The following is a 57,671-nucleotide window of genomic DNA, read 5'->3' on the forward strand; positions in this document are numbered from 1 at the left end:
GAGGAGATCGACAAGATCACGTTCGGCAACGCCGCGCGGTTCTTCGACTGGGACCCGTTCGCCCACATCCCTCGTGAGCAGGCGACGGTCGGTGCGCTTCGCGCCCGCGCCACCGACGTCGACATCAGCGAAACCTCGAAGAGCGAATACCGTCGGCGTTACGAACTCGCGAACTCGTAGACGCCCACACCCGATCAGAAATACGGCGCCGTATCCTCTCGGCATCCGTTGCTGCACCGGCCATTCCAGCGGATGGCCGGTGCAGCGCCGCCTATTCGGCCTCTTTGCGCCACAACAGCGCGTGCACGCACTCCACCGCCTCGGCCGGGGATCCGACATCGAGCACCCCACCGGCCGGCATCTTCCAGCCACCCACGGCGAAGACGGGCACACCCGTCCGCACCGCCAGCGCGATCTCGCTCATCGTCCCCCAGCTGCCGCCCACGACGACGAGGGCATCACAACTCCGGACCAGCAGCGCATTACGCATCTCGCCCAATCCGGTGGGGATCGCCACCGTCAGATACGGATTACCGTCGGCACGATCGTCACCCGGGAGAAACCCGACGGTGGTGCCACCCGCCTCGACCGCCCCCCGTGAGGCCGCGGCCATGACCCCGCCCAGGCCGCCGGTCACCACGATCGCGCGGCGACCCGCGAGCAGGCCGCCCAGCGTGCGGGCGTCTCGTCGCTGCTCGGGCGTGGCGTCACCCGGTCCGACCACCCCGACGTATCGCTGCGCGTGCATGGTCGGCATTCTGCACCACTCCACGCCCCGCGGTGAGGTATCCGGGACAGTGGGACAATGACCGAATGGGTCGACGTCGCCGCAGTTCCGAACATTCCGCCGACACCGCGTGCCCGTGCGGCCGCGGGATACCGATGGACGAGTGCTGCGGGGTGTTCCTGGCCGGAGGTAGCGCACCGACCGCGGAACAACTGATGCGATCCCGGTACACCGCGTTCGCGGTGGGCGACGCCGAGTACCTTCTGCGCACGTGGCATCCGTCCACCCGCCCAGCCGTCCTGGATCTGGAGCCCGGCCTGCGCTGGACGGGCTTGGAGATCCTGCACACCACGGGCGGCGGGTTTCTCCACACCCAGGGTACCGTCGAGTTCCGTGCCCACTCGTCGTATCGCGGCGTGCCCGACACGATGCACGAACACAGCCGGTTCGTGCGCGAGAACGGCGAATGGTTCTACGTCGACGCGGCCGGCGACAGCTAGCCGGTCAGCGAAGAAGCGTGGCGCGCAGCGTCGACGCGACCCACGAGCGGTAATGCTCGACGTCCCACCCACAGTCGCGGCGCAACAGCGAGTGCACCTGCGGGGAGATGAGGGTGAACAGCACGTCGGCGGCGTGCTCGGCTGTCACGTCGGGACGGAGCCAGCCGCCCTCGTACAGGCCCTCCGCGATGGTGCGCGCGTTGTCGGCGGTCGCACGTGCGTCCTCCTCCGCAAACTTGCGCATGTCGGGGTCGGCACCGGACGACTCGACGGAGGTCATGAGCAGTCCGCCCGCGCGTTCGAGCATCGCGGCGCCGTAGTCGACGACCTGTTCGAGAATCAGATCGGCCTCGGTGACCGGGCCGTCCCCGGGGCGCCGCACGAGCGGCCGCGCCGCAGGTGGTGGCGAGTCGTCGGGGCCCGCCACGGCTTCGTCGAGTGCTTCACGGAACAGATCCGCTTTCCCACCGGGATAGGCGGTGAAGACCGTCCGCACTGCGACACCTGCCTCCTCGGCGATGTGCCGCACGGTGGTACTGACATATCCGTCGCGAACGAAGAGCCGCGACGCTGCCCCGCGGATCGCAGCCCTGGTCCGCCGCGCCGCTTCTTCTCTCAGCGGCGAACTGTACGTTCTTCGGGCAGGTTCGGACATCACGCCCACCCTAGCAGCACCGCGTACGACGCCGATGTGCCAAAAGGTGTGAGTGCGTAGGTGACACGCTGCACCGCAGGCGAACACACGGCATGCTGGTGGGGTGCATACCTTCGAGGTCTGGGCCCCGCTCCCATCATCAGTGCAGCTGTACGCCGACGACACCCTTCATCCCATGGAGCGCGACAGGCGAGGGTGGTGGCGCGCCGAAGTCGACGTTCCGCCCGACACCCGATACGGCTTCGTCCTCGACGGCGACACCGACACCGTGCTCCCCGACCCCCGCTCGCCGAGGCAACCCGACGGAGTGCACGGCTTGTCGCAACTCCACACCGTCGACCCCGACGGGTGGACCGATCAGCTGTGGACTGGCCGGCAACTGCCGGGCAGCGTCGTCTACGAACTCCACATCGGCACGTTCACCGAGGAGGGCACTCTCGACGCGGCGATCGACCGTCTCGACGAACTTGCCGACCTCGGCGTGGGCTTGGTCGAACTCATGCCGGTCAACGCCTTCAACGGCACCCACGGATGGGGGTACGACGGGGTGTTGTGGTACGCGGTGCACGAACCCTACGGCGGCCCGGCCGCATTGCAGCGTTTCGTCGATGCGGCACACGCACGGGGCATCGGGGTGGCGCTCGACGTGGTCTACAACCATCTCGGTCCGTCGGGTAACTACCTCGGCAGGTTCGGGCCGTATCTTGCTCCGGCCCCGGGTATCTGGGGAGACAGCATCAACCTCGACGGCGAGGATTCCGGCGAGGTCCGCCGGTACATCCTCGACAACGCGCTTCGCTGGTTCCGGGAGTTCCACATCGACGCGCTCCGACTCGACGCCGTCCACGCCCTCCTCGACCACACGGCGACTCACCTGCTCGAGGAACTCGCGGTCGAAACGTTCCGGCTCTCCACACATCTCGGACGCCCGCTGAGCCTTATCGCCGAGAGCGATCTCAACGATCCGCGCATGATCACCGCGCGTTCCGGTGGCGGCTACGGCCTCCAGGCGCAATGGGCCGACGACATCCACCATGCGATCCACACAGCGGTGTCCGGGGAACGCCAGGGCTATTACGGCGATTTCGGTTCTCTGGAATGCCTTGCCCAAACCCTGACCCACGGGTTCTTCCATGCCGGAACATATTCGACGTTCCGGGGACGCATTCACGGACGTCCCCTCGACATCCGCCGCACTCCCGCGAGTTCGCTCATCGCCTACACGTGCACGCACGACCAAATCGGCAACAGGGCGCTCGGCGACCGTCCGGGTGCCTATCTCGACGACGGACAACTCGCCGTCCGTGCCGCGCTCGTGCTCACTTCTCCGTATACGCCGATGCTGTTCATGGGCGAAGAATGGGGCGCCGGTACACCTTTCCGCTACTTCACCTCGCACCCCGAACCGGAACTCGCCGCCGCTGTCGTGCAGGGCCGGCGCCGGGAGTTCGGTGAGCACGGATGGAACACCGAGGATGTGCCCGACCCGCAGGACCCGGCGACATTCGAGGGCTCGAAACTCGACTGGACCGAGCGCTCCGCGCCCGACCATGCACGACTGCTGAAGTGCTATCGCGACCTTATCGCACTACGACGGTCCCGGGCAGAAGTCAGCGATCCGTGGCTCGAGCATCTCCGCGTCGACTACGACGAGGACGAACGCTGGATCGCGGTGTATCGCGGCCCGGTACGGGTCGTGTGCAATCTCGGACCCGATCCGGTGACGGTCCCCGTCGGTGGCCGCCCGATTCTGTGGTGGGACGAACCGACGGTCAATCGCACCGAGTCCGCCGTACTGGTGCCGGGACACTCGTTCGTCGTGCTCGACACCGAGGCCGTCGGGGTGTGACCGTGCTCGGGCGCCGGTCTACGTCAGGTAACGGTAGGCCGGCGACCCGGGCTCGAGCCGCTGCGCTTCGACGGGCGACGTGTCCATCCGGTTGAGCAGGGACGAAAGGTTCTCTGCCGCGCCGAGTTCGATACCGACCAGCGCCGCACCCGTCTCCCGGTTGTTGCGCTTGACGTACTCGAACAACGTGATGTCGTCGTCGGGCCCGAGCACCTCGTCGAGGAACCTGCGCAGGGCTCCGGGTTCCTGGGGGAAATCGACGAGGAAGTAGTGCTTGAGTCCGCGATGCACGAGCGACCTCTCGATGATCTCGCCGTAGCGCGATACGTCGTTGTTGCCGCCCGAGACCAGACACACGACGTTGGCGCCGGGCTGCACCGAGAGGGACTCGAGCGCGGCGACCGACAACGCACCGGCCGGCTCGGCGATGATCCCTTCGTTCTGGTAGAGCTCGAGCATCGACGTGCAGATCGCACCCTCGTCGACCTGCGCCATCCCGAACGGCGCACGGCCGAGCTTCTCACGCCGCAACGCGGACACCAGGGGAAGATTCGAGTGGGTGACGACCTCCGCGCCGAGACGGGAAACCACCGCGTACGGCAGGTCCCCGATCCGCTTGACCGCGGCACCGTCCACGAACGGCTCGACCTCCGGCAACGTCACCGGGCCTCCGGCGACCAGCGCGGCCGTCATCGACGCGGCACCGGCGGGTTCGACACCGACGATCGACGTGTGGGGCGAGCGTTCGCACAGGTACGACGCGAGTCCGGCGATCAGTCCGCCGCCACCGACCGGGACGACCAGAAGATCCAGGTCGCCGTGCAACTGGTCGAGGATCTCGCGGGCGATGGTGCCCTGACCGGCGGCCGTGCGCACATCGTCGAAAGGCGGGATCAGCGTCGCACCGGTGCGCGCGACATCCTCGGCCGCGGCGGCTGCCGCCGCGTCGAAGGTGTCGCCGACACCGATGAGTTCGACGAAATCGCCGCCGTGCACCCGGATGCGGTCGCGCTTCTGCTTCGGGGTGCGGGTCGGCACGTAGATGCGGCCCTTGATTCCCATCGCACGGCAGGCATACGCGACACCCTGCGCGTGATTGCCGGCGCTCGCGGTGACCACGCCGGCGGCCCGCTCACTCGCGTCGAGTTGGGCCATGGCGTTGTAGGCGCCCCGCAGCTTGAACGACCGCACCCGCGTGAGGTCTTCACGCTTGAGATAGACGTTTGCGCCGGTCAGCGCGGACAGGCGCGGGCTCGGCTCGAGGGGGGTCGGGGAGACCACCGCGGAAATTCGCTCGGCTGCCGCATCGATGTCAGCCGCGCAGGGCACGGCGGTCTCGTATGTCGGTTCAGCTGTTCGCGCGGTGGAGGTCACCGGTCAATGCTGCCACTTCCCGTACAGCACCGACAACGGGGACCCCCGGCCGGCACGGTCGGACGCGGTTGTCCGTCCGATTCAGGAGCCGAACTGCGACGGTCTCGGCACGTTGCGAAGGTTCGATTTCGCCATCTGCACGGCCTCTCCGACGCCGCCGTTCATCACGAGCTTCGACATGGCGAGTGCGAAACCCTTGACCTGTTCGCCCGTGATGGTCGGCGGGAGCGACAGTGCCCGCGGATCGGTGACGACGTCGATCAGGGCCGGGCCCGGCCGGGAGAACGCGTCCCGTAGCGCGTGCTCCACATCCCCCGGGTCCTCGACGCGAGTCGAGAAGATGCCCAGCGCGTCGGCCACCTTGGCATAGTTCACGGACGGTACGTCGACGCCGAAATCCGCGAGGCCGTCGACGAGCATCTCGAGTTTGACCATTCCGAGCGTCGAGTTGTCGAACAGCACGATCTTGACGGGCAGTCGGTGCATGACGACGGTGACGAGTTCTCCGAGCAGCATCGCCAACCCGCCGTCGCCGCTGACGGACACGACCTGCCGGCCGGGCGCGGCGATCTGCGCGCCGATCGCATGCGGCAACGCATTCGCCATCGACCCGTGCAACGCCGAATTCAGGAACCTGCGCCGGCCGTTCGGGTTCAGGTAGCGTGCCGACCACACGTTGCACATGCCGGTGTCCGCCGTGAACACCGCGTCGTCCGCGGCGACATCGTCGAGGATCGACGCCACGAATTCGGGGTGGATCGGCTTCCGCTGTCCGACCGGTGTCGTGTAGGCCCCGACGACCTTCTGCATCAGAGTGCGGTGCCGTTCGAGAGTGTGTTCCAGGAAACTGCGATCGGTCTTGCGCCGGATCAAGGGTTGCAGGGCACTCAACGTTGCGGCGGCGTCGCCGTGTACCCCCAGGGTCAGTTCGGTGCGTCGGCCGAGGCGTGCGGCGTCGACGTCGATCTGTGCGGTGCGGACGTCGGGAAGGAACTGGTCGTACGGGAAGTCCGTACCTATGAGAAGCAACAGGTCGGCGCCGTGCATACCGTCGTGCGCGGCACCGTATCCGAGCAGGCCCGTCATTCCCACGTCGAACGGGTTCTCGTACTGGATCCATTCCTTGCCGCGGAGGCTGTGCCCGACGGGCGCCGCCACCGTATCGGCGAGCCTCAGCAACTCTTCCCTCGCACCCCGGACCCCCTCCCCCGCAAAGATCGCGATCTTGTCGGCCTCGTTGACCGCTTCGGCGAGCGCGTGGACGTCTGCTGGATCGGGAACGAGTGTCGGCGCGCCGGTGCGGACGAGTCGCGGTTCGGTGCCCTCTGCCGGCAGGGCTGCGATGTCGCCCGGCAGGATGGCCACCGCGACTCCCGGGCGGGCCAGGGCGTGGCTCATCGCGCTGTGCACGACGCGGGGCGCCTGCGCAGCCGCGCTGATCAATTCGGTGTAGGTCGAGCATTCGACGAACAACCGGTCGGGGTGGGTCTCCTGGAAATAGGCCGTGCCGATCTGCGTCGACGGGATGTGCGACGCGATGGCCAGCACGGGCGCGCCCGACCGGTGGGCGTCGTAGAGCCCGTTGATCAGGTGCAGATTCCCCGGTCCGCACGAGCCCGCGCACACAGCCAGTTCACCGGTGATCTGCGCGTCGGCCGCAGCCGCGAACGCGGCCGCTTCCTCGTGGCGCACATGGATCCAGTCGATGCCACCCCGGGCGGCACCGCCGGTGCGGCGCACCGCATCGACGACCGGATTGAGGCTGTCCCCCACGATGCCGTAGATCCGGCGGACGCCGGCATCGACGAGCTGAGCGACAAGCTGGTCCGCGACGGTGCGCCCGGCCATCGTGCTAGGTCCGCTCGAGGACGAACACCGGGATCGGGCGCTCGGTCTTGGTCTGGTAGTCGGCGTAATCCGGATACGCCTCGACGGCCCGTTCCCACCACAGGGCCTTTTCGTCCCCGTGCACTTCGCGCGCGACCATGTCGTAGACCTCGGTGCCGTCGCGCAGTTCGACGTGCGGATCTGCGACGACGTTGTAGTACCACACCGGATTCTTGGGAGCGCCCCCGAGCGAGGCGACGACCGCGTAGGTGCCGTCGTGTTCGACCCTCATCAGCGGGGTCTTCCGCAGCTTGCCCGTCTTGGCGCCGCGCGTCGTCAGGATCACCACCGGCCTCCCGCCGAGTGTGGTGCCTTCGGTACCGCCCGAGGACTCGTATGTGGCGACCTGGTCAGCCGCCCACGTCGACGGGCTGGGTTCGTATTCTCCGGTAAGTGGCATGCCTCCAGTGAACACGTTTCGGTGATGCGACACACGTCCGCACGAAAGTTCGTTGACCCGAATTCTCGAATGCGACTACCCTGAGGGAGACTTCCCCGACCCGTAGGAGGAGCGATGACGGCACTCGACTCGCCGGTCCGCAAGGTCGCGCGGGAATGCCACATCGACATCGCCGGTACCGCGTGGCCGATGTACAAGCTCGAGGCCGTCGCCGCCGGACTCATCGTGCTGCTGGTGCTGTTCGTCGTCACCGGCACCGCACAGACCGCTGTGCTCACTGCCGCAGCAGCCACCACGCTCGTCTGGTGGGTCCGCCGGGCGTATTACCGGCGCTCGTAACTGTCCGGACGGGACGGCCCCCAAGGCTCGACCACCGGTGACCGGCAGCAGGAGCGAGCGTTCAGCGTGACCTGGTACTGCGGCAACCTCGAGGACGACGCCTACCTCTCCGGTCTGGTTGATGCGGTCGGAACGCACTATGTCGATACCGAGTCCCGCAATCGTGGCACGGGCTTCTTCTCCAGCAGGTCGGGCGAGAGTGCGGAACAAACTGTGGGCGAGTCGCCGAGCGTCGAGGACGGCCGGACCATGGCAACGCTCGAGGGCATCGAGTACCGCGTGAGTATCGATGGTCTGTCCGCTCCGTGATGGCGTGCCGCTGATCGTGGGTGAACAGATGCGACCGGCCGAGCCGATCCGATCTGTGCTCGAAAGAGTTTGTGACCTCGCTCAGGTATTGGTGTCTGCAAGTTCGCGGATTGCGGCAGCGAGTGGTTTCCATGCGTGCGCAGGCAGCTCGTGCCCGACTTCCGGGAGGATGAGCATGCGTGATCCGGGAATCCTGGCCGTGATGGCTTGCGCGGCTTTGGGTTTGATCAGAGGATCATCCTCGCCGTGCACCACCAGTGTGGGCTGCGTGATCGCGGTGATCGGTGGCCCGCTCCACTGAGCGCCGACCTGTCGGCTCTGTGCCTGTTGGTCGTGCACGCCTGGGTCGGGATTGCTTTCCAATCGTGCGCGCATTGCGGCTTCGTCGAACTCGCGCCGAGGGGACGCCACCAGTCGTGCTACCGCGAGGCCGGCCTCGATCGCGCCCTCTCGGGTATCGGGAAACCTGAGGCGCGCAAACCGAGAAAGCGTACGCAAACGGATGTAGCGGAATGTGCGCAACCCGGCGACATCGCCCGGGACGGCCGCGACCGACGTGAGGGAACGCACTCGGTCGGGATGCCGAAGGGCGACGCGTTGCGCGAGGGCTCCACCGAGCGAGACTCCGAGCACATGCGCCGAGCTCCAGCCGAGCTCGTCGATCACCGCAATTGCGTCGTCCGCCATGTCTTCGGCGGTGTAGGTCTCCGCGCGTTTGGCCAGCAGCGCGGCGATCGGGTTTCGTACGGCCGTCGGCGGCAGATGTGTCGACTCACCGCCGTCACGCTGGTCGTACCGCACGACAGCGAAACCGTGGTCGGCCAGTTGCTCACAGAAACCGTCGGGAACTGCATGCCGATCGACACCCAGCCCGGTCGCGATCAGTAGCGGTTCTCCGCCGAGTTCCGGCCGGAATTGATCGAACGCGAGACGTACCGATCCGTTCCGTGCCCATCGCCGCGGTCCCCATGCATTGTCGAGCGCCATTGTGAACCTCCATTTATTGCGTTCATCGAACGCAGTTTTAGTCTAGGTCAAGACAGACAGCAACGAGTGGAGAGTGGCGTCGGGTGACACAGTCCGGAATGGAGCAACCGCGCACGACAGTGTGGGAACGCTCGTACGGCACACGCGGTCCGGCGCCGGCGCACAGCCGCGACGATGTCGCTGCCGCAGCTATGGAACTTGCAAACGAGGGTGGATTGCCGGCCGTCTCCACTCGCCGGATCGCGCAGAAACTCGGAATGAGTCAGTCGGCTCTGTACCGCTACGTGGCGGGGCACGACGAGGTGTTCGACCTCATGGTAGATGCCGCTGCCGGCGAGATCGACCTCGATGTCGCGCTGCGCGGCGAGGCGATCGACGACCTCACCGCCCTCGCGGCTCGTGCGAAGGACGTTCACGTGAGATACCCGTGGCTGCTTGATATTCCGGTCGAGTCGATGCGCGTCGGCCCTCGCGGAATCGACTTTCTCGAGTATGCGCTCCGGGCTATGGCGGCGGTCGACGTGTCGGGGGTGGTGAAGCTTCAGGTGGTGGCGGTTCTGAACACCCTTGTCCAGCAGTTCGCTCGTGCCGAGGTCGGTGGTGGAACGGCGAGTCGGGAGCGTCGGGTCTCTCAGGTGATGTACTTGCACAAGACGGCCGCGGTTGGCGATCATCCGTATCTTGCGGCTGCGCTCCATATTTCGGATCCGGGCACCGACCAGCCCGGTGACATGTTCGAGTCCGTGGTGCGCCGAGTCCTCGGCGGCATGCTGACGCCGGAGTGACTGCGACGTGGCGGTGTGGCCTCTGATAGACATAGCCCGCGTCGGATCCTGATGGCAGGACGCTACCGCCCGTCAAGGTTGATGTTCTCGCCTTGGGCGGGCGAGATACACGTCAGCACCTCGCCGTCGATGCACCGGCCTCGGCAGCGTATCTGCACGAGGACGAATCCGTAATTTCTCGTAGTCCAGGTGATTACAGTGTTGGCGGCGAGGGTGGGGCGCCATACTTGCTCGGTCTGGACTTCGAGGTGTCTCGGTGCTCATCAGGGCGTCGAGGAACATTGACAGCAGTCCGCGCAGTCCGATGGATGTCTACGGGCAACGATTCAACAGATGCCCGTCGCAGGTGGATGCGTGCCGGCAACAGAGCGCAGGGTTGTTACTCGATCGCGTCAGCCTGTAAACGGGTGATCTGGCTGTTGAGGAAACGCTGTTCGGGAATGTTTGTGCACAGCCTGCTCGCGGTCCTGAACGCCTCCAGCGCCTCTTCCCGGCGGCCGCAGGCTTCGAGGAGGGGAGCCCGTACTGCGTGCAGGCGGTGACTTCCGCTCATACGCGGATCGTTGAGGAGCGGTTCCACCATGCTCAATGCGCTCACCGGCCCCTGTGTTTCGCTGACGGCCACCGCGTAGTTCAAGGTGACGGCCGGCGACGGAGCGACATGGGCAAGCATGGCGTACAGCTCTGCGATCTGCTCCCACTCGGTGTCCTCCCAGCCGGGAGCCTCCGCGTGCACCGCCGAGATCGCGGCCTGTAGCTGGTAGGCGCCCACCGGACCTGTGGGCAGTGCCCGTTCGATGAGCTCGATCCCCTCGGCTATCACTTCCTGATCCCACAGGGAGCGGTCTTGATCCCTGAGCGGTATCAGGTCGCCGCGTACCGTGACGCGCGCAGGCCGACGCGCTTCGCTGAGCAGCATCAGGGCGAGCAGCCCGGCCGTCTCCGTTTCATCGCGGAACGCCTCGTACAGGAGGCGCGCCAAGCGGATCGCCTCGGTCGTGACCGCATCGTCGAGCAGTTGTTTCCCGTCAGCGCGGCTGTGTCCGGCGGTGTACATCAGGTACAGCGCGTGCATCAGAGCTGGAAGTCGCTCTTTCGGTGATGCGGGTGGCGGGAATCTTCTGTGGTGCAGGTCGATGGCCGCCTTGGCTCGACTGATTCGCTGACCGGCGGTGGAGGAAGGAATAAGGTGTACGGCGGCGATCTGCTTGGTGGTGAGCCCGAGCACCGTCCTCAAGGCGAGCGTCACCTGTGACTCCGGCGTCAGCGCTGGATGGCAGCACAGGGCCAGGACTTCCAGGGAAGCATCCTGGTTCTCGACCATCGATTCAGCTGCGACCGCGTGATAGGCCTGCTCCGACGTGAAGACGTGTCGTTCGCGATCTCGTCGCGCAGCGTCCCGGCGTCGGGCATCGATGAGGCGTCGCGATGCCACGCGCAGCAGCCAGCCTCGGGGTTTCTCCGGCACGCCTCTCCCGGGCCACTGACGGGATGCCTCGATCAGGGCCTCCTGCACGGCATCCTCGCAGGCGGCGAAGTCGCCATACCTCCGAATGAGCGCAGCGAGGATGTGTGGCGTCTCGCGCCGCCACACATCCTCGCCGACCGTGGTAGTCATTCGCTGCTGTCGCCTCCGGGCCACATGACGGGCCGCAGTTCGACCGTCTCACCCGGCCCGGCGAACCCTGCGACAATCTCCTCGGCGCGGCTCGGTGAGTCGACGTCGATCATGAAAAAGCCGGCCAGGTGCTCCTTGCTCTCCGCGTAGGGGCCGTCGCTGGAGGTGGGTTCCCCGGCCTGCCAACGGTAGAGCTTCGATGCGGCTGGGTCTCCGAGCGCTTCGCCGCCGAGCAACTCGCCACGCTCCTGCATCTGACCGAGCAGGGACTCGAAGTCGGCGTTCATCCTCTCGCGCTGTGCCTGCGGCAGCGCCTGGTGCTCTGCCAGGTAGTCACCGGTCGGGTTGCCCCAGGGCTGGGGATTCGAGTGGATTAGGATCACGTACTTCATCGGTCTGCCTTTCGTCGAGAGCCGCCTCTCGGCCCTTCTAGTCTGACATCGGAGCCGGTCGATCATCTTTCGACACGATCCGAAAATCGAGGCGCATCAGACTTTCTCTGCAACCGGTCACGGCCCTCGTGTTGTCGGTAGCCCACTTCAACCGAGGTACGTGGCGCCCTCGACAGGTCCCAGAGTCAGGTGTCGAAATCGTGAGGCCGGGGTCGACCTATGAGTGCACTTGTCAGCAGACCTCAGGAGGAACCCATGACCGGCAACCATCCGCTGCTTCGCGCACTGTCGATGCAGGTGGAGCGAGTTCCCCACATCCTCGTCGGACTGTCGGAGAGCGAGCTCCGCCAATCCGTCGTGCGGTCGGGGTGGTCTCCGCTCGGCATGAGCGTCCATGTACGAGAGGGAGTGCGTTTCTTTCCGGACGAGATCATGGCCGGCAACGCTCCCAGCTACTCCGTACCCGGCGACTTCGAAGTCGATCCCGGTCTCAACGGCACTGAGGTGCTGGAGCGGTTCGAGCGCGTCGCCACATCCGCGCTCGAGGGGTGTTGTGCCATCTTCCAGAACCGGGCGCGTAAGCAGTCGAGAAGGGCTGCAACGCTATCCGGTTTTCGGGGTCGGCGGGCTCGCCTGATATGGCTGCACTCGACGATGCTGTCGTTGACCGCAGCCGCCACCGTGTCGTCGTTTCGTACAGGTCGATGCGGTCGAGCGCATCGGCGACGCCGCTGGGAGCAGCGATCACCCCGATCAGGAATCGGGCGTTGACGCGCAGCCTCACGTACGGCGAGCCTTCGCCGATCCGCTGGATGGCGCACACGAGACGGCGCAGTGCGGCGGCGCCGGCGATCTTCGGTGGCGGCGGTACCGGATTCGGCGGGGGCTGCCGAACCGCCCACTGTGGGCAACTTCCCCCTACCGGGGCCTTCGAGCGCGAGGGCCTTCTCGTCTAGCCCTGGCCACCAGCGCATCGCGCAGCTCGGTGTAGAGGTTGAGCGGCTCGGGCCCGACTCCAGCTTTGCGGTGTGCCGCGGTCGCGGAACAACAGCTGGAACACCCCGGCCCCGGAGCCCGGTGCCGAGTCCCCGTCCCCGCCCCCGGTCAGGTCGCCAGACAGCTCGGACCGAGCAACGCCTTCAGATAGCCATCAGCGCCGACGACGGCGCACCGTGCGCCCGTTCCCGCATCGCGAGAATCAGCCATCGTTCCGCTCTGACTCAGTTCACGTGGAGAACGGTTGCTCACCAACATAATCCGTGTCGTGATCTAGACTGCGGTGGGCGACTGGCGATAGGTGGATCACCACCAGGGAGCCATTGACAGCGAAGCGTCGTCCGCCTGGGTGCTTCACCGAAATCGGTGAAGGGCCTGACTGTGATAGACGTACGCCCAGCGCATTACGGTGACGCCGCAACGATCCTCCGGATACGCCATGCTGCCGAAGACTGGTTGGCTGGAAGAGGAATCGACCAGTGGCCTCCTCGGGAGATTCCGCTCGCGACTGTCCGGGAACAGATCGATCGAGGTGAGTTCGTCGTCGCACGCTACGCATCGAATGGTCCTGTGGTGGCGGCGATGAGGTTGATGTGGTCGGATCCAGCGATCTGGAGACACGAGGACGCATTCGCCGGTTATGTCCACGGGTTGGTGATCGATCGCGACCATGCCGGGCGAGACCTTGGACGCCATCTCCTCGAATGGGCAGCGCAGGAGGCGACGATGGCAGGCGCGAACAGGTTGCGCCTCGATTGCGCCGAAACGAATCCCGCACTTCGCCGCTACTACAGACGGTGCGGTTTCCGTGAGGTCGGTCGACGAGATTTCGACGCCTTCAGCGTCACACTGTTCGAACGACCACTGACATGACAGACGGAGGCCGCTCAGCAGTTCGGCGTGCGGATCTGCCGAACGAGTGGGTTCGGCGTCGGTCTCGCATCCCGGCCGGGCCGGTACCGGCGGCATATTCAGGTTCTCATTCCAGCGTCCCCGCTTTGCGTGAGAGAAGCGTTGAACCGTGTGCACGAAGGGAGTTGGTCGGGTGGAGCCCGAGTCGTCGGGGATGTCGATCGAGCTACACCTACGGCGCGACCGCGGGGGCGGGGGCGTCGATCGCCAGCTTTACGCCGATTGCACCGAGGAGTGTGCCGGTGACCCATTTCTGCCATCGCATCCACGTCGGCTTGCCTTGTAGGAACGTGGCGACTGAGCCTGCGGCGACAATGATCGCGCCGTTCACCGCGACGCCAACGAGGATCTGAATCGCGCCGAGTTGAAAACCTTGTGCGACGATGCTGCCTGCGGCCGGGTCGATGAACTGCGGGATGAGCGCGAGGTAGAGGATCGCGACCTTTGGGTTGAGGATGTTCGTCAGGAGTCCCATGCGGAAAAGCTTGCCGAACGAGTCCCGTGGAAGTTCATCCGTCTCGAACAGGGATTTCCCACCCGGGCGAAGCGTCTTGTATGCGAGCCAGAGGAGATACAGGGCGCCCGCGACCTTCAGGGCGATGAACAGCCACGGAACGACGAGAAACACTGCCGCAAGTCCCAGGTTCGCCATCACCATGTACACCACGAAACCAACCGCGGTCCCGGACAGCGACATCATCCCGGCACGCCACCCCTGGCTGATGCTGCGAGAGACCAGATACATCATGTTCGGCCCGGGGGTGAGGGCGAGCCCAAGCTCGATGATCGCGATACCGGCGGCGGCGGACAACGAGATCATGCACGCTTCTTTCAACAGGTGGGTTGCGAGCAGCATCCCCTGATGCCGAACTACACAAATGTAGTCTCGAAACGAGAACAGTTCGGCCGGGAGGGAGCACCCGTCGCCACCCACGCTTGTCGATTCTCTGCCGGAGCGCGAAGGTCCTCGGTCACACGCAACCCGACGGTGAATCCGATACCCCTCATCGAGCGGTGTCTGGGCAACACATGGAGATCCCAACAGAATTGGGCGGCCTTGCTCCCTGGCCGCGCCCGGTCAGGTCGCCAGACAGCTCGGACCGAGCAACGCCTTCAGATCACCCATCAGCGCCGACGAGGGTTCGACCCGCAGACTGTCGTCGAGTCGGAGAACCGTCACCTTGCTGCCGGTGATCAGCCGCACGTTCACATCAGCCGTCCCCGGATGGCGGGTGAGCACATTCTTCAGCGCCCCGACCTTGTCGGGCGTGCACAGCCGCGTCGGCATCGACACCGACACCGGTTTCGCGACGCCGATCTGGGACAGGTCCGGTACGGCGAGATCGTTGGCGATCAACGAGATGCGATCGTCGCGGACGGAGACTCGTGCTTTGACGAGCACTACCGAGTCCTCGACGACATCCATCCCGTAGACCGCATAAGCCTGCGGGAAGAACAGGACCTCGATACCGCCGGTGAGGTCTTCGAGCTGAGCCGACGCCCACGCAAGACCGTTCTTGTTGATCCGCCGGTTCACCGACGCGAGGATGCCGCCGACGGTGACCTGCGTACCGTCCTTGAATCCGCCTTCGAGGATCGCCGGGATGTGCGTGTCGGACTGGGCCGCGAGCACGTGCTCGACACCGTTGAGCGGATGCCCGGAGACGTATAGGCCGAGCATTTCGCGTTCGAGGGCAAGACGGTGCTTGGTATCCCACTCCTCGTCGGGGATCTTCACGTTGAACACCGACGCGACGGATTCGTCGGCGTCGGCGCCACCGAATAGGTCGAACTGGCCGATGGCCTCGGCCTTCTTGGTGCTCATCACCGCGTCGATGGCGTCGGCGTGGACGAGCATCAATCCCTTGCGGGGATGACCGAGCGAGTCGAAACCGCCTGCTTTGATGAGAGATTCGGTGACCTTCTTCGAGCAGGCGACCGTGTCGATCTTGTCGAGGTAATCGGAGAAGTCGGTGAACCGCCCCTTCTCCTCGCGGGCCTTGATGATCGAGGCCACGACGTTGGTGCCCACGTTGCGCACCGCACCGAGGCCGAACCGGATGTCCTCGCCCACCGACATGAAGTTGGTGTGCGACTCGTTGACGTCCGGGGGCAGCACGGTGATGCCCATCTTGCGGCAGTCGGACAGGTAGATCGCGGCCTTGTCCTTGTCGTCGCCGACGGAGGTGAGCAGACCCGCCATGTACTCGGCCGGGTAGTTCGCCTTGAGGTACGCCGTCCAGAAGGAGACGAGACCGTAACCGGCCGCGTGCGACTTGTTGAACGCGTAACCCGCGAACGGGAGGATCGTGTCCCACAGGGCCTTGACCGCCGGCTCGGAGAAGCCGTTCTTCAGCATGCCTTCGCGGAAGCCCGCATACGCTTCCTCGAGCACCGAGAGCTTCTTCTTACCCATGGCGCGCCGGAGGATGTCGGCCTGCCCGAGCGAGTAACCGGCCACCTTCTGAGCGATCTGCATGATCTGCTCCTGGTAGACGATCAGACCGTAGGTGTCGGCGAGGATCTCCTTGAGCGGTTCCTCGAGCTCGGGATGGATCGGCGTGACCTGTTGGCGGCCGTTCTTACGGTCGGCGTAGTCGTTGTGCGCGTTCATGCCCATCGGGCCGGGGCGGTACAACGCGAGGACTGCGACGATGTCCTCGAATCCGGTGGGCTGCATGCGGCGCAGCAGATCGCGCATCGCGCTGCCGTCGAGCTGGAACACGCCGAGGGTGTCGCCGCGCGCGAGAAGTTCGTAGGTCGCCGGATCTTCGAGCGGAAGAGTGTCGAGATCGAGATCGATCCCGCGGTTGACCTTGATGTTCTCGATCGCGTCACCGATCACCGTGAGGTTGCGCAACCCCAGGAAGTCCATCTTCAGCAGGCCGATGGCCTCGCACGACGGGTAATCCCAGCCGGTGATGATCGCGCCGTCCTGCGCACGCTTCCACAGCGGGATCGCGTCCATCAGCGGCTCGGACGACATGATCACCGCGCAGGCGTGCACGCCGGCATTACGGATCAGGCCTTCGAGGCCCTTCGCGGTCTCGTAGATCTTCCGCACGTCGGGGTTCGAGTCGATCAGCGCGCGGACCTCGACGGCTTCCTTGTACCGCTCGTGGTTCGGATCGGTGATGCCGGACACCGAGATGTCCTTCGCCATGATCGGCGGCGGCAGCGCCTTGGTGATCTGGTCCGCGATCGCGAAGCCCGGCTGCCCGAACTGCACACGGGCGGAGTCCTTGATCGCAGCCTTGGTCTTGATGGTGCCGAACGTGATGACCTGCGCGACCTTGTCGGTCCCCCACTTCTCCGAGGCGTACCGCACCATTTCACCGCGGCGGCGGTCGTCGAAGTCGATATCGATATCGGGCATCGACACACGTTCGGGGTTGAGGAATCGCTCGAACAGCAGTCCGTGCGGGATGGGATCGATGTTGGTGATGCCCATCGCGTAGGCGACGAGCGAACCTGCCGCCGAACCACGACCGGGTCCGACGCGGATACCGACCTCCCGCGCGTGACTGATCAGGTCGCCGACGACGAGGAAGTAGGCCGGGAAGCCCATCTCGTTGATGACGCCGATTTCGTAGTCGGCGCGCGCGAGGTACTCCTGCGGCGGACCGGACGGGAACCGGCGATCCAGCCCGCGCATCACCTCGTAACGCAGGAAACTCTCCTGGGTGTGACCTTCGGGCACCGGGAAGATCGGCATGCGGTCGCGGTGTGTCCAGACGTCGTCGTACGGCTGCACGCGCTCGCCGATCAGCACCGAGTTGTCGCACGCCCCGGGCACCTCGGCGTCCCAGATGGCGCGCATCTCGTCGGCGGACTTGAGGTAGTAGCCGTCGCCGTCGAACTTGAACCGGGTGGGGTCGGAGAGCGTCTTGCCGGTCTGGATGCACAGCAGCGCTTCGTGGTTCTCCGCGGCGTCCTTGGTGACGTAGTGGCAGTCGTTGGTGGCCAGCGGCGGGATGCCGAGCTTGTTGCCGATCTCGAGCAGACCCTCACGCACGCGGCGTTCGATGGACAGACCGTGGTCCATCAGTTCGAGGAAGAAATTGTCCTTGCCCCAGATCTCCTGCCACTTCGCGGCAGCCTCGAGAGCTTCGCGGTCGTGGCCCAGCCGCAGCCGGGTCTGGATCTCGCCGGACGGGCAGCCGGTGGTGGCGATGATGCCCTCGGCGTGAGACGCGATGAGTTCTTCGTCCATGCGCGCCCACTTGCCCAGCTGACCCTCGATGGAGGCCAGCGAGGACAACTTGAACAGGTTCCGCAGTCCGGTCGCGTTCTCGGCGACCATCGTCATGTGGGTGTAGGCACCGGAGCCGGAGACGTCGTCGGACTTCTGGCTCGGGTCGCCCCACTTGACGCGTTTGGTGTCGAACCGGGATCCGGGTGCGACGTACGCTTCGATGCCGATGATCGGCTTGATGTCGTACTTCTTGGCGACGTTGTAGAACTCGCTGGCACCGTACATGTTTCCGTGGTCGGTCATTCCGACCGCCGTCATCCCCAGCCGCTGTGCCTCGGCGAACAACGGGCCGACCTTTGCGGCGCCGTCGAGCATCGAGTACTCGGTGTGGTTGTGCAGATGAACGAACGAGTCAGCCACGCGTGCCTCTCCCGGGATGTCTGTGGGCAACGACGAGTCTAAGCCGCGCTACCGACAGGTCCGACCATGGCGCGCCCGCGACGTGCGCGGATCAGCGCATCCGTGCTGTACACCACAAGCGCCACCCAGATCAGGACGAAGCCGATCCACCGCGACGCCGGCATGTCCTCGTGGAGAACGAACACACCCCACGCCATCTGCAGGCTCGGTGTCAGGTACTGCAACATGCCCAGCGTCGCGAGCGGAACCCGTTGGGCCGCAGCACCGAAGAGCAGCAACGGCACCGCGGTGACGATGCCGGCGGATACCATCAGTGCGGTGTGACCGGCGCCGAACCCGATGAACGTGCCGGTGCCCGTCACAGCGAGAAAGATCACGTACGCCAGAGCGAACGGAGCCGCGACGACACCTTCGCCGGCCAGTGACGTCCGTGGATCGAGCGGCACGACCTTCTTGACGACTCCGTACAGCGCGAACGACAGCGCGAGGGTCAGCGCCAGGACGGGGGGTCGCCCGTAGTCGACGGTGATGACGAGCACCGCGCACACCGCGAGAACCAGCGCACCGATCTGCGCGGGCCGCAGTCGCTCCCGGAAGAACAGGACGCCGAACAGCACGCTCACGAGCGGATTGATGAAGTACCCGAGTGCGGTTTCGACGACGCGCCCCGATGTCACCCCGTAGATGTAGGTGCCCCAGTTGACCGCGATCGCCGCAGACGCCGCGGCGACGAGCGCCCAGGTGCGGAGCGGCAGTCCCCGCAGCGTACGGAGTTTTCCCATCACGGCGAGCACGATCACCATGAGCAGCAGCGTCCACAGCACCCGGTGCGCGAGGATCTCGATGGCACCGGCCGGCGCGAGCAGGCCGAAGAAGGCAGGAAACATTCCCCAGGACAGGTACGCACCAAGACCGCACAGCACACCGGTGCGCAGGGCGGGAGCAGTCGGCCGGTTCACCAGCACACCGTACGACTACGAAGGCCCGGCCACATCCGAGGGGCCGGTGATGTCAGGGTTCGGCGTCGTCCGGACCGGGCACGACAGATGCGACGTGCTCGGGCAGCAGCGGAGTCAGCGAGAACCGTCCCGCGACCGCGTCGGAAGGAAGCACTTCCACCGCGCGTACCGCCGGATCGTCGGCGGCCGCGCGCAATTGTCCGGGAGTGCCTCGCACGGCGACACCCACGACGCAGTCGCAGCCTGCCGTGAGGCGGTCCGCCGAGGCGGCGGCGATCCGCGCGGCGCGGTCCGATCCGGCCGCCTGCAGCCGTAACCGTCCCGCGGCGACCCGCGGCGCCGAGCGCAGAGCGTCCGGATGCGCCGACACGACGACCGGCACCAGCGGTGTCTGTACCCGGTCGATCGGGACCCGGAAGAGCACCTGAGCGATCCGCAGGTCCCCTGGGAGAGCAGCGACGTCGTCGATGCCCATCTCCCGCTCGAACGAGATCAGGCCCCAGTGCTCGCCGTCCGTCTCCCGTTCCGCTTCCGCCAGGCTCGTCTCGGCGCGCGCGAGGTACTCGCCGACAAGTTCACCATTGTCGGGCCCGAGACCGTCGCTGCGTACCGACGCGGGCCGTACCGGGGAGAGCCATCCGGCGAGCAGCACCGCGAGTACGAGGACTGCGACGGCAGCCCACGGAAGCGCGCGCCTCATCGGTCAGGCGTTGCGGAGCACATCGAGCGCGTGTTCCAGGTCTGCCGGGTACTTACTCTCGATCTCGATCCAGTTCCCCTGGGTCGGATGCGCGAACCCCAGCGACTTGGCGTGCAGCCACTGCCGTTCCAGTCCCAGCTTGGCGGCCAGGCGCGGGTCGGCGCCGTACGTGAGGTCGCCGCAACAGGGGTGCCGCAGCGCGGAGAAGTGCACGCGGATCTGGTGGGTACGCCCGGTCTCGAGATGCACGTCGAGCAGGCTCGCGGCCTGGAACGCTTCGATGGTGTCGTAGTGGGTGACACTGGGTTTGCCGTCCGCGGCGACGGTGAACTTCCAGTCGCTGCTCCGGTGCCGGCCGATGGGGGCGTCGATGGTGCCGCTGCTCGGATCCGGATGTCCCTGCACGAGCGCGTGGTAGCGCTTGTCGATCGTGCGTTGCTTGAAGGCGCGCTTGAGCACGGTGTAGGCACGTTCCGACGTGGCGACGACCATCACGCCCGAGGTTCCCACGTCCAGGCGGTGCACGATGCCCTGCCGTTCGTGCAGGCCGGAGGTGGAGATGCGGAAGCCTGCGGCGGCGAGACCACCGATGACGGTCGGGCCGGTCCAGCCCACGCTGGCGTGGGCGGCGACCCCGACGGGCTTGTCGACTGCGACGATGTCGTCGTCGGCATACAGAATCTCCATGCCCTCGACGGGCTGTGCCTCGATAGTCAGCGGGCGCGGCGGTTCGGGGAGTTGCACCTCGAGCCACGACCCGGCCGGGAGACGATCGGATTTGCCGACGGGAGCGCCGTCGACGAGGACGGCACCTTCCTCGGTGAGTGCGGCGACGGCGGTGCGGGACAAACCGAGCAGACGGGCGAGGCCCGCGTCGACACGCATCCCGTCGAGCCCGTCGGGTACGGGCATCGACCGGGTTTCCCTCACTGGCGGGTTTCCTTTCCTTTGGCTGCGGATGCGGTCGGTGTGCTGCCGGTCGGCTCGATCCCGAACACGGTGAGCGCCACGAGCAGCACTGCTCCGCACACGATGGCTGAATCTGCGACGTTGAACACCGGCCACCATCCGACCGAGACGAAGTCCACCACGTGGCCCTGGAGGGGGCCGGGCGCACGGAAGAGTCGGTCGGTGAGGTTGCCGAGCGCCCCGCCGAGCACGAGACCGAGGCCGAGTGCCCACCAGCGCGACCGCAGGGTGCGTCCGATCTTCACCACACCGATCACCACGCCGATCGCGACGAGCGTGAGCAACCAGGTCATGCCCGTGGCCATGGAGAAGGCCGCGCCGGGGTTGCGCACGAGCGTGAGGGTCACCGTGTCGCCGACGATGGAGATCGGATCGGCGGGATCGATGTAGTGGACGGCGAGAACCTTCGTCACCAGGTCCGCGACGTAGATCAGGATCGCGAGGCCGAAAAGGGCGCGCGTCGCGGGACGACCGACCGGGCCGCGTGCCGTGTCCGGCACCGGTGTCTGTGCGGTGTCGGAGGTGGGAGTGTCCTCCACCCTCGGCACAGCAGGATCGGCCTCGGGATCGGGCCGGGAAGCTTCGTCAGTCACCGTTCCATCATCCCCTACCCGCACGAGCGGGCGGGCACCCCTCCCGCCGTGGCTACCCTGGGGATGTGCCTGTGCTGTCCAGATTCCCTCACCCGAGGCCGTATGCCCTCGCTGCCGCTCTTTCACTCGCCGCGTTCGTCACCGGATGCGGCGATTCTTCGGGAGGAGCCCCTGCTACGCCCGCGGCGACATCCTCCGAGGTGACGGTGCCGGTGTCCACGGTGACCACCACCGTTTTGGAGGCCGGAAGCGAACCCCGCGCGGTGGTGCGGATCGCGCCGGTGGCCGGAGAGGAGCAGAGCGTCGTGCTGACCACCCGATCCGAGGTGTTCCAGCAGATCGACAGCGAGCCCCGTCAAGATTTCTCGACACCGGAAGTCACCCTCCCTCTCACCGCGTCGGTCACCCAGGCGGTGTCGGACAGTCAACCGAGCACTCTCGTCGACATCGCTCTCGGTGAGGCGTCGTCGCCCGATCCGATGCTGAGTTCGGCGCTCGCCGACGCCGCGGGTTCCCGGGCGGGTCTGACCGTGGGCCCCAGCGGCGCGGTCAGCGCGCTCCGCTTGGCTCCGTCGGTGGACACGGCGAACGTCGCCCGTTCCGCCATCGAGCAAGCCTTCTACCAGTCCGTGTACCGCATGGTCTCGTTCCCGGACGCCGAGATCGGCGTGGGGGCGGTGTGGCAGATCCATCAGCAGGTGATGAGCGCCGGCGTCACCATCGACCAACTGAGCACTGCGACGCTGGTGTCCCGAGAGGACGAGCGTCTCACGGTGGATGTCCGGGTCGAACAGACACCGAAGGGCCGGGAGTGGATGCTGCCCAACGGTCAGGGCCAACTCGACATCGAGCACTACACGATGGCCGGGGAAGGCACCGTGACACTCGACCCGATGCTTCCGCTGCCCGTCGACGGGTCGCTGGTCCTGTCCGGTGAGCAGGTCTACGTCGACCCCGAAGGCACCACCCGGCTCGCCCAGTCGCAGGTCGACCGAGTGGAATGGCACACCCCCGAGAACTGATCCCTCCCTACAACGAAAAACGGTGCCCTACGCGGAAATCCGCGTAGGGCACCGTTCTGTGCCGAACCCTTGTATCAGGGGCAGGCAGGGGTCTGCAGCTGTGCGGCCGCGACGATGCCGCAAGCGTTGTTCTTCGACAGCTTCCAGACACCGTCCTCGGCAACGAAATCGACGGTGCCGGTGGCAACCTGATCGCCGAGCTGGGTCTCGATGCCGGCGGTCGCGGTTCCGTTCTCGTTGTCGTTGACGTCGATGATGGTGATCACCGCGCCGGCCTGCTTCGCGGCGACGGCAACCTGATCGATGAGCGTCGGATCGAGCTCGGCGCCCTGGACGAGGTCGGACTTCTCCTCGGCCGGCACGTTCTCGTCGAATGCGCGGTCGAGCGAGGCCTGCAGTTCCTCGGGGGTCGGGACGGGCGGGTAGTCCGCGACGACCTCGGTCGTCGTGGTTGCCGTCGTGGTCTTCGCGGTGGTCTCGGTGCTACCTCCGTCATCCGAACTGCAGGCGGACATCGTGAGGGCGGCGGCGAGCGCCACCGTGGCCACGGTGATCTTGCGAAGCTTCAACTTGTCGTCCTTCTCGTTTCTCGGTCGTGCACGAGTTTTCGTGCCCGGTTCATCCGGTTGCGATCGCCCGCAACAGTACCCGGCGGTAGTAAGAACACCATGAGGGTAGCGAGAACCGGTGTCAGTTCAAGCTCGCCAGTGGATCTGCCACCTCGAGTTCCGAATCGTCTTCGGGAAGTGTACGAGCAGGTCCGGGCCCCGTCGACCTGGTCTCGAATCGCACGGTCACGACACCGTGGCCGGCCCCCTGGACCCATCCGTGCCCGTATCGGGGGTGGAACACATCGGTTCCCGGACGCCACCGGTCCGCGTGCACGGGCAGGCTCGCCGGCACATGATCGTCCTCGGCGGTGATCTCCGCCGGATCGCTCTCCATCCGGTCGAGTTCCGGGAAGAGCGTGTCCTGGGCCGCGGCGGACAGACCGGCGTACCCGACCCCGACGAGACGGATCGGGCCGATGTCGAGCGGGTCGAGCGTCAGTCGCTGCGCAGCAGCGGTCAGCACCTGTAGGTCCTCGGTGGCGTACGACAGCGTCGACGACCGGGTCAGCACGGACATATCGGCTTTTCGCAGTTTGAGCACGACCGTGCGCGCCGCGCGGCCGTCCTTGCACAGGCGGCTGTGCGCGGCGAGCGCACTCGCGGAGATGGCGCGTCGCAGGTCCGGAAGCGCGACGATGTCGGTGGCATAGGTGGTTTCGGCACTGATCTGTTTCGCCTCCGCGCGCTCGGCGACGGGCCGGTCGTCGTGCCCGTTCGCGAGACGGTGCAGGCCGGGACCCACGGTTGGCCCGAGGATGGACGCGGCCTCCGCGACGGGCAGCGCCGCGAGATCACCGATGGTCTCGATGCCGAGTTTGCGCAACCGCTCCTCGGAGACCGGGCCGATCCCCCACAGCTTCCGCACCGGAAGACCGTGCAGCAGTGCGAGTTCCTCCTCCGGGCGCACGACGAGAAGACCGTCGGGCTTGGCCAGTCCCGACCCGATCTTGGCGATCTGCTTGCCGGAACCCGCCCCGATGGAGGCCACCAGGCCGGTGCGCTCGCGCACGTGCTCGCGCAGTTGCGTACAGAACCGTTCGACCTCGTCGGCGGAGGTTCCGGCGAGCGCAACGGGTTCGGCGAACGCCTCGTCGAGAGAAAGTGTCTCTAGCACCGGGACGTGCTCGCGCAGGGTCTCGAACACGACCGAACTCAGGTGGTGATAGACGACGCCCCGCGGCGGCAACACCACCGCCGAAGCCCCGATGAGCCGACGCGCGCGGCTCATCGGCATGGCAGAACCTGCACCGTACACCCGCGCTTCGTAGCTGGCCCCCGCCACGACACCGCGTGCGCCGAGCCCACCGACGAGCACCGGCCGACCCCGCAGGGTCGGCCGGGTCAGTTGCTCGGCGGACGCGAAGAACGCGTCGAGGTCCAGGTGCAGAACCCAGCGCCGGCTCACGGAGGCGGGCACGTCTCCAGGTTAGAGGCTCACACCGACGTGCCCGCTCCCCGCCCGCCTTCGCTCACGCCTTGGTGATGGACGCGCGGACCCCTTCACCCAGTTCGATCGCGTCCGGGCCGGCGGTGCCGAGTTCGAACGTCGTCGCAAGCACCTCACCGGCGATCAGGTCGCGATGCCGGGCCGCCCATTCGGCGCGCTCGGCGGGAACCTCGAACTGCACCGAGATCCGGTCGGACACATCGAGGCCGAGATTCCGGCGAGCATCCTGCAGTTCGCGGACGCGGTCCTTGGCCCAGCCCTCTGCTTCGAGTTCCTCCGTCACAGCCGTGTCGAGGACGACGAGCCCGTTGCCGTCGGGCAGTGCCGCAGTCGATTCCGGCTCGGCCGCGACGAGCCTGCGGGTGTACTCCTCGGGCAGCAACTCGATGCCCGCCGCGGTGACGACGCCGTCCGCGGACTCCGTCCAATCGCCGGCCTTGACGGCCTTGATGACCTTCTGCACGTCCTTGCCGAGTCGCGGACCGGCAACTCGCGCGTTCACCACCACCTCGAAGCGCCCTTGGGCCTCCACGTCGTCGGTGAGCACGACCTGCTTGACGTTCACCTCGTCCTTGATCAGGTCAACGAACGATTCGAGGTGCGAGGACCCCGGTGTCGCCACCGTGACCACCGGCAGTGGCAGCCGCACGCGCAGGTGCTGGGCCTTGCGCAGCGACAGCACCGTCGAGCAGACACCACGGACCTCGTCCATGGCGGTGACGAGTTCCGGATCGGCGGGCAGTTCGTCCGCTGTGGGCCAGTCGGCGAGATGCACCGAGCGCTCACCGGTCAGTCCGCGCCAGATCACCTCGGTGGCCAGCGGAAGCAGCGGTGCCGCAAGCCGGGTCACCACTTCGAGGACGGTGTGGAGGGTGTCGATCGCGTCGCGGTCCTCGTCCCAGAACCGCGAGCGCGAACGTCGCACGTACCAGTTGGTCAGAGCGTCGCAGAACGTGCGCAACTCGTCGCACGCGCCTGCGATGTCCACGTTTTCGAGCGCGTCGGTGATGACGTCGCGGGTCTCGGCGAGCTTGGCGAGGATGTAGCGGTCGAGCACGTTCGACGAGTCGGTCCGCCACGTGCCCGGCGTCGAGGCGTACAGCTGCAGGAAACTCCATGCGTTCCACAGCGGCAGCAGCGCCTGGCGCACGCCTTCGCGGATGCCCTGTTCGGTGACGACCAGGTTGCCGCCGCGCAGGATGGGCGACGACATGAGGAACCACCGCATGGCGTCGGAGCCGTCGCGGGAGAAGACCTCGTTGACGTCGGGGTAGTTGCCCTTCGACTTGCTCATCTTCAGGCCGTCCTCGCCGAGGACGATGCCGTGGGCAGCAACGGTTTTGAACGCCGGACGGTCGAACAGTGCCGTGGCGAGCACGTGCAGCGTGTAGAACCACCCGCGGGTCTGCCCGTTGTATTCGACGATGAAGTCACCGGGGAAGTGCGAGTCGAACCAGTCGGTGTTCTCGAACGGGTAGTGCACCTGCGCGAAGGGCATCGAGCCCGACTCGAACCAGCAGTCGAGCACCTCGGGAACCCGGCGCATCGTCGACGCGCCCGTCGGATCGTCCGGGTTGGGCCGGGTGAGCAGATCGATCATCGGCCGGTGCAGATCGTCGGGGCGCACGCCGAAGTCGCGCTCGAGGTCGTCGAGCGAGCCGTAGACGTCCACCCGCGGATACTCCGGATTGTCCGACACCCAGACCGGGATCGGGCTGCCCCAGTAGCGGTTCCGGCTGATGTTCCAGTCGCGTGCGCCTTCGAGCCACTTGCCGAACTGGCCGTCGCGGATGTGCTCGGGCACCCAGGTGATCTGCTTGTTCAGTTCGACCATGCGGTCGCGGAACTCGGTGACGGCGACGAACCACGACGGGACCGCCATGTAGATCAGCGGCTGGCCGGACCGCCACGAGTGCGGGTACGAGTGCTCGATCGTCTCGTGGCGCAGCAGCTTTCCGGAAGCCTTGAGGTCCTTGATGATGACGGGGTTGGCGTCGAAGACCTGCAAGCCCTCGTACGGCGGCACCATCGAGGTGAACTTGCCGCCCGGGTCGAGCGGCTGTACCAGCTCGATGCCGTTGCGCTGGCAGTACTCCATGTCCTCTTCACCGAAAGCCGGTGCGAGGTGGACGATTCCGGTACCGGAGTCGGTGGTGACGTAATCCGCGGCGATCACGTGGTGCGCGTTGTCGCGGCCCACGAAGAAGTCGAACGGCGGCTCGTAGGCGAGACCGACGAGATCCGCTCCGGTGTACTCGGCGAGCACCTCCGGCTCGTCGCCGAGTTCGCGGCTGTAATGAGCGAGCCGGTCCTTCGCGAGCAGATACGTCTTCGCGTCGTCGCCCTCGCCGGTCCGGACCGCGACGTAGGTGATGTCCGGATGGACCGCGATCGCGAGGTTGGACGGCAGCGTCCACGGCGTCGTGGTCCAGATCAGCGCGTTCGCGCCGTCGAGTTTGGTGCCCGGTGCGTGGAGCACCATGTCCACGGTGACGGCCGGGTCCTGGCGCATCTTGTAGGCATCGTCGAGCCGGGTCTCCTGGTTCGACAGGGGCGTCTGCTCGTACCAGCTGTAGGGCAGCACGCGGAAACCCTGATAGATCAGGCCCTTGTCGTACAGCGACTTGAACGCCCACATGACCGACTCCATGAAGTCCAGGTCCAGGGTCTTGTAGTCGTTGTCGAAATCGACCCAGCGAGCCTGCCGGGTGACGTAGTCGCGCCACTCCCCCGTGTAGCGCAGCACCGACTGCTTGCAGTAGGCGTTGAACTCGGCCAGACCCATCGTGTCGATCTGCGACTTGTCCGTGATGCCGAGTTGCTTCTCGGCTTCGAGTTCGGCCGGAAGGCCGTGGCAGTCCCAGCCGAAACGACGATCTACCCGCTTGCCGCGCATCGTCTGGAACCGCGGTACGAGGTCCTTGACGTACCCGGTGAGCAGATGCCCGTAGTGCGGCAGACCGTTCGCGAAGGGCGGGCCGTCGTAGAAGACGAAGTCCTCGGCGCCGTCGCGGTTGGTCAGCGAAGCCCGGAAGGTGTCGTCCTTCGCCCAGTAGGCGAGGACACGTTCCTCGAGGTCGGGGAAGTCGATGCTCGAATCACGTGGGAGTCCGAAGTCGACGCGGGGATACCCGGCGCCTGCTGCGGAAGTCTCCGTGGGTTCCGAGGGGTGACCCGGTGCGGCGTGATTCTCGGTCACAGCGTAGATACCTCCGTGCCTGGATGTTCGGCACGGGGACGATCACCGTGCCCTGCGCACGGTCACCGCGGTACCACCCCGCTTGCGCCGTTCCGTCCGGAACGGGCCACTCGTTCTCCGGGCTGTGACGGGCCCACCCGTTCGGTTCTACTGGGCGAGGCAACCCCGTGGGGTGCATCGCTGTTCTTCCGAAGGCTCCCCGGTGATGGCCGGATCGACGCCACCCCGCTACGCGAGGGTCCTGCTCGTACTTTCGAGTCTTGCTTCTCCCATTGTAGGGAGTGGTCAACCGTCGGAGGAATCCCGGTCTTCCCGGGGCTGCTTCCGCTTCCTCGAGGAGCGAGCCATGCGGGACGCGCCCTCTCGGGCCGGCGCGTTGCGCGCGCCGAGTGCGCTTGCCAGCAGGAGCACCGCTCCTGCCACGCACACCGCGATACAGCCCCAGGCCCACGCCACCGAACCGGTTATCAGTGCGATGACGAGAAGACCGAATCCGATCGCCGCGAGTACCAGCGTCACGACCAGCACGACGCTCCTCTCAACCGCGGGGCCTCACCGACCACCGAACCGGGTCAGTTGCTGCCCTTCGCAAAGGACGCAGAACCGAAGGACGACGAGTTGGACTGGTTGAACGCATCCTGGCCACCGTCGACGGGGACCGCGGAGCCACGCTGCTCGAGTTCCTCGAGCTGCGACTCCAGGTACGACTTCAGACGCACCCGGTACTCGCGCTCGAACGTCTTGAGCTGCTCGATCCGTCCTTCCAGCACCGAACGCTGCTGGTTGATCGTCGCCATGATCTCGGTGTGCTTCTTCTCGGCGTCGGCCTGCAGAGCGTCGGCCTTCTCCTTGGCCTGGCGCAGCTGAGTCTCGGAGCGGGTGCGCGCATCGGAGAGCATCGCGTCGGACTTCTGGCGCGCGTCGGCGATCATCGCCTCGCTCCGCGTCCGGGCGTCGGAGACGAGCTGCTCGGAGTTCGTCCGTGCGTTACGGACCAGCTCTTCGGCCTCGTTCTTGGCGTCGCCGGTGAGGCGGTCCGCCATTTCCTGGGCGAGTCCGAGCACCTTGGCGGCCTGCATGCTCGCATCGCCGGTCGTCGGTGCGGCAGCCGCCACCGGCGCGGGCGTGGGTGCCGGTTCGGGCTTCGGAGGCTCCACGGCACGCGTGGGCTCCGGCTTGGTCTGCTGCGGAGCCGGGGTGGACGAGGTCGAGCGCGGAGCCTTCTTGGCTTCGGCCAGTTCCTGGTCGAGCTCGGCCACGCGCTGACGCAGGTCGGCGTTCTCCTCGATCAGGGAGGTCAATTCCTGCTCGACGAGGTCGAGGAATGCGTCGACCTCGTCCTCGTTGTACCCGCGCTTCCCGATGGGGGGCTTGCTGAACGCGACATTGTGCACATCAGCTGGTGTCAGCGGCATGGAAGGGTCCCTTCACGCGTCAAATAAGCGGTCAAGCAGGCGTTCGGTGATATCGACAGTGCGTCACGCGTATCAAAACCCACTGTATCTGGCTTCCTATTCTGGCACATCGCGCTCGTCGCGAGGCCCGTGGCCGCGCCGAGTCGGCGCGTCATACGACTCCACCGCGGGGCAGGAAGGCCATCAGGAAGTACACGATGAACAGCAGGACCATGATCGACAAGTCGAGTCGGACACCTCCGAGGTTGAGCGGTGGGATCAACCGCCGCAACAACTTCACGGGTGGGTCGGTGACCGTGAAGATCGCCTCGAGTACCACCACGACGAATCCCGAGGGCTTCCAGTCCCGCGCGAAAGTTCTGATGAACTCGACGATGATCCGCCCGATCAGCAGAAGCCAAAAGATGAAGAGCAGAAACCAGAGCACCTCGAATACGGCCACGTTTCCACAATGCCCGACGAATACCACCTAGCCAAACCGAAACGCCCGGCCTGCAGTGATCTGCATCATGGCCGGGCGTGTTCGAGAGCCGCGAGGGAGCAGGCTCACACGGTCACTGCTGGTTGTAGAAGCCCGTTTCGGCGATGCGCTTGCGCTCTTCGGCAGACACGTCGATATCGGCGGGCGAGAGAAGGAACACTTTCGTCGCCACCTTGTCGAAAGAACCACGCAAGGCGAACGCAAGTCCGGCCGCGAAATCGACGAGGCGCTTCGCGTCGGCGTTGCTCATCTCCACGAGATCCATGATCACCGGCGTGCCGTCGCGGAACCGCTCACCGATCGTGCGTGCCTCCCCATAGTCACGGGGGCGCAGCGTGGTGATCTTCGACAACGGTCCACCTTCGTCGAACAGGGCGCCGCGACGGGGTTCCACGCGGTCGATTCGGTTTTCGGTACCCAGCGACGCCCGTGCCGGCACGCGTGCCGGGGCCACCGGCCGCGGAGCCCGCGCCGTGATCGGCTCCACGCGGGGAGCGCGCGGCGGGTCGTACTGGTGGTCGAAGTCGTCGTCCGCGAACTCGCGAACGTTGTCTTCCCGCCGAACCGGCGGGTAGTCGTCGCGACGCGACGGTGCATACGAGGAGTACGACGGTTCGCCGTAGTCGCGATCCCGCTCACGACGCGCGCTCGAAGGATCGTCGAGGTAGTCGTCCTCGTAATCCTCGAGCGGCACCATTCCGAAGTAGGCCTTGAACTTGTGGAGCGTGCTCATTCGATCGCCCTTCCCTCGCGCGGCGGTTCCCATCAGGCTATCGGCCGGGTACCCAGAACTGCCGTTCCGACACGCACGCAGGTCGATCCCCACCTCACCGCGTGTTCAAGATCACCCGACATGCCCGCCGAGAGTTCTGTTGCGCCGGGGTGTTCGGAGAGTAATTGTGTGTGCAGTTCGGCCAACCGGGCGAACGCCGCGTCCGGTTCCCACCCCAGCGGCGGCACACCCATCAGTCCCCCGAGTTCGAGTTCGCCGGCCGAGGCGACAGCGTCTGCGAGAGAACCGAGTTCGTCGGCGACGACGCCACCGCGCTCACGGTCGCCGTCGAGGCTGACCTGCAGCAACACTCGGACCGGCGTGGAACGCTCGCCCGAATCCTGAGCTGCGGCAACACCTTTGGCGAGCGCGGCAGCGAGCCTGATGCTGTCGACCGAGTGCACCGTGTGTGCCCAGCGCGCGACGGCGCGAGCCTTGTTCCGCTGGAGCCGGCCGATCATGTGCCACTCGACCTCGTCGGCCACCAGTTCACGGAACTCCGCGATCTTCGCCGCCGCCTCCTGCTCGCGGGATTCCCCGAACGCCCGGCATCCCAGTTCGTGCAGCAGCACTGCGTCGGTGACCGGAAAGTACTTGGTCACCACCAGCAGTGCGACCTCCGACGGATCGCGGCCCGCCGCACGGGCGGCGGCAGCGAGGCGCTCACGCACCGCGGCCAACCGCTCTGCGAGTTCCGCGCGACGGTCCTGTCGGGTTTGTTCGGCCGCACTCACGCGGTGTCCTCCTTCTCACCGCCCGCGGTGATGTTCTCGAGCCAGATCACCGACGCGAACCGCCCGGTGGGCGCACTGCGGCGGTGGCTGAACAGCGCCGGGTCCTCGATGGTGCAACGGGGGTCCTCGGCGATCGAGGTGACACCGTGGTCGACCAACTGCTTCCGCAGGCCCGCACGCAGATCGAGACCGGGTGTGCCGCGCAGAGTTCGGGTGGCGCTCCCGGGAAGGTGCGCTTCGACGTCGTCGCGCATCGCAGCGGGAACCTCGTAACGTGCACCGCTTGCTGCCGGACCGAGAAGCGCCGCAATGCGTTCCGGGCGTGCGCCCAGGTCGTGCATGACATCGAGCACACGCGGCAGGATCCCGATGCGGGCACCGACACGTCCGGCGTGCGCTGCCGCGACGACCCCTGCCGCGTCGTCCGAGAGCAGAATCGACACGCAGTCCGCGCTGAGCGTGACCAGCGGGAGATCGGTCGTCCGAGTCACCAGGGCGTCGGTGGCGGGAACCTCCCCCACCACCGGACCGTCCACGACTGTCACGTTGCGGCTGTGGATCTGTTCCATCCACACGAAGCGTTCTTCGGGCAACCCGATCACCGACGCCAGGCGGCGACGGTTCGCCGCGACGGCGGCGGGATCGTCACCGACATGAGCGGCGAGATTGAAACTGTCGTAAGGCGGGGCCGAGACCCCGCCGGCTCGTGTGGTGACGACCCGGCGGGAACGCAACCCGGAATGCGAATCGGTCAACGGCGCATGAAGATCGGCACGTCGACGTCGTCGCCGTCGTCCTCGTCGTCGACGGGACGCGCCTGCGGGGCGGTGGCCGGAGGAAGCCCGCCGCCCGTCGCGGGACCGGAATCCCGCACCGATGCCGGCTCCGTCTCCCGTTCGGACCGGCCGAGTTCACCGGCGCGGCCGGCACCGATGCCACCGGGACGGGTGCCGGAGGTCTGCGTCGACTGCGCGGGCTCGACAGGTCGGCGGGCGGGCGGGGTGCCGGCGTCGAATCCGGCTGCGATCACCGTGACGCGTACCTCGTCGCCGAGCGAGTCGTCGATGACGGTGCCGAAGATGATGTTGGCGTCGATGTGCGCGGCTTCCTGCACCAGCGAGGCCGCCTCGTTGATCTCGAACAGGCCGAGATCGGATCCACCGGCGATCGACAGCAGCACGCCGCGGGCGCCTTCCATCGACGCTTCGAGGAGCGGGGAGTTGATCGCGGCCTCGGCGGCCTTGATCGCACGACCCTCACCACGCGACGAACCGATACCCATGAGCGCGGATCCGGCGCCGGACATCACGCCCTTGACGTCGGCGAAGTCGACGTTGATCAGACCCGGCGTGGTGATCAGGTCGGTGATGCCCTGGACACCGTTGAGGAGAACCTCGTCGGCGGACCGGAACGCATCCATGAGGCTCACGGCGGCGTCCCCCAGCTGCAGGAGCCGGTCGTTGGGGATCACGATGAGCGTGTCGCAGGACTCGCGGAGCGCCTGGATACCGGTGTCCGCCTGGCTGCCGCGACGCTTGCCCTCGAACGAGAACGGACGCGTGACGACACCGACGGTCAGGGCGCCGAGCTTGCGGGCGATGCTGGCCACGACGGGTGCGCCACCGGTGCCGGTGCCACCACCCTCACCTGCGGTGACGAAGACCATGTCGGCACCCTTGAGCACCTCTTCGATCTCGTCCTTGTGGTCCTCGGCGGCCTTCCGGCCGACCTCGGGGTCGGCGCCGGCGCCGAGTCCACGGGTCAGTTCACGGCCGACGTCGAGCTTGACGTCGGCATCGGACATCAGCAGAGCCTGCGCGTCTGTGTTGACGGCAATGAACTCGACTCCTTTGAGTCCCTGCTCGATCATGCGGTTGACCGCGTTCACGCCGCCACCGCCGATACCGACGACCTTGATTACGGCGAGGTAGTTGTGCGGGGGCGTCATGGGCTCTCGCCTTCCTAAGTTTTCGGGTCACGCTTCGATCAATCGTTGTCGCCGCCACCGTGAAAACCCTCAACCATAGCTTGAAGGTGATGTCAAGTGCGCGACTGGTTCGAAACGCTATGGCACCGCAACGGGGATTTGCTAGTGGACTCGCCGGAGAAGAGCACACGAATTTCGCGGCGAGTTTCTCAACGCACCGTGGGGAGGTCCGGGCTGGCGACGTCGAACTGGTTTCCCGGCTGGGTGAGCAACGGAAGAATCACCGCTGCCTTGCGTTCCGATCTTTCCACACTGCCCCACACCACGACTCGGCCGTCCACCAGAACCAGCGAGATGTCGGTCTCCGAGCGGGCCTCGACCGTCTCGACCTGCACCCGGACCTCGGGCGGCAGCGCCTCGAGCACACGCACCGCCGCGACGGTCGCGGGATCGCCTGTGCCGGGAGTCGCGGTGACCAGACGCGGAGTCAGGAGTGGCGGGGGTTCGACAGCGAAATCGACACCCTCGACGTCGACCGAGTGGGTGCCGTCGGGTGCCTCGAAGTACAGGACTGCCTCGCGCTCGGTCACGGTGACCCGCACCGAAGACGGATACTCGCGCTGCACGCGGACGGACGCGGCGCGCGGCAGGGTGGCCACGCGCTGCGCCGCGTCGGCGGTGTCGACCTGGAGCAGTGGTGTGCCCTCCGCGACCGCAAGCACATCGAGCACTTCTTCCCGGGTCACCGCCCCGAGTCCGTCTACGGCGATGCTGCGCACCGACAACAAGGGTGAGAACCAGGCGACAGCGATCGCGGCGAGCAAGGCCACCACCACCCCGGCGCCGACGAACACCGTCCGCACCCGCACGGAACGACCCGAGGGCCGCCTCGCGGTGTTGCGGTCGCGTCTGTCCCGCGTTCGGGTGGAAGTGGGTGTCACGAGCCCGCGGGCTCCGGTCCGGTACCGGTCGGACGGAACCGGCTGGGCCTGCTGTGCAACGCATCGAGGATCTGCCGGCCGAGCATCGTGACGTCGCCGGCGCCCATCGTGATGACGATGTCACCGGGCCGGCTGAGGTTCGCCACCTGACGGGGCACGGCGGACAGGTCCGGCTGGTAGTGCACGGGCTTGGTCACCGCCCGTGCCACCAGGGCGCCGCTCACGCCCGGGATCGGCTCTTCGCGGGCGCCGTAGACGTCGAGCACGACCACTTCGTCGGCGAGATCGAGCGCCTCGCCGAACTCGGTCGCGAAAGTCTCGGTGCGCGAGTAGAGGTGGGGCTGGAACACGACGATGACACGCGGCCGTTCCGTTCCGGATTCGGTGTAGCGCAGCGGCTCCCCCGCGACCAGTTCGGCGGCGGCGGCGAGGACGGCACGCACCTCGGTGGGATGGTGCGCGTAGTCGTCGAACACCCGTACGCCGTGTTCGCGGCCGGTGTACTGGAACCGGCGGTGGACCCCGCCGAATCCGGCGAGACCCTCGATCGCCTCGTCCACCTGTGCCCCGGCGTCGAGAGCGCCGAGCAGAGCCGCGAGCGCATTGAGGGCCATGTGCCGGCCCGGGACCGACAGGCGCACGGTGCGGGGTGTGTCCTCGTCGGCGAGGTGGAACTCGGCGACACCGCCGATGTCCTTGGCTTCCCAGTCCAGCAGTCGCACACCGATGGGCACGCCGCGGTATTCGGGCTTCGTGCCGATGACGTCGGAGGTGCCGTAACCGAGTACGCGCAGGTCGCGCCGGCCGAGCGCGACGACACGTTCGGCGAGTGCTGCGGATCCGGCGTCGTCGAGACACACCACCAGCAGACCACCGTCGGACAGGCGCGCGACGAAGTCGTCGAAGACGCGCGTGTAGGCCTCCGCGGTGCCGAAGTAGTCCAGATGATCGGGCTCGATGTTGGTGACGATGATCGTGTCGGGGTCGTACTGCAGGAGCGAACCGTCGCTCTCGTCGGCCTCGGCGACGAACACGTCCCCACTGCCGTGGTGAGCGTTGGTGCCGGATTCGTTGAGTTCACCGCCCACCGCGAAGGACGGATCGAACCCGCAGTGCTGCAATGCGACGACCAGCATCGATGTGGTCGAGGTCTTGCCGTGGGTACCCGAGACGAGGAACGTGCGGTGGCCACGCATCAGGGATGCAAGGACGGTGGGCCGCAGCAGGATCGGAATGCCTCGCTGCCGCGCAGCGACGAGTTCCGGGTTGTTCTGTGGGATCGCGGCGAACGTGGTGACCACGGCCGTGGGTCCACCCTCGAGGAGATCGAGCGCGTCGGCGGTGTGTCCGATGCGGACCTGGGCGCCCCGGGCGCGCAGCGCGAGCACGCCGCGGCTTTCCTTCGCGTCCGAGCCGGATACCTGTCCGCCCCGAGCCAGAAGGATGCGGGCGATGCCGGACATGCCGGCCCCGCCGATCCCGACCATGTGCACCCGCTGGAGTTCTGCGGGCAACTGCGCACTCATCGTTCGCTCCTGTTCGGTTCCGTACCGGCGACACCGGCGACCTCCAGCACGATCCGTGCCATCTCCGCCGCAGCGCTGCGATGTCCCGCCGCGCCTGCGCGCCGGCCCATCTCGTCGATTCGCTGCCGGTCGCGCAGCAACGGGATCACCGTGTCGGCGATGTACGCGGGCGTGAGGTCGGCATCGGCGACAATCATCGCACCCCCGGCGGCAGCGACGGGACGGGCGTTGAGTTCCTGCTCACCGTTGCCGTGGGGAAGCGGCACGTACACGGCGGGCAACCCCACCGCCGATACCTCCGCGACGGTCATCGCGCCCGAACGGCACACGACGGCGTCGGCCGCCGAGTAGGCGAGGTCCATGCGCTCGAGGTACGGCACGGCCACGTACGGCGCGGTCGCGTGTCCGGGATGAGGAGGAACGCTCACGGTGTTCTTGGGCCCGTGCGCATGCAGTACGGCGATACCCGCGTCGGCGAGTGCGCCGGACGCACCGACGACCGCCTCGTTGAGCGACCGTGCGCCCTGAGATCCGCCGAAGACGAGCAGCACGGGCACGTCGTCGGGCAACCCGAAGTGGCGGCGCGCCTCGGCGCGCAGCGCTGCACGGTCGAGTCGGGTGATCGACGAACGCACCGGAATGCCCACGATCTGTGCGTCGCCGCGACGCACGATTCCCGATCCGGGAACCGCGGCGAGGACCCGGTCGGCCCGCAGCGCACCGATCTTGTTCGCGATGCCGGCGCTCGCGTTGGCTTCGTGCACCACGACGGGGATACGCCGGCGTCTCCGCAGCGGCCCCGCTCCCGCCGCGAGGTAGGCGGGCAGGGCGACGTACCCGCCGAACCCGACCACCACATCGGCGTCGACCTCGTCGAGGATCTCGCGGGTGCGGCGTACCGACGCCACCACTCGGGCGGGCAGTTTCGCCAGGTCGAGCGTGGGCTTACGGGGCAGCGGGACCGGCGGGATCAGTTCGAGCGGGTATCCGCGCCGCGGCACGAGCGTCGTTTCCAGTCCCCGCTCGGTGCCGAGGGCGGTGATCCGCGCGTCGGGGAAGAGTTCCCGGACGGCATCGGCCACGGCGAGTGCCGGTTCGATGTGGCCGGCGGTCCCACCGCCGGCAACCACCACGGACAGGGCAGACTTCTCCCCACTCACCTACGATTCCCTCGCTCTCCGGTTCGTCCATTCGTACCGCGTGTCGTGCGGGTGGTCTTCTGCCGGGCGGCGCGGCCCGGTTCTCGGGTGGGCTGGGCCCGGCGCGTCGGGGCACCGTCCACCCGGGCGGGCGCCCGGCGCTTGCGTGTCCCCGCGGCGGCGGAACGGCCCCGGTCGGCGCGGGTGGCTCCCCGCGGCTCGCCGCGACGCTGCGGCGCCCGTGCTGTGACGGTACGCGTTCCGCCCCGGTGCGGCAGGTATGGATCCGGCTGACGCAACCGCAACAGGCGCGCGAACCGTCCGTCCTGCCCGGCCTGGAGCGCGGCGATCGCCTCGGGTTCGTGGCGGGCAGCATTCGCGATCAGGCCGAACATGAGCAGGGTCGTGGCCGTGGACGTACCGCCGGCGGACACCAGCGGCAACTGGAGTCCCGTCACTGGGAGCACGCCGACGACGTAACCGATGTTGATGAACGCCTGTCCGATGATCCAGGTGGTCGCCGTCGCGGTGAACAACCGCAGGAACGGATCGACGGACCGCATCGAGATGCGCAGGCCCACGAAGGCGAAGAGACCGAACAGCCCGATGACGGCGGCGCCGCCGAGAAAGCCCAGTTCCTCGCCGATGATCGCAAAGATGAAGTCGTTGTGCGCGTTCGGCAGGTAGCTCCACTTGGCGCGGCTCTGGCCGAGCCCGCGGCCCCACAGTCCACCGTCCGCCAGCGAGAACTTGGCCTGCCTGGCCTGGTAGCCGACGCCCTGCGGGTCGTCGCCCGGGTTGAAGAAGGCGCGCACGCGCTGCGAGCGGTACCCCGCGGTCACCGCGAGAATTGCCGCGAGCGCGACCGCCGTGCCGAGCATTCCGATGTACAGCTTGAGGGGCAGCCCGGCGAACCAGAGCAACGCGAGCACGATGATGACGAGGGAGACGGTGGTACCGAGGTCGGGCTGCAGCACGATCAGCCCGGTGACGAGCAGCGCGGCCGGGATCAGCGGGACGAGCATCTCCTTGAGCGTCGAGTTCTCGCCACGCCGCGATGCCAGAAGGTGAGCGCCCCACAGTGCGAGGGTGATCTTGGCGATCTCGGACGGCTGCAGGGACACACCGAAGATGACGAACCAGCCACGCGTTCCCTGCGAGAGGGTGCCGATGCCCGGAATCAGCACGAGTACCAGCGCGACGACCGACGCGGCGAAGGCCACGAACGAGTACTTCCGCAGCACCCGTATCGGGATCTGCAAGGCGATGTAGAAGATCACCATGCCGAGCGCGGCGAAGACCAGCTGCGAGGTGAACAACCCGTACGCCGATCCCACCGACACCACGGCGCCGACGCTGGACGACGACAGCACCATCACGAGGCCGAGCACGGTGAGCAGCACCGCGATCGTCACCACGAGATGGAACGACGCGAGGGGCCGGGCCATCCACGCCCCGAGCCGTCCGCGAACCTCCGCGGCCGGGTACTCGGATGCCGGGCCGGGCTTCGAGATCACCGTCCGGTCCCGCCCCGGCGGAGTTCTTCGACGGCGGCGGCGAAACTCCGACCTCGCTGCGCGTAGTCGGCGAACATGTCGAGGGACGCTGCGGCCGGTGCCAGCAGCACCGTCTCACCGGGCCGCGCGAACGCGGCGGCCTCCCGCACAGCGACATTCATCGCCGCAGCGGAGTCGGCGCCCGGTGCGGGGATACGCCGCAGGCCGCCCTGCCGGTGTGCGTCACCGGGGAGCTCACTGGTCATCGGACCATCGTCGCGCGTGTCCACCAGCACGACGGGGACCTCGGGCGCGTGTCGCGCGAGTGCGTCGGCGAATTGCCCGGCGTCTCGTCCGAGCAACACCACCGCCGAGAGCCGGGGCGCCACCTCCACGACGAGGTCGTCGATGCGGGCACCCTTGAGCAGACCACCCGCGATCCACACCACACGGTCGTGGGCGAGCAGCGAACTGCGTGCCGCATGCGGGTTGGTGGCCTTCGAATCGTCGATGTAGCCGACCCCGTCGACAGTGCCGACCGGCGCGGCGCGGTGCGGTCCGACCCGGTGCCGCAGCAGACCGTCGTGGACGGCCGATTCCGGTACGTCGATGGCGCGGGCGAGCGCAGCGGCGGCCAGCGCGTCCGACAGACCCGCCGGTCCGGGCGGGGTGACGTCGGCGACGGAGGCGAGGACCGCGGAGTCGGCGAACGCGCGGTCGACGAGAACATCCCCGCTGATCCCGAGTTCACCCGCATCGGGGTAACCCAGCGTGAATCCGACCGTGAGCACCGCCTGAGACCGGTCACGCAGCGACCCGGCGATGGGGTCGTCGAGTCCGATCACACCGACCTTCCCGGTGAGAGCCCGCAGTTTCGCCTCGATGTAGTTCTCGATTCCCCCGTGCCAGTCGAGGTGGTCTTCGGCGATGTTGAGGATCACGCCGGCGTCCGGCCGCACCGACGGAGCCCAGTGCAGTTGGAAGGACGACAGCTCGACCGCCAGTACGTCGGCGCGGGGCTCGTCTCGCCGGAGCACGTCGAGCACCGGCAGGCCGATGTTGCCGCACGCGGCACTGGGAACGCCCGCGGCCTCGAGAATCGCGTGCAGCATGGTCGTGGTGGTGGTCTTGCCGTTGGTGCCCGTGACCACCAGCCATCTGCGGGCCGGACCGTAGATCTCGGCCTTGTCGATCCGCCAGGACAGCTCGATGTCACCCCAGATGGGGAGGGCGGAACCGGCGGCACGCGACAGCAGCGGCGAGGTCGGCGGGAAGCCGGGACTCGTGACGACCAGTGCGAAATCACGCAACGATTCGTTGTCGGCGAGCAACGCATCGAGTTCGACCGTGGTGGCGCCCAGTTCGGCACATTGCGCCAGCGCGTCGGCGTTGCGGTCCGTGACGGTCACGTGCGCGCCGAGGTGGGCCAGCGGCGCGATCGTCGCGCGGCCCGACACCCCCGCACCCGCGACGAGGACGCGGGCTCCGCGCAGTCGCTCGAGATCGTAGGTCATGGCGTCAGTCCCCGATCGCCGCGAGGTACTCGCTGTAGAACAGGGCCAGACCGATCGCCGAGGCGATGGCCGCGAGCAGCCAGAACCGGATGATCACCGTGGTTTCCGCCCAGCCACCGAGTTCGAAGTGGTGATGGAACGGGGCCATTCGGAACACACGCCGTCGACTGGACCGGAACACCGCCACCTGGATGACGACGGACGCCGCTTCGGCGACGAACAGCGCACCGATGACGACCATGAGGAGTTCGGTGCGGGTCGTGACCGACAGGCCGGCGAGCATGCCGCCGAGCGCCAGCGAACCGGTATCGCCCATGAAGATCTTCGCGGGTGCCGCGTTCCACCACAGGAAACCGATGCATGCCGCAGCAGCCGCGGCGCACAGCAGCGCCAGGTCGAGGGGGTCACGGACGTCGTAGCAACCGGCGGTGGGTTCGACGACGCACGCGTTGCGGTACTGCCAGAACGTGATGATGACGTACGCGCCGAGCACGAGTGCCATCGATCCCGCGGCGAGTCCGTCGAGTCCGTCGGTGAGGTTCACCGCGTTCGACCAGGCGCTGACCAGCAGATATACGAAGAGGATGAAGACGATCGACCCCATCGACACGGTCGCGATGTCGCGCACGTAGGACAGGTCGGTGCTGGCGGGCGTCAGTCCGTCGCTGTTGCGGAACTGCAGGGCCAGGATGCCGAAGGCGACCGCGGCGACGAGCTGGCCGACGAGCTTGGCCGTCTTGTTCAAGCCCAGGTTGCGTTGCTTGCGGATCTTGATGAAGTCGTCGAGGAAGCCGACACCGCCGAGCGCGGTCGTCAGACCGAGGACGAGCAGACCCGACGCCGTCGGGCCCTGGGCGTCGTATCCGAGACCGATCAGGTGCGAACCCCAGTAGCCCGCCCACAGGCCGGCGAGAATCGCGACGCCACCCATGGTGGGTGTTCCGCGCTTGGCTTGGTGGCTCTGCGGCCCCTCGACCCGGATCTCCTGGCCGAAGCCCTGCCGGGAGAATGCCTTGATCAGTACGGGGGTGAGCAGGATCGACACCGCAAGTGCGATACCTGCGGCAAAGAGAATCTGTCTCACCGGGCGTCCTCCGTCCCCGTAGCAGCGGTGTTCTCGCCGCGATCGGCGAGCACGGCGTCGGCCACCGCCCACAGTCCGACCGATTGTGATGCCTTGACGAGCACGATGTCGCCCGGCTGCAATTCTTCACGAAGCATTTCGATCGCGGCGTCCGCGTCGGGCACGTGGCACGCTTCCTCGCCCCAGGAGCCTTCCATCACGGCGCCCTGGTACAGCCCGCGGACCTGCCTCGACGCTCCGACGGCGATGACGCGGCTGACGTCGAGACGCACCGCGAGACGCCCGATCCTGTCGTGCTCGACCACGGAGTCGTCGCCGAGTTCGGCCATCTCTCCCAGCACGGCGAAGGTGCGGCGGCGTTCGTTTCCGGAGCGCGCCATCGTGACGAGGGCTTTGATTCCGGCGCGCATCGAATCCGGGTTGGCGTTGTACGCGTCGTCGATGACGGTGACGCCGTCGGCGCGGGTGCGCACTGCCATACGGTGTGCCGAGACGGGCGCCGCGGCGGCGAGCGCAGCGGCCGCCTGCTCGGGCGTCGCGCCGCACTCGATGGCGACGGCGAGCGCCGACAGGGCGTTGCCGACCTGGTGCTCACCGTGCACCGCGAGGGTCACCGGGATGCGGCGCTCGTCGCCGCCGTTCCGGATCACCGCGGTGAACGACGCACGCGCCTCGTCGTCGAGTTGGATTCCTTCGGCGCGCAGGTCGGCCGTCTCGCCGCTACCGACCCACACGACGCGGGCGTCGGTGCGCGCGGCCATCTTCGAGACCAGGAGATCGTCCGCATTGAGCACCGCGACGCCACCCTCCGAGGCGTCGGGCAATGCCTCGACCAGTTCGCCCTTGGTCTGGGCGATGACTTCCTGCGACCCGAACTCGCCGAGGTGAGCGGTGCCGACGTTGAGCACCACGCCGATCTTCGGCGGGGCGATGGCCGCGAGCGCGGCGATGTGACCGCGGCCGCGCGCCGACATCTCCAGGACGAGGAACTTGGTGTCCTCGGTGGCGCGCAGCGCGGTCCACGGATGCCCGAGTTCGTTGTTGAACGATCCCGGCGGTGCGACGACCGGTCCGAGCGGCGAGAGCACCGCTGCGAGCAGGTCCTTCGTCGAGGTCTTACCAGCCGACCCCGTGACGCCGACGACCGTGAGCCCGCGTTCGGTGAGAGTGTCGACGACCGACCGGGCCAGCGCCGCGAGCCCGGCGAGCACGGCGGCACCGGACCCGTCGCGGTCGTGTTCGAGTGCGAGCGCGTTCGTGGCGGAAGGGGCCAATGCCGGCACCACGATCGCGGGAACGCCGACCGGACGCGCCGCGAGTACCGCAACCGCTCCGGCCTCGATGGCGGCGGCCGCGTGGTCGTGCCCGTCCGACCGGGCGCCGGGCAGCGCGAGGAACAAGTCTCCGGGCCCGATCTTGCGGGAATCGAATTCGACGGTTCCCGTCACCTGCGCGGACGGATCGTCGGTGTCGTGCAGGGTTCCCCCGACCACCTCCGCGATGCGTTCGAGTGTCATCGGGATCATGCAATGCCTCCGTGATGCGAACCGCCCGCAGCGGGCGGGGTGTGACCCTCGGGCCCGGAGGCACTGAGCCGGTCGATGGACTCGGCCAGCACCTCTCGGTCGTCGAAAGGATGTTTGGTGCCGGCGATTTCCTGACCGGTCTCGTGACCTTTGCCCGCGACCAGGACGACGTCACCCGGCCGGGCCCACTTCACGGCGGCGTCGATGGCAGCTGCGCGATCGCCGATTTCGAGGATGTCGCCGCGTTCGCCGGCGGGGACGGCCCATGCTCCGTCGAGAACGGCCGCGCGGATGGCGGCGGGATTCTCGCTGCGGGGATTGTCGTCGGTGACGACGAGCAGATCCGCGCCGCGAGCGGCGACCTCACCCATCAGCGGGCGCTTCCCCCGGTCGCGGTCTCCACCGGCACCGACGACGACGGCGATGCGTCCGGGGACGCTGTCGCGCAAGGTCTCCACCACCGCCGAGAGAGCGGCGGGCTTGTGGGCGTAGTCGACGATGGCGAGAAAGTCCTGGCCGCGCTCGACACGCTCGACCCGTCCGGGCACCGCGACGGTAGCGATCCCACGGACGGCAGCGTCGAGGTCGGCGTCCACCGCGTCGCAGATCGCCACCGCGAGGGCGGCGTTCGTGACGTTGTACCGACCGGGCAACGCAACCGACACCCGATGCTTTGCACCGTCCGGTCCCGCGAGCGTGAACTCCTGCGCCCCGGACGCGCGGGCGGTTTCCTCGGACACCGTCCAATCCGCCTGTACACCGACGCCCGTCGCGACGGTGCGCACCGTGTTCCCGTCGGCACGACCGGCCGCGGCGAGATCGGCCATCCGCCGGCCCCACTGATCGTCGACGCACACCACGGCACGGGCGGCGCGCACCGAGGAGTCCTGTGCGAACAGGCGCGCCTTCGCTGCGAAGTAGTCCTCGAAGTCCTTGTGGAAGTCCAGGTGGTCCTGCGACAGGTTGGTGAATGCCCCCACGGCGAATTCGGTGGCGTCCACGCGTCCGAGTGCGAGCGCGTGGCTGGACACCTCCATCACCACGGTGTCGACGCCCTCTTCGACCATGACGGCGAAGAGTGCGTGGAGTTGCGGGGCCTCGGGCGTGGTCAGTGCACTGGGGATCCGGACGCCGCGAATGCGGGTCTCGACGGTCCCCACGAGTCCGATCGTGCGGCCGGCGGCGGCAAGGCCCGCTTCCACGAGGTACGCCGTGGTGGTCTTGCCGGAGGTGCCGGTGATCCCGACGATCCTCATCTTGCGCGACGGATGGCCGTACACAGTCGCCGACGCGGCGCCGAGCACGGATCGCGGATCGGGGTGTACGAGGACCGGGACCGACGTGGTGGCGACCTCTGCGACGAGATCGCGACCCTGCGCGTCGGTGAGGATTGCGACGGCACCTCGGTCGAGAGCCTCGGATGCGAAGGAGGCACCGTGCGCACGCGCACCGGGCAGTGCGGCGAAGATGTCGCCGGGCCGGATGCCCTGCGCCCGGAGATCGATGCCGGTGACCGTGGTGTCGTCAGCCGGAGGTCCGTCCCCTACCACAGACAACTCGGCGCCCACCGCAGCGGCGAGGTCTGCGATTCGCGTCACCGGGGGATGTTCGGGCCGACGGCCCTCCTCCGGAGGCGTCGGATCCGGACTCGATGACACAGGCACCAGGTTCCTCTCACTATCGCCACAGCGTCTTGCTGCCGGGCTCCACGGTTGCGTTCGTTCCGGCGTATCACGTTACCGACGTGCCGGGGTAAGGACACCAGGCGGTCGGACGATCAGTCGATCTGCAGGATCAACTTGCTCCCCGGGTCGGTGGACAGCGGCACTCCCGTGCGCTGGAGCAACCACGAGGCGATGTCCCGGAACAGCGGCGCGGCCGACTGGCCGCCGGTGCCGTCGGAACTGCGGGTGGGCGCGTCGAGCATGATGCCGACCACGTAGCGCGGGTCGTCTGCCGGTGCGATACCGGCGAACGTGATCCAGTAATCCGAATTCGAGTAGCACTTGCAGTTCGGATCGATCTGCTGGGCGGTGCCCGTCTTACCCGACACCTGGTAGCCCTCGATCGCCGCTCCCGTACCGGTCCCGCGCTGATTGCCGGTGTCGTCCTGCACGACCGACCGGAACATGTCGCGGACGGTCGCGGCGGTCTGCGGGCTCACCACCCGCACGGGATCCGGACGCGGGGTCTCGGTCCGCGACCCGTCGGGACCGATCGTCGCGCGGACGATGCGGGGCGGTACGCGCTCGCCGTCGTTGGCGATGGTCTGGTAGATGCTCGTCATCTGCAGCAGCGTCATCGACAGGCCCTGCCCGATCGGCAGGTTCGCGAAGGTGCCGCCGGACCACTGTTCCCGGCTGGGCACCAAACCGGCGGATTCGCCCGGCAGGCCCACCTCGGTGCGTTGCCCGAGTCCGAACAGATTCAGCATCTCGGCGTAGCGATCCTCACCGACACGGTCGGCGAGCATGAGGGTTCCCACGTTCGACGACTTACCGAAGACGCCGGTCGTGGTGTACGGAACCACCCCGTGGTCCCACGCGTCCTTCACGGTCGCGCCCGCCATGGTGATGGTGCCGGGCACCTGGAGCACCTCCGACGGGGTCGTCAGGCCGTCCTCGATCGCCGCTGCCGCGGTGATGATCTTGTTGACCGACCCGGGCTCGAACGGCGAACTCACCGCGAGGTTGCCCTGCTCCGCATCGGGCGGATTGTTGGCGACACCGATCGACGGGTCGAACGTGTTGTCGTTGGACATCGCCAGGACCTGGCCGGTGTGCGCGTCGAGCACGACCGCCGAGGCGTTCTTCGCACCCGACAGGTCGCGGGCGCGTTGCACCTGCTGCTGGACGTAGTACTGGATGTCGTTGTCGAGGGTGAGTTCCACCGACGAACCGTTCACGGCAGGCTGCCGGTCGCGCCAACTGCCCGGGATGACCGCGCCGTCGGATCCCCGGTCGTAGGTCGACGAACCGTCGGTGCCCGCCAGCATCGAATCCATCGACGCCTCGAGACCGATGAGTCCGTGCCCGTCCCAGCCGGTCGCGCCGACGATGTTCGCGGCGAGCGACCCGCCCGGATACAAGCGGATGTCCTGCCGCTCGAGACCGACCATGTCGTAGTCCTCGACGATCTCCGCAGCGACACCCGGGTCGACGCCGCGTGCGAGATAGACGAAGCTCTCGTCGCTTTCGAGCTTTTCGAGCACGTCCTTCTCGGGGGCCGCCGCACCGAGCGCCTTGTGCACGGCCTTCGCGACACCCTCGAGATATTCGTCGGTGGCGGGCGCGGACGGATCCTTTTCGCGGGCTTCCTCGAGTTCCTTGCGGACGCGCATCGGCTGGAAGGTCAGCGCCTTCGCTTCCATCGTGTAGGCGATCGGGTTGCCGTTGCGATCGGCGATCGTTCCGCGCGTCGCCGGTTCGACGAGGCGGGTGGTCCGCTGGCTCGCGGCCTCGGCCGACAACGTCGGTGCCTGGAACACCTGGACGATCAGCAACTGCATCGCGACCCCGGCCAGCGCCAGGAACATGACGCCCCGCCCGATCCTGGTGCGGAAGTCGAACCCGGCGGTGGCGGAAGCGCGTCGAGCCGGACGCATTCGACTGCGTCCGGTCTTGCCGCCCGGGGCCGGCGCGCGGCCCCGGGGTACACGGCGAGGGGTGGAGCCTCGGGTCACCGGCGCCCGTCCTCGGGTTCTGCCGGTTGGCCCTGCGCCTCGGCGGCCTGGGGCGCCGGAGCCCCCGGTTGCGGCATCTCACTCACGGGCACCAATTGTTCCGCTTCACCCGCCGGGGCTCCGTCATTCCGGTTCTCCGGCGTGGCGGGAGCCTGCGGCTCGGTGGGCCGGGGACCGGCGTTTCCGGCCAGCGCGTCCGTACTGTTCGGACGCGGCGTCGGGACTTCTCCCACCTCGGAGAGCGGGCGCGGACTCTCGACTCCGGCGCTACCCGACAGCGGGGCCTGTCCCCGCGCGTCGGTGCGCGGGCGCGCGGAGTTGAGCGGTGCGGGCGGAGCCCCCTGAGCCGGGACGGCTTCTCCCACGACGCGGACCGATCCGTCCTCGGCGACGACGATCCGCGCCACCTGCGTGCTCGGGATCATGCCCAGTTTCGCGGCTTCCACCGCGAGCACGGGCGCGGAGTTGCCGGCCTCGACGTCGCGCTGGAGCACTGCACGCTGCTGAACGAGACTCTCGTTGTGGGCCCGGGCGGTGCTGAGGTGGTAGGAGTCCTCCGCGGCGCCGGTGGTGAGCAGCAGCGTCGCGGCCATCCCGACACCGAGCAGGGCGAGGATCGTCGCGACGAACGGTATCCGTGTCCGGACCCGCCCGGCGCCGGTGGTGCGTCCGCGGGTCTGGGCCACGGGGACACCGAGTTGCGCTGCTCGCTGATTGCGGCGCTGATATGCGCGTTGCGCAGCCGTGGATCGAGCAGGCCCGCGGCGCGGCGGCGACGCCACCTGTGCAGTCATCGGTTACCTCCTGGCGATTCGTTCTGCAGCACGCAGGCGGACGGGAGCCGAACGTGGGTTGATCTCGATCTCTTCGTCGGAGGCGCGTTCGGCGCCCCGGGTAAGAATGCGCAGCTCAGGCCCCATCCCCGGCAACTCCACGGGGAGTCCCTCGGGGCTGCGCGACTTCGCGCGCGGTGTGAGTTCTTGCTTGACCACCCGGTCTTCGAGCGACTGGTAGGACATGAAGACGATGCGGCCGCCGACGGCCAGCGCGTCGAGGGCGGCGGGAATGGCATCGCGCAGCGAATCGAGTTCGCTGTTGACCTCGATGCGCAGTGCCTGGAACGTGCGCTTGGCAGGGTGACCGCCGGTACGACGCGCTGCCGCGGGGATGGCCCGGTAGAGCAGTTCGACGAGTTCGCCGCTCGTCCGGAAGGGGGTCTTCTCGCGGGTGCGGACGATGTCGGACGCGATCTTGCCGGCGAACCGCTCCTCGCCGTACGTACTGAGGATTCGCGCGAGGTCGCCGTGACTGTAGGTGTTGAGGACGTCGGCCGCGGTGATCCCGATGGTCGGGTCCATGCGCATGTCGAGGGGCGCGTCCTTCGAGTACGCGAAGCCCCGGTCCGCCTCGTCGAGTTGCATCGAGGAGACGCCGAGGTCGAACAGGATGGCGTGTACCGATCCCTCGCGGTCGAACCCGCATTCTTCGAGTGCGCCGGCGATGCCGTCGTACCGCGTGTGTACGAAGTCGGTACGACCGGCGAACTCGGCGAGCCGGTCCTGCGCGATGGCGAGGGCGTTCGGGTCGCGGTCGAGGCCGACGAGGCGCAGACCCGGATACGTTCTCAGGAAATGCTCGGCGTGCCCGCCGAGACCGAGCGTGGCGTCGACGTAGACCGCGCCTTCGCCGCCGGGGCCCACCGCTTCGATCGCGGGACCGAGGATCTCGACGGCTCGGCCGAGGAGGACAGGAACATGCCCGAATTCTTCGCGCTCGTCCGCCGTCGACTCGTCCTCGCCGTCCACCATGTCTCCTCCGGAATCCTGCTCGGGCCGCATACGGTCTGTCGGGTACTCGATCGAGATGCTCGGTGTCGCACTGGTTCCGGATACGGCGACGGCGAATGCCTCGAGGTCTCTGTCCGAGCGAGGGAGACCTGACGCTGGGGAAGTGCGTCAGGGCTTCCCTGTCCGGACCTGGCGCTGGGGAAGTGCGTCAGGGCCGGTGTCGGGCAGAGACCTCGCGGCATTCGCCGCGCAGCCGTGGCTCCGTCATGAAATGTCGCGGTCACAGGATGTCGCGCAGTGCCTCGTCTCTCGCTTCGGAGAAATCTTCTTCGTGTTCGGCCAGGTAGGCGTCCCATGCCTCGGCGTCCCAGATCTCCAGATACTTGACCGAGCCGATCACCACGCAGTCCTTCGTCAGCCCCGCGTACTTGCGGTGCGCCGAGGACAAGGTGATGCGACCCTGACCGTCCGGACGTTGCTCGTCCGTTCCCGAAGCCAGGCTCCGGAGGAACGCACGGGCCTGGGGGTTGCTGCGTGAAGCACCCGCAGCACGCTCCGCCAAGGCGGCAAATTCGTCCCGAGGGAACACAGTGAGGCTGTGATCCTGCCCCTTGGTGATCATCAGCCCTCCCGCCAGTTCGTCTCGGTATTTCGCCGGCAAGGTCAGCCGACCCTTGTCGTCCAACTTCGGCGTGTAGGTACCGAGGAACACTCGGCACCTCCCGCCTTCGTCGGACGGCTGTTACGTCTGCGGCGGGTGATCCTGCCTCCCGCCGCGACCCACAGTACCCCACTTTCCCCCACCGCAGCCCGATTACGGCATCCGTTTCGGGTGTGTTGTGCCAAAAGTTCCAGCTCACCCAGGGTGGAGCGAAGTGGGGCATTTTTCGCGATCAGGGCAGAGGCGCGCGACACCCCGACGTCGTCGTGCGATAGAGGTCACACCGGCGTCGGCAAACGCCGAGGTCGCGTCCCACACGGCGGGGCCTCCAAGGTCTTCCGGGCGCGACGGTGGGGGGCGGTGGGGATCCGCTCTCGCCGGCCACCGCGACGGCTCGGCCGCTGCCGGCACGGCTCTCGGAAAACGACTACGGCGCGACCCGTCGGGTCGCGCCGTAGAGCGTGTGCGAAGCGGTGATGCGTCAGTCTTGTTCGAAGCGCTTTCGGAAACGCTCCTCCATGCGGTGGGTGAACCCTCCGCCGGATGATTTCTTTCCCCCGCTCCGGGATCCGGTACCACCGGATCGTCCCGAGGCGGCAGGCCGCCCGGTGCCGTCTCCCGGATTCGAACGGCGACGACCGTCCACCAGGACCAGAACACCAGCCGCGAACATCACCAGAAACCCGAGCAAACTGATGACCGGGAATCCACCGGGCTTGACCGGTAGGGCGACTCCAGCGATCAACAGTGTCAATCCCAAGACGAAAAGCACGCCGGCTTGCAGCCGACGTCGATTCGACGCCATTCCCAGCCGCTTCCCGCGGACGGTCGAGGCGAACTTGGGGTCCTCAGCATAGAGCGCGCTCTCGATTTGATCGAGCATGCGCTGCTCGTGCTCGGAGAGTGGCACGGTACCTCCCCCGGCACTAAACGGTGGCCACCGAATTCTGGGTGAATCCGACGGGGGGCCGACTTTGACGGCCGCCTGTGTTGATAATACGAGTACATCTCGCCCGGGACCACCAACTCCGGTGCCGAGTTACCGGACAGCCCTCGGAAGAGCCCCGAGGATGGGGACAAAACTCACAGCGTAAAAGCCATTTGGGCCTCGTCGTCGCTGGCGAGATACCCCTCGACGTCGTGCAGGAAGCGCCCGACCTCGTCGTAGAATTCGTCGGCCTGATCGGCAACCACCGCACGGGCAACTCCCGCTTCGATGGCGGCACGCGCGGCCGAGCGATCGGCGAAGTAGTCGGCCCAGACCGCGAACGAATCGTCGGCGCGAGCCATCAACACCCACGCGTTGCGCGTACCCGGCCGGCGCGCGGGACGTTGCGGCGCGCGCAGTTCCGCAGCGGCGACCACTGCGCCGGCGCCGCGCAGGGCCGCGAGATATGCGAGGCGGAAGCGCTCGGCCGCAGTGTCGGCGCCGGCGGCCGCAGACAGCAGTCCGTCCGCCTTGCCGAGCAGCGTGGCCGCACGCGCGGACGTCGCGCCGCGGACGCAGCGCGCGGAGTCGCTCGCCGACTCGCCCGGTACGTGGCGTGGTCCTCGTATGCCGAAATCCGTGGTGGACATGCTGTGCACCTCCTCGACCTCACCACCGGCGCCCGGTAGTGCGCACCACCGCCGTCCCGATGGTGGTATTACCGAAGTTCCGGTAGTAGCCCGGACGACCCGGGGATGTTCGCTTCCCTCGAACATCACCGGATCACCGGTATCGAACATGCGTTCGATGTATTGAATGATAACCGGACCCACCGACAACCCGTCAAGAGAAGGCGGCCCCCGATCCCAGACGAGCACCGATCCTCTGTGAACCCACCGAACGAACCGCCCGCCGAGACGGGCCCCGTCCCACGCACGGAACCCGCGCGTGGCGGCCCCATCTTCGTGAACCTGTCCCCCGCCGAGTTCCGGGCGCACCTGCCCCAACTGCTGGCGGTGTACGTCGCCGCGATGAAGTACCCCCGCGGGACGGAACACCACCGCGCCCCGATGTGGTCCGAACATGCCGGACGCCCCGGGTGGCAGGCCGTCGCCGTGGCCCTCCCCGAAGACCCCGGAACCTTCGTCGGCATCGCCTACGGCTACCGCGGCGACCCGCACCAGTGGTGGAACCAGCAGGTGCGGACCGGGATGCGGCACACGGGCCGGTCGCCGGAATACATCGACTCCGTCCTCGGCGACTACTTCGAACTGACCGAACTGCACGTACGGCCCGACACCCAGGGACTCGGTCTCGGCCGCGCCCTGCTCTACCGGTTGCTGCGCAATCGCTCCGAACGCACCGTGTTGCTGTCCACCCCGGAGGTCCCGGGCGAGGACAATCGAGCCTGGCGCCTGTACCGGAGTTTCGGTTTCGTCGATGTGGTGCGGAGATTCGTCTTCACGGGCGACGCGCGTCCTTTCGCCGTACTCGGCCGCGCCCTTCCGCTCGAACCGCATCTCGCCCCTCCCGATTCGACAGGACCCTCATGACGCCAGTTCTGGATACCCTCGTCGTCGGCTCGGGACACAACGCGCTGGTCTCGGCGTGTTATCTGGCCCGCGAGGGCTGGTCCGTCCACGTGCTCGAACGCGACACCACGCCGGGTGGAGCCGTCTCCACCGTCGAACGTTTTCCCGGCTACGCCGTCGATCGCGGCTCGTCGGCCCACATCATGGTTCGGCACTCCGGCATCATCGAGGAACTCGACCTCGCCGCCCACGGCCTGCGGTATCTGGAGTGCGACCCGTGGGCGTTCGCACCACCTCCTCCCGGCACCGACCGGCCCGGCATGGTGTTCCACCGCGATCTCGACCGGACGTGCACCTCGATCGAGAACGCCTGCGGAAGCCGCGAGGCGGACGCCTATCGCCGCTTCGTGGCCGACTGGGGTCCGCGAAGCGCCGCCGTGATGAAGTCGTTCGCCAATCCCCCGACCGGACGACACCTGCTGTCGTCGTTCTGGGGCCTCGACGCGAAGGGCGGCGGCAGCGCGCTGTCGCGCCGTTTCCTCACCACCGGCGACACTCTGCTCGACGAGTACTTCGACGACGAACCGCTCAAGGCCGCACTCGCCTGGTTCGGTGCACAATCGGGGCCGCCGATGTCCGAACCCGGCACCGCAGCGATGGTCGGCTTCGCCGCGCTCATGCACACCCTCCCCCCGGGCCGGGCGGTCGGCGGTAGCGGCGCACTCACCCAGGCGCTGCTCTCCCGCCTCGAATCGGACGGCGGGTCGGTCACGTGCGGCGACGCCGTCACCGAGATCCGCAGGACCGGTTCGACGTGGACGGTGCGCACCGCCGCGGGCAGCGTCTTCACCGCTCGCACCGTGATCGCCGGATGCCACATCCTCACCACCCTGGATCTGCTCGGGCGCGGCGGGTACGACGCCGGCAAGCTCGAGCAGTGGCGTCGCGCGGTCCGGGTGGGGCCGGGAATCGGGATGGTGCTCCGTCTGGGCACCGATGCCCTTCCCCGGTATCTCGGAGCCGACGACCCCGCCGACACCACGACCGGGTTGCAACTGCTCGTCGACGACCGCGCGCAACTGCGTCTCGCGCACGGCGCCGCGATGGCGGGTGAGCTTCCGCCGCGCCCGTCGGTGCTCGGCATGAGTTTCTCCGCGATCGACCCGACGATCGCCCCCGCCGGCGAACACCAGGTCACGCTCTGGTCGCAGTGGCACCCGTACCGGCTCAGCGGTGGACGGACCTGGGACGAGGTCGCGGAGAGCGAAACGGAGCGGATTCTCGCCGAGATGGAACTGCGCGCCCCCGGTTTCACGGACAGTGTCCGGCATCGGTACGTGCAGACGCCCGCCTCGATCGAGAGCGAACTCGGCCTGCTCGGGGGCAACGTGATGCACGTGGAGATGTCGCTCGACCAGATGTTCCTGTGGCGGCCGCTGCCCGAACTGTCCGGCTACCGCGTCCCCGACGCTCCCGGGATGTACCTCACGGGTGCGTCGACCCACCCGGGAGGCGGCGTATCGGGCGCGAGCGGTCGCAGCGCCGCACGCACCGTCCTCGCGGATGCACGCGGTGGCATTCTGCGGCGAACCTGGAGCCGGATCTCGGGGTGAGCGCCGTCGTTTCCGGAAGGACGGGCGCGCGGTGGCAGACCGTCGTGCCGATCGTGTTCGCCGCCGCTGCCGTCGCCGCCCAGATCGCATACCCCCTCACTGCCGGAACCGCGCGTGACACGGTCACCGTCGCAGTGGTGGTCCTGCTCGCCGCCGCCGCTCTCACCCATGCAGCGGCACACCGCGGGCTCGCCTGGGCCGCGACACTCTTCGCCGTCTCCGCAGGCGGCGGTTTCGCCTCCGAGGTGATCGGGACCGAAACCGGCTACCCCTACGGTTGCTACGCCTACGCCGTCGACCGACTCGGTCCGTCGTTGCTGGACGTGCCGTTGGTCGTTCCGCTCGCCTGGACCGCCGGCCTCTACCCGGTGTGGTGTGTCGCCACGCGGATCACCCGGACGGCACCGGGCCGCGTCGCGGGGGTCACCGTCGGAATGGTGGGCTGGGATCTGTACCTCGATCCCCAGATGGTCGCCGACGGCCAGTGGGCGTGGTGCAACGGCGGCGGTCTGCCCGGCATCGCGCACATCCCGCTCACCAACTTCGCGGGCTGGGTGGTGGTCGCCGCAGCGATGGCCGTCGTCCTGCTCACGTTCGACTCCCGCTCGTCGCGACCCACGCCCAGGCACGACGACGCCGTCCCCCTCGCCTTGTTCCTGTGGACGTGGCTGGGTTCGGCACTCGCCCACAGCGTGTTCCTGCAGGCGCCCGAACTGCGGTTCTCTGCGATCTACGGTCTCGTGGTCATGGGGGTTCTCGGCGTTCCGCTGCTGCGATCCCTCTTCCGGACGGCGCCGGACGAGACCGACTGGCGACTCGCCGCAGCGACCCGGATGGACCACCGACCGTGACCGCGCCTGGCACCATATTCCTCGTGCAGCAGTCCACTTCGTCCGTCCGCCGCGTCCTCACGGTCGCGGGACTCGTGCTTCTCGTCCTTCCTTTCCTCACCGGGTGCCTCCGGGTCCAGGCGTCGATGGGAATCTCGTCGGACGACCGGGTGTCGGGGCAGATCGTCGCCGCGACCATCCCCGCCGACGAGAACGATCCCGGGCCCGTGCTCGTGGCACCGGCGTCACTCGAGGGCAAGGTCCAGGTTCAGCCGTACGAGCAGGACGGTTACGTCGGCAGTCAGGTCTTCTTCAGCGACCTGACGTTCGGCGACGTGCAGCAGTTGGCGACGATGTCCGAGCAGGGCTCGGGGATGTTGCAACTCAACCTCCAGCGCAACGGCGATCTGGTCGCGCTCAACGGCCGCGTCGACCTCGAATCGGCGCCGTCGCTGGGCACCGACGTGCAGTTCACGATCGCCTTCCCCGCCAGGGTCGCGACGACCAACGGGACGAGGGAATCCGATTCCATCGTGACGTGGAAGCTTCCCGCCGGTGAGGTGAGCACCCTGCGCGCCGATGTGCGCTACTCCGACCCCAACACCCGCGGTTTCGCGGGGTGGGCAGGCATCATGGCGGGCGGCACTTTCGGCGTCGCACTCCTCATCGGCGTACTCGCGTGGTGGACGCGCGACCCGGCACCGCAGCGGACCGTCCCCGATGACGACGAGGACCGGACCTGAACCCGACGACGCCGTCGGCGGCCCGCGACAGATCCTCCGGTGCTGCCCGGTCGCAGTGGATGAACCGAACGGTCGCCGTCGGCGCGGGTATCGCGCTGTACGGAGCCGTCGTCGCCACCGCCAACCGCGTCGCGGTGCCCCGCCTGCGCGACGGTGCGGCCGTCACGGAACCGGTCACCGTCATCGTCCCGGCCCGCGACGAGGCGTCCCGGATCGGCGCTGTCGTCGCCGATCTCCGGGCACAGCACGGTGTGCCGGGCTTGCGGGTCCTCGTCCTCGACGACGACTCGTCCGACGACACTTTCGAGATCGCCCGGCAGGCTGCGGGCGACGACCCGCGCGTGCGCGTCGTGCGTTCCACGACGCCTCCCCCGCCGGGCTGGACGGGTAAGGCGGCAGCGTGCGAGCACGCCTTCTCCGTGGCCGATCCGGGCGAGACCGGCGCCGTGGTGTTCATCGACGCCGACGTCCGGTTGCGACCGGGCGCGATCGCCGCAGCGGTCGCGTTGCTCCGGGCACGTTCTGCCGCACTGGTGTCGCCGTGGCCGTTCCAGGTCGCGGGCTCGGTGACGGAACGTCTCGTTCAGCCCCTGCTGTTCTGGTCGTGGTTCACGACCTTGCCGGTCGCGGTCTCCCACCGCACCCGGCGACCGTCGATGGCCGTCGCGTGCGGGCAGTTCCTCGCCTTCGACACCGCGGACTACCGCTCGATCGGAGGACACTCGGCGGTCGCGTCGAGCCCAACCGAAGACCTCGACCTCGCGCGGACGCTGCGACGGGCCGGACACCCGACGATCGTCGCTGCGGGCGGGTCACTCGTGTCGTGCCGGATGTACGAGGGCCGCAAGGCCGTGACCGGCGGTTACACACGCTGGCTGTGGTCGGCGTTCGGATCGCGTGCCGGCGCGGCAGCGGTCGTCGCGACGTACGCGGTCGCGTACGTCGTGCCTCCGGTCGCCGCACTGGCGGGGCATGGGCGCACCCGGCGCTGGGGTGTGCTGGGCACGGCCGCCGCACTGCTCTCACGAGTGATCGCGAGGGCGGCCGAGCGGGGCACTCGCCCGGTCCCCGCCGACGCTCTGGCCGCCGCCACGCACCCGGTGTCCATCGCCGTCTTCGGATGGTTGACCGCAGCCTCGGTCCGCGCTCGCAGCGCGGGCCGGGCGATGTGGAAGAACCGGGTCCTGCCGTAACCGGCGGGCACCGGTGATCGGACAGGGTTGTGCGTGGATCAGACCGGCTGTCCCGCAGGCACGCTGGAGCGGACCTCGATACCGAGGCGCGTGAGCACCTCGCTGGTGGCGCGGGCGAAGTTGAGAGTGATGAAGTGCAGGCAGGGTGCGCCCTCGGCGATCAGCCGCTCGCACATCTCGGTCGCGACCTCGATCCCGACCTCGCGTACGGCGGCACGATCCTCCTCAGGTCCGTCGCCCGCCGCGCGCACCAGGCGTTCCTCGAGCGCGGCGGGAAGCTTCGAGCCCGACAGTTCGAGGCTCCGGCGCGCCGAGCGCAGCGACGTGATCGGCATGATCTCCGGAATGATCGGCTTGGCGGCCTGTTCCGGATCGCACGCCGCAACCCGGTCCCGCAGGCGCAGATAATGCTCGACGTCGAAGAACATCTGCGTGATCGAGTACTCGGCGCCCGCGCGCAGTTTCCGGACGAGATACCGGGTGTCGTGATCGAGATCCGGTGAGCGGTGGTGCCCTTCGGGGAACGACGCCACGCCCACGTGGAAGTCACCGAGATCGCGCACCAACCGGACGAGTTCGTCGGCGTGCTCGAGACCGTCGGGGTGCTTCTCCCATTCGCCGAGCGGATTGCCCGGCGGGTCGCCGCGCAGCGCGAGGATGTTGGTGATGCCCCGGTCGGCGTAGGCACCGACCATGGCGCGGATCTCGTCGATGCTGTGCCCGACGGCGGTGAGGTGCGCGACCGGGAGCAAGGTGGTTTCCTCGGCGAGGTCGCCGGTGACGCGGACGGTGCGGTCTCGGGTCGATCCGCCGGCGCCGTATGTCATGGAGACAAAAGCGGGGCCGAGCCGCTCGAACGCGCGCACAGCCCGCCACAGGCGTGCCTCTGCGTCGGCGTCCCGAGGCGGCGAGAACTCGACCGAGAACGGAATCCTGCCGGACCGTGTGGCACCGAGACGGTCCACGATGGATGGGGTGCGGGACTCTCCGCTGTCCTCGGTCGCCCTGACCAGATCGTTTTCCACGCGTTCAGCATAAGGCGCGGGCATTCGCATCCGGTCCGCGGCGACCCCGGAGGGGTCCGGATAGGGTGGACCGAGGTGCCGGGACCGTTGTCGTCCGACGGTGCCGTGCACATCGACCAGGAGGTTAGTCCTGTCCACCGGAGCCGATCCCGCGCCCGCCCCCTCGCTTCCCGGACTCGTCGAGGACGCCCTGCGGGAGTTCTTCTCCACCCGCGCCGAACTCGTCGACTCGGTCGGCGGTGAATACCGCGAGGCAGTCGCGACGCTCCAGTCGTTCGTGCTGCGCGGCGGAAAGCGAGTCCGCCCGGCGTTCGCATGGACAGGCTGGCTCGGCGCCGGCGGCGATCCCGCCGGTCCCGATTCCCAGGCTGTGCTGCGTGCCTGTTCCGCGCTCGAACTCGTGCAGGCCGGCGCGCTCGTCCACGACGACATCATCGATGCGTCGACCACTCGCCGGGGTTTCCCCACCGTCCACATCGAGTTCGCTTCCCGGCACCGCGACGCCGGGTGGCAGGGTGCGCCGGAACAGTTCGGTGAAGCCGCTGCCATCCTCCTCGGCGACCTCGCGCTCGTCTGGGCCGACGACATGGTGCGCGAGTCGGGGCTGTCCGCCGAGCAACTCGCGCGGCTGACACCGGTGTGGTCGGCCATGCGCACCGAAGTCCTCGGCGGCCAGTACCTCGACATCGTCGGTGAGGTCGCGTCGGACGAGACGGTCGAGGCCGCGACCCGCGTGAACCGCTACAAGACCGCGGCGTACACGATCGAGCGACCGCTGCACATCGGCGCGGTACTCGCCGGCGCCGACGATGACCTCATCGCCGCGTACCGCCGGTTCGGCACCGACATCGGACTGGCATTCCAGCTTCGCGACGACCTGCTCGGAGTCTTCGGCGACCCCGCCGTCACCGGCAAACCCTCCGGAGACGATCTCCGCAGCGGCAAGCGCACCGTCCTTCTCGCGCTCGCGCTCGAATCCGCGGACGCAACCGACCCCGCGGCGGGGCGTGCCCTGCGCGACGCGATCGGCGCCGACCTGACGGACGACGAGGTCGAGCGCATGCGCGGCCTGCTCGTCGACCTCGGGGCGGTCGATCGAGTGGAGCAGCGCATCACCGCACTCACGGAGAGCGCGTTCGAGGCACTCGAGGCTTCCACCGCCACCGAGGAGGGCAAAGCGCGGTTACGCGCGGCCGCGTACGCCGCGACACGCCGCGCGGCCTGATGTCCGGCACACGCACGGTGCAGGACGCGCACCGCGTCGTCGTGGTCGGTGC

The 57,671-nt window shown here is 67.8% G+C and carries 54 protein-coding genes, 2 pseudogenes and 1 riboswitch (1 of these 57 running past the window's edge); of the genes and pseudogenes, 16 read left to right on the plus strand and 40 right to left on the minus strand.

Annotated features, from left to right (window positions below):
* Positions 1 to 180, plus strand: a pseudogene (locus AC0B44_RS18620) (amidohydrolase family protein); the annotation flags it as partial.
* Between the two features lie 91 nt (positions 181 to 271).
* On the opposite strand, the gene AC0B44_RS18625 reads toward AC0B44_RS18620, so the two are convergent.
* Positions 272 to 757, minus strand: coding sequence for a TIGR00725 family protein (locus AC0B44_RS18625; RefSeq protein ID WP_471904289.1), 486 nt, complete (start codon positions 755 to 757; stop codon positions 272 to 274).
* Positions 758 to 813: 56 nt separating this feature from the next.
* Between AC0B44_RS18625 and AC0B44_RS18630 the strand changes: the two genes are divergently transcribed.
* Positions 814 to 1,227, plus strand: coding sequence for a YchJ family protein (locus AC0B44_RS18630; protein ID WP_471904290.1), 414 nt, complete (start codon positions 814 to 816; stop codon positions 1,225 to 1,227).
* A 4-nt stretch (positions 1,228 to 1,231) separates the two neighbouring features.
* On the opposite strand, the gene AC0B44_RS18635 is transcribed toward AC0B44_RS18630, so the two are convergent.
* Positions 1,232 to 1,882: a TetR/AcrR family transcriptional regulator gene (locus AC0B44_RS18635; protein ID WP_471904291.1), complete on the minus strand. Its 651-nt coding sequence runs from the start codon at positions 1,880 to 1,882 to the stop codon at positions 1,232 to 1,234.
* Positions 1,883 to 1,985: 103 nt separating this feature from the next.
* Here AC0B44_RS18635 and treZ point away from each other — a divergent pair, with 103 nt between their 5' ends.
* On the plus strand, positions 1,986 to 3,731 hold the full coding sequence (gene treZ / locus AC0B44_RS18640) for a malto-oligosyltrehalose trehalohydrolase (RefSeq protein WP_471904292.1): 1,746 nt from the start codon (positions 1,986 to 1,988) through the stop codon (positions 3,729 to 3,731).
* Positions 3,732 to 3,749: 18 nt separating this feature from the next.
* Here the strand turns inward: treZ and ilvA are convergent, their stop codons facing one another.
* The 3 genes from ilvA to AC0B44_RS18655 form a co-directional block, all read right to left on the minus strand.
* Positions 3,750 to 5,060, minus strand: a complete 1,311-nt coding sequence (gene ilvA / locus AC0B44_RS18645) for a threonine ammonia-lyase IlvA (protein ID WP_471904293.1) — start codon at positions 5,058 to 5,060, stop codon at positions 3,750 to 3,752.
* A 126-nt stretch (positions 5,061 to 5,186) separates the two neighbouring features.
* Complete coding sequence (locus AC0B44_RS18650; RefSeq protein WP_471904294.1) at positions 5,187 to 6,953, minus strand: pyruvate dehydrogenase; 1,767 nt, start codon at positions 6,951 to 6,953, stop codon at positions 5,187 to 5,189.
* A gap of 4 nt (positions 6,954 to 6,957) precedes the next feature.
* Positions 6,958 to 7,392 carry a nitroreductase family deazaflavin-dependent oxidoreductase gene (locus AC0B44_RS18655; protein WP_471904295.1) on the minus strand — a complete coding sequence of 145 codons (435 nt, stop codon included), beginning with the start codon at positions 7,390 to 7,392 and terminating at the stop codon, positions 6,958 to 6,960.
* Between the two features lie 114 nt (positions 7,393 to 7,506).
* Between AC0B44_RS18655 and AC0B44_RS18660 the strand changes: the two genes are divergently transcribed.
* Both AC0B44_RS18660 and AC0B44_RS18665 read left to right on the plus strand, forming a co-directional pair.
* Positions 7,507 to 7,731 carry a hypothetical protein gene (locus AC0B44_RS18660; RefSeq protein ID WP_471904296.1) on the plus strand — a complete coding sequence of 75 codons (225 nt, stop codon included), beginning with the start codon at positions 7,507 to 7,509 and terminating at the stop codon, positions 7,729 to 7,731.
* Between the two features lie 66 nt (positions 7,732 to 7,797).
* Entirely contained in the window at positions 7,798 to 8,040 is a 243-nt protein-coding gene (locus tag AC0B44_RS18665; RefSeq protein WP_471904297.1) for a hypothetical protein, read from the plus strand.
* An 81-nt stretch (positions 8,041 to 8,121) separates the two neighbouring features.
* Here AC0B44_RS18665 and AC0B44_RS18670 read toward each other — a convergent pair whose 3' ends face one another.
* The gene (locus AC0B44_RS18670) at positions 8,122 to 9,027 is read right to left on the minus strand and encodes an alpha/beta fold hydrolase (RefSeq protein ID WP_471904298.1); all 906 of its coding nucleotides are present in this window, start codon (positions 9,025 to 9,027) and stop codon (positions 8,122 to 8,124) included.
* Positions 9,028 to 9,110: 83 nt separating this feature from the next.
* Here AC0B44_RS18670 and AC0B44_RS18675 point away from each other — a divergent pair, with 83 nt between their 5' ends.
* On the plus strand, positions 9,111 to 9,812 hold the full coding sequence (locus tag AC0B44_RS18675; RefSeq protein WP_471904299.1) for a TetR/AcrR family transcriptional regulator: 702 nt from the start codon (positions 9,111 to 9,113) through the stop codon (positions 9,810 to 9,812).
* 62 nt (positions 9,813 to 9,874) lie between these two features.
* On the opposite strand, the pseudogene AC0B44_RS18680 reads toward AC0B44_RS18675, so the two are convergent.
* The 3 genes and pseudogenes from AC0B44_RS18680 to AC0B44_RS18690 form a co-directional block, all read right to left on the minus strand.
* A pseudogene (locus AC0B44_RS18680) lies at positions 9,875 to 10,054 on the minus strand (Tn3 family transposase); the annotation flags it as partial.
* Between the two features lie 137 nt (positions 10,055 to 10,191).
* On the minus strand, positions 10,192 to 11,430 hold the full coding sequence (locus tag AC0B44_RS18685) for an RNA polymerase sigma factor (RefSeq protein WP_471904300.1): 1,239 nt from the start codon (positions 11,428 to 11,430) through the stop codon (positions 10,192 to 10,194).
* Positions 11,427 to 11,822, minus strand: coding sequence for a YciI family protein (locus tag AC0B44_RS18690; RefSeq protein WP_471904301.1), 396 nt, complete (start codon positions 11,820 to 11,822; stop codon positions 11,427 to 11,429). The genes AC0B44_RS18685 and AC0B44_RS18690 overlap by 4 nt, the downstream gene beginning before the upstream one ends.
* Before the next feature lie 255 nt (positions 11,823 to 12,077).
* Between AC0B44_RS18690 and AC0B44_RS18695 the strand changes: the two genes are divergently transcribed.
* Both AC0B44_RS18695 and AC0B44_RS18700 read left to right on the plus strand, forming a co-directional pair.
* Positions 12,078 to 12,593 (plus strand): hypothetical protein, encoded by a 516-nt coding sequence (locus tag AC0B44_RS18695; RefSeq protein ID WP_471904302.1) that lies wholly within the window; start codon positions 12,078 to 12,080, stop codon positions 12,591 to 12,593.
* 502 nt (positions 12,594 to 13,095) lie between these two features.
* Positions 13,096 to 13,176, plus strand: a riboswitch (ZMP/ZTP riboswitch).
* A gap of 23 nt (positions 13,177 to 13,199) precedes the next feature.
* The gene (locus AC0B44_RS18700; RefSeq protein ID WP_471904303.1) at positions 13,200 to 13,691 is read left to right on the plus strand and encodes a GNAT family N-acetyltransferase; all 492 of its coding nucleotides are present in this window, start codon (positions 13,200 to 13,202) and stop codon (positions 13,689 to 13,691) included.
* A gap of 211 nt (positions 13,692 to 13,902) precedes the next feature.
* Here AC0B44_RS18700 and AC0B44_RS18705 read toward each other — a convergent pair whose 3' ends face one another.
* The 6 genes from AC0B44_RS18705 to lspA form a co-directional block, all read right to left on the minus strand.
* Entirely contained in the window at positions 13,903 to 14,550 is a 648-nt protein-coding gene (locus tag AC0B44_RS18705; protein ID WP_471904359.1) for a LysE family translocator, read from the minus strand.
* Positions 14,551 to 14,808: 258 nt separating this feature from the next.
* Positions 14,809 to 18,345: a DNA polymerase III subunit alpha gene (dnaE, locus tag AC0B44_RS18710; RefSeq protein ID WP_471904304.1), complete on the minus strand. Its 3,537-nt coding sequence runs from the start codon at positions 18,343 to 18,345 to the stop codon at positions 14,809 to 14,811.
* Positions 18,346 to 18,383: 38 nt separating this feature from the next.
* Entirely contained in the window at positions 18,384 to 19,304 is a 921-nt protein-coding gene (rarD, locus tag AC0B44_RS18715; RefSeq protein ID WP_471904305.1) for an EamA family transporter RarD, read from the minus strand.
* 52 nt (positions 19,305 to 19,356) lie between these two features.
* Positions 19,357 to 20,004 (minus strand): hypothetical protein, encoded by a 648-nt coding sequence (locus AC0B44_RS18720; RefSeq protein WP_471904306.1) that lies wholly within the window; start codon positions 20,002 to 20,004, stop codon positions 19,357 to 19,359.
* A gap of 3 nt (positions 20,005 to 20,007) precedes the next feature.
* Positions 20,008 to 20,916, minus strand: coding sequence for an RluA family pseudouridine synthase (locus tag AC0B44_RS18725; protein ID WP_471904307.1), 909 nt, complete (start codon positions 20,914 to 20,916; stop codon positions 20,008 to 20,010).
* Between the two features lie 14 nt (positions 20,917 to 20,930).
* A complete protein-coding gene (gene lspA / locus AC0B44_RS18730; protein WP_471904308.1) occupies positions 20,931 to 21,566 on the minus strand; it encodes a signal peptidase II in 636 nt (211 codons plus the stop codon).
* 65 nt (positions 21,567 to 21,631) lie between these two features.
* Here lspA and AC0B44_RS18735 point away from each other — a divergent pair, with 65 nt between their 5' ends.
* Positions 21,632 to 22,588: a hypothetical protein gene (locus AC0B44_RS18735; RefSeq protein WP_471904309.1), complete on the plus strand. Its 957-nt coding sequence runs from the start codon at positions 21,632 to 21,634 to the stop codon at positions 22,586 to 22,588.
* Between the two features lie 74 nt (positions 22,589 to 22,662).
* Here AC0B44_RS18735 and AC0B44_RS18740 read toward each other — a convergent pair whose 3' ends face one another.
* From AC0B44_RS18740 to AC0B44_RS18855, 24 genes are all read right to left on the minus strand, one after another.
* The gene (locus tag AC0B44_RS18740) at positions 22,663 to 23,157 is read right to left on the minus strand and encodes a WKL family lipoprotein (RefSeq protein ID WP_471904310.1); all 495 of its coding nucleotides are present in this window, start codon (positions 23,155 to 23,157) and stop codon (positions 22,663 to 22,665) included.
* 121 nt (positions 23,158 to 23,278) lie between these two features.
* Positions 23,279 to 24,616 (minus strand): DNA polymerase IV, encoded by a 1,338-nt coding sequence (locus AC0B44_RS18745; protein WP_471904311.1) that lies wholly within the window; start codon positions 24,614 to 24,616, stop codon positions 23,279 to 23,281.
* Positions 24,617 to 24,668: 52 nt separating this feature from the next.
* Entirely contained in the window at positions 24,669 to 27,737 is a 3,069-nt protein-coding gene (gene ileS, locus AC0B44_RS18750) for an isoleucine--tRNA ligase (RefSeq protein WP_471904360.1), read from the minus strand.
* Between the two features lie 393 nt (positions 27,738 to 28,130).
* Positions 28,131 to 28,373 carry a hypothetical protein gene (locus AC0B44_RS18755; RefSeq protein ID WP_471904312.1) on the minus strand — a complete coding sequence of 81 codons (243 nt, stop codon included), beginning with the start codon at positions 28,371 to 28,373 and terminating at the stop codon, positions 28,131 to 28,133.
* Between the two features lie 44 nt (positions 28,374 to 28,417).
* On the minus strand, positions 28,418 to 29,260 hold the full coding sequence (gene wag31, locus AC0B44_RS18760; protein ID WP_471904313.1) for a DivIVA-like cell division protein Wag31: 843 nt from the start codon (positions 29,258 to 29,260) through the stop codon (positions 28,418 to 28,420).
* A 151-nt stretch (positions 29,261 to 29,411) separates the two neighbouring features.
* A complete protein-coding gene (locus tag AC0B44_RS18765) occupies positions 29,412 to 29,702 on the minus strand; it encodes a YggT family protein (RefSeq protein ID WP_169620156.1) in 291 nt (96 codons plus the stop codon).
* A gap of 112 nt (positions 29,703 to 29,814) precedes the next feature.
* Entirely contained in the window at positions 29,815 to 30,474 is a 660-nt protein-coding gene (locus tag AC0B44_RS18770) for a cell division protein SepF (protein ID WP_471904314.1), read from the minus strand.
* Positions 30,475 to 30,506: 32 nt separating this feature from the next.
* Entirely contained in the window at positions 30,507 to 31,247 is a 741-nt protein-coding gene (locus AC0B44_RS18775; protein ID WP_471904315.1) for a YggS family pyridoxal phosphate-dependent enzyme, read from the minus strand.
* The gene (pgeF, locus tag AC0B44_RS18780; protein WP_471904316.1) at positions 31,244 to 32,002 is read right to left on the minus strand and encodes a peptidoglycan editing factor PgeF; all 759 of its coding nucleotides are present in this window, start codon (positions 32,000 to 32,002) and stop codon (positions 31,244 to 31,246) included. The genes AC0B44_RS18775 and pgeF overlap by 4 nt, the downstream gene beginning before the upstream one ends.
* A complete protein-coding gene (gene ftsZ / locus AC0B44_RS18785) occupies positions 31,999 to 33,195 on the minus strand; it encodes a cell division protein FtsZ (protein WP_471904317.1) in 1,197 nt (398 codons plus the stop codon). The genes pgeF and ftsZ overlap by 4 nt, the downstream gene beginning before the upstream one ends.
* Positions 33,196 to 33,383: 188 nt before the next feature.
* Positions 33,384 to 34,043: a cell division protein FtsQ/DivIB gene (locus tag AC0B44_RS18790; protein WP_471904318.1), complete on the minus strand. Its 660-nt coding sequence runs from the start codon at positions 34,041 to 34,043 to the stop codon at positions 33,384 to 33,386.
* Between the two features lie 68 nt (positions 34,044 to 34,111).
* Complete coding sequence (gene murC / locus AC0B44_RS18795; RefSeq protein WP_471904319.1) at positions 34,112 to 35,641, minus strand: UDP-N-acetylmuramate--L-alanine ligase; 1,530 nt, start codon at positions 35,639 to 35,641, stop codon at positions 34,112 to 34,114.
* A complete protein-coding gene (gene murG / locus AC0B44_RS18800; RefSeq protein ID WP_471904320.1) occupies positions 35,638 to 36,801 on the minus strand; it encodes an undecaprenyldiphospho-muramoylpentapeptide beta-N-acetylglucosaminyltransferase in 1,164 nt (387 codons plus the stop codon). Before murG ends, murC begins: the two co-directional genes overlap by 4 nt.
* Positions 36,798 to 38,228: a putative lipid II flippase FtsW gene (gene ftsW / locus AC0B44_RS18805; protein ID WP_471904361.1), complete on the minus strand. Its 1,431-nt coding sequence runs from the start codon at positions 38,226 to 38,228 to the stop codon at positions 36,798 to 36,800. Before ftsW ends, murG begins: the two co-directional genes overlap by 4 nt.
* A 65-nt stretch (positions 38,229 to 38,293) precedes the next feature.
* The gene (murD, locus tag AC0B44_RS18810) at positions 38,294 to 39,790 is read right to left on the minus strand and encodes a UDP-N-acetylmuramoyl-L-alanine--D-glutamate ligase (protein WP_471904321.1); all 1,497 of its coding nucleotides are present in this window, start codon (positions 39,788 to 39,790) and stop codon (positions 38,294 to 38,296) included.
* A 4-nt stretch (positions 39,791 to 39,794) separates the two neighbouring features.
* A complete protein-coding gene (mraY, locus tag AC0B44_RS18815; RefSeq protein ID WP_169620165.1) occupies positions 39,795 to 40,874 on the minus strand; it encodes a phospho-N-acetylmuramoyl-pentapeptide-transferase in 1,080 nt (359 codons plus the stop codon).
* Complete coding sequence (locus tag AC0B44_RS18820; RefSeq protein WP_471904322.1) at positions 40,871 to 42,400, minus strand: UDP-N-acetylmuramoyl-tripeptide--D-alanyl-D-alanine ligase; 1,530 nt, start codon at positions 42,398 to 42,400, stop codon at positions 40,871 to 40,873. The genes mraY and AC0B44_RS18820 overlap by 4 nt, the downstream gene beginning before the upstream one ends.
* Positions 42,397 to 44,058 (minus strand): UDP-N-acetylmuramoyl-L-alanyl-D-glutamate--2,6-diaminopimelate ligase, encoded by a 1,662-nt coding sequence (locus AC0B44_RS18825; protein ID WP_471904323.1) that lies wholly within the window; start codon positions 44,056 to 44,058, stop codon positions 42,397 to 42,399. Before AC0B44_RS18825 ends, AC0B44_RS18820 begins: the two co-directional genes overlap by 4 nt.
* Before the next feature lie 119 nt (positions 44,059 to 44,177).
* Complete coding sequence (locus tag AC0B44_RS18830; RefSeq protein WP_471904324.1) at positions 44,178 to 46,004, minus strand: peptidoglycan D,D-transpeptidase FtsI family protein; 1,827 nt, start codon at positions 46,002 to 46,004, stop codon at positions 44,178 to 44,180.
* 74 nt (positions 46,005 to 46,078) lie between these two features.
* Positions 46,079 to 46,876, minus strand: a complete 798-nt coding sequence (ftsL, locus tag AC0B44_RS18835; RefSeq protein WP_471904325.1) for a cell division protein FtsL — start codon at positions 46,874 to 46,876, stop codon at positions 46,079 to 46,081.
* Between the two features lie 3 nt (positions 46,877 to 46,879).
* Positions 46,880 to 47,890 (minus strand): 16S rRNA (cytosine(1402)-N(4))-methyltransferase RsmH, encoded by a 1,011-nt coding sequence (rsmH, locus tag AC0B44_RS18840; RefSeq protein ID WP_471904326.1) that lies wholly within the window; start codon positions 47,888 to 47,890, stop codon positions 46,880 to 46,882.
* Positions 47,891 to 48,149: 259 nt separating this feature from the next.
* On the minus strand, positions 48,150 to 48,581 hold the full coding sequence (gene mraZ / locus AC0B44_RS18845; RefSeq protein WP_471904327.1) for a division/cell wall cluster transcriptional repressor MraZ: 432 nt from the start codon (positions 48,579 to 48,581) through the stop codon (positions 48,150 to 48,152).
* Between the two features lie 430 nt (positions 48,582 to 49,011).
* Positions 49,012 to 49,440, minus strand: a complete 429-nt coding sequence (locus AC0B44_RS18850) for a DUF3040 domain-containing protein (RefSeq protein WP_471904328.1) — start codon at positions 49,438 to 49,440, stop codon at positions 49,012 to 49,014.
* 173 nt (positions 49,441 to 49,613) lie between these two features.
* A complete protein-coding gene (locus AC0B44_RS18855; RefSeq protein ID WP_471904329.1) occupies positions 49,614 to 50,108 on the minus strand; it encodes an SAV_6107 family HEPN domain-containing protein in 495 nt (164 codons plus the stop codon).
* Positions 50,109 to 50,345: 237 nt separating this feature from the next.
* Here AC0B44_RS18855 and AC0B44_RS18860 point away from each other — a divergent pair, with 237 nt between their 5' ends.
* From AC0B44_RS18860 to AC0B44_RS18880, 5 genes are read left to right on the plus strand one after another with little or no spacing between them, the layout of a single operon-like run.
* Positions 50,346 to 51,011: a GNAT family N-acetyltransferase gene (locus AC0B44_RS18860; RefSeq protein WP_471904330.1), complete on the plus strand. Its 666-nt coding sequence runs from the start codon at positions 50,346 to 50,348 to the stop codon at positions 51,009 to 51,011.
* Positions 51,008 to 52,603: a phytoene desaturase family protein gene (locus AC0B44_RS18865; protein ID WP_471904331.1), complete on the plus strand. Its 1,596-nt coding sequence runs from the start codon at positions 51,008 to 51,010 to the stop codon at positions 52,601 to 52,603. The genes AC0B44_RS18860 and AC0B44_RS18865 overlap by 4 nt, the downstream gene beginning before the upstream one ends.
* Positions 52,600 to 53,454, plus strand: coding sequence for a carotenoid biosynthesis protein (locus tag AC0B44_RS18870; RefSeq protein WP_471904332.1), 855 nt, complete (start codon positions 52,600 to 52,602; stop codon positions 53,452 to 53,454). The genes AC0B44_RS18865 and AC0B44_RS18870 overlap by 4 nt, the downstream gene beginning before the upstream one ends.
* Positions 53,451 to 54,176, plus strand: a complete 726-nt coding sequence (locus tag AC0B44_RS18875) for an LppM family (lipo)protein (RefSeq protein ID WP_471904333.1) — start codon at positions 53,451 to 53,453, stop codon at positions 54,174 to 54,176. Before AC0B44_RS18870 ends, AC0B44_RS18875 begins: the two co-directional genes overlap by 4 nt.
* A gap of 59 nt (positions 54,177 to 54,235) precedes the next feature.
* Positions 54,236 to 55,369 carry a glycosyltransferase family 2 protein gene (locus tag AC0B44_RS18880; RefSeq protein WP_471904334.1) on the plus strand — a complete coding sequence of 378 codons (1,134 nt, stop codon included), beginning with the start codon at positions 54,236 to 54,238 and terminating at the stop codon, positions 55,367 to 55,369.
* A 38-nt stretch (positions 55,370 to 55,407) separates the two neighbouring features.
* Here the strand turns inward: AC0B44_RS18880 and metF are convergent, their stop codons facing one another.
* Entirely contained in the window at positions 55,408 to 56,334 is a 927-nt protein-coding gene (gene metF / locus AC0B44_RS18885) for a methylenetetrahydrofolate reductase [NAD(P)H] (protein WP_471904362.1), read from the minus strand.
* A gap of 190 nt (positions 56,335 to 56,524) precedes the next feature.
* On the opposite strand from metF, the gene AC0B44_RS18890 reads away from it, so the two are divergent.
* Positions 56,525 to 57,619, plus strand: a complete 1,095-nt coding sequence (locus AC0B44_RS18890; protein WP_471904363.1) for a polyprenyl synthetase family protein — start codon at positions 56,525 to 56,527, stop codon at positions 57,617 to 57,619.
* On the plus strand, positions 57,619 to 57,671 hold the 5' portion of the coding sequence (gene crtI / locus AC0B44_RS18895; protein ID WP_471904335.1) for a phytoene desaturase family protein. It continues 1,522 nt past the right edge of the window; 53 of the gene's 1,575 nt are visible here — the first part of the coding sequence; the start codon lies at positions 57,619 to 57,621; its stop codon lies beyond the right edge, outside the window. The genes AC0B44_RS18890 and crtI overlap by 1 nt, the downstream gene beginning before the upstream one ends.

The organism is Rhodococcus sp. NPDC019050 (genome assembly GCF_055664235.1).

What these genes read in the sequence shown, in the direction of transcription:
- AC0B44_RS18670 (WP_471904298.1), bottom strand. Translation starts at nt 9,027, where the DNA reads ATGGCGCTCGACAATGCATGGGGACCGCGGCGATGGGCACGGAACGGA.
- AC0B44_RS18820 (WP_471904322.1), bottom strand. Translation starts at nt 42,400, where the DNA reads ATGATCCCGATGACACTCGAACGCATCGCGGAGGTGGTCGGGGGAACC.
- AC0B44_RS18770 (WP_471904314.1), bottom strand. Translation starts at nt 30,474, where the DNA reads ATGAGCACGCTCCACAAGTTCAAGGCCTACTTCGGAATGGTGCCGCTC.
- ftsL (WP_471904325.1), bottom strand. Translation starts at nt 46,876, where the DNA reads ATGACTGCACAGGTGGCGTCGCCGCCGCGCCGCGGGCCTGCTCGATCC.
- AC0B44_RS18705 (WP_471904359.1), bottom strand. Translation starts at nt 14,550, where the DNA reads ATGATCTCGTTGTCCGCCGCCGCCGGTATCGCGATCATCGAGCTTGGG.
- AC0B44_RS18855 (WP_471904329.1), bottom strand. Translation starts at nt 50,108, where the DNA reads ATGTCCACCACGGATTTCGGCATACGAGGACCACGCCACGTACCGGGC.
- AC0B44_RS18630 (WP_471904290.1), top strand. Translation starts at nt 814, where the DNA reads ATGGGTCGACGTCGCCGCAGTTCCGAACATTCCGCCGACACCGCGTGC.
- murC (WP_471904319.1), bottom strand. Translation starts at nt 35,641, where the DNA reads ATGAGTGCGCAGTTGCCCGCAGAACTCCAGCGGGTGCACATGGTCGGG.
- AC0B44_RS18655 (WP_471904295.1), bottom strand. Translation starts at nt 7,392, where the DNA reads ATGCCACTTACCGGAGAATACGAACCCAGCCCGTCGACGTGGGCGGCT.
- AC0B44_RS18660 (WP_471904296.1), top strand. Translation starts at nt 7,507, where the DNA reads ATGACGGCACTCGACTCGCCGGTCCGCAAGGTCGCGCGGGAATGCCAC.
- AC0B44_RS18690 (WP_471904301.1), bottom strand. Translation starts at nt 11,822, where the DNA reads ATGAAGTACGTGATCCTAATCCACTCGAATCCCCAGCCCTGGGGCAAC.
- ftsW (WP_471904361.1), bottom strand. Translation starts at nt 38,228, where the DNA reads ATGGCCCGGCCCCTCGCGTCGTTCCATCTCGTGGTGACGATCGCGGTG.
- AC0B44_RS18635 (WP_471904291.1), bottom strand. Translation starts at nt 1,882, where the DNA reads ATGTCCGAACCTGCCCGAAGAACGTACAGTTCGCCGCTGAGAGAAGAA.
- ftsZ (WP_471904317.1), bottom strand. Translation starts at nt 33,195, where the DNA reads ATGACGCCCCCGCACAACTACCTCGCCGTAATCAAGGTCGTCGGTATC.
- AC0B44_RS18720 (WP_471904306.1), bottom strand. Translation starts at nt 20,004, where the DNA reads ATGAGGCGCGCGCTTCCGTGGGCTGCCGTCGCAGTCCTCGTACTCGCG.
- AC0B44_RS18650 (WP_471904294.1), bottom strand. Translation starts at nt 6,953, where the DNA reads ATGGCCGGGCGCACCGTCGCGGACCAGCTTGTCGCTCAGCTCGTCGAT.
- AC0B44_RS18865 (WP_471904331.1), top strand. Translation starts at nt 51,008, where the DNA reads ATGACGCCAGTTCTGGATACCCTCGTCGTCGGCTCGGGACACAACGCG.
- murD (WP_471904321.1), bottom strand. Translation starts at nt 39,790, where the DNA reads ATGACCTACGATCTCGAGCGACTGCGCGGAGCCCGCGTCCTCGTCGCG.
- AC0B44_RS18625 (WP_471904289.1), bottom strand. Translation starts at nt 757, where the DNA reads ATGCCGACCATGCACGCGCAGCGATACGTCGGGGTGGTCGGACCGGGT.
- rsmH (WP_471904326.1), bottom strand. Translation starts at nt 47,890, where the DNA reads ATGGTGGACGGCGAGGACGAGTCGACGGCGGACGAGCGCGAAGAATTC.
- AC0B44_RS18725 (WP_471904307.1), bottom strand. Translation starts at nt 20,916, where the DNA reads ATGCCCGTACCCGACGGGCTCGACGGGATGCGTGTCGACGCGGGCCTC.
- AC0B44_RS18695 (WP_471904302.1), top strand. Translation starts at nt 12,078, where the DNA reads ATGACCGGCAACCATCCGCTGCTTCGCGCACTGTCGATGCAGGTGGAG.
- wag31 (WP_471904313.1), bottom strand. Translation starts at nt 29,260, where the DNA reads ATGCCGCTGACACCAGCTGATGTGCACAATGTCGCGTTCAGCAAGCCC.
- AC0B44_RS18880 (WP_471904334.1), top strand. Translation starts at nt 54,236, where the DNA reads ATGAACCGAACGGTCGCCGTCGGCGCGGGTATCGCGCTGTACGGAGCC.
- AC0B44_RS18830 (WP_471904324.1), bottom strand. Translation starts at nt 46,004, where the DNA reads ATGCGTCCGGCTCGACGCGCTTCCGCCACCGCCGGGTTCGACTTCCGC.
- AC0B44_RS18685 (WP_471904300.1), bottom strand. Translation starts at nt 11,430, where the DNA reads ATGACTACCACGGTCGGCGAGGATGTGTGGCGGCGCGAGACGCCACAC.